Origin of the sequence: Catenulispora sp. GAS73 (genome assembly GCF_041262085.1) — a bacterium.
Lineage (GTDB): Bacteria > Actinomycetota > Actinomycetes > Streptomycetales > Catenulisporaceae > Catenulispora.
In genome coordinates, this window is sequence record NZ_JBGCCM010000010.1 from 115344 (window position 1) to 173014 (window position 57671).

Here is a 57671-nt window from a genome sequence, read left to right on the forward strand (position 1 = left end):
GTCGCTGGCGGACGGCGTGATCGTGGTGACCGACGCCTCCCAGGAACTGACCGCGTCAGAGGTCGAATTCCTCCGGCACGCGGCGGCGGTGTGCCCGAACGTGCTCTGCGTCATGACGAAGATCGACCTGTATCCGCAGTGGCGGCGGATCCTCGACCTGGACCGCGCGCACCTGCGGGACGCCGGGATCCGGGCGGAGATCGTCGCGGTGTCGGCGCCGCTGCGCGAGCTCGCGCTCGACACCGGCGACCCGGCGCTGCTGGCCGAGAGCGGGTTCCCGGTGCTGGTCGACCGGATCGGCTCGCAGCTGTTGGCCCGGCGCGCCGAGCGGGCCCGGCAGCAGGCCGCGGCGGCGGTGCACGGCGCGCTGCGGCAGCTGTCGGACGCCCTGTCCACCGAGCACCCCGCGCTCACCGAGCCGGATCAGCGTGCGGAGACGCTGCGCCGCGTCGAGGACCGGCGGCGGCGCGCGCTGGCGGTGTCCGGGGCGCAGGCCTCGCGCTGGCTGAACACCGTCAACGACCGGTTCGCCGACATCCAGGCCCGGGTCGACGCCGACCTCGCCGAGGCCTGCCGGCGCCTGGAGGCCGAGGCCGGCAAGCGGATCAAGGAGTCCGATCCGACCCGGGACTGGCCGGAGATCACGCCGTGGCTGCAACGCCGCACCAACCAGGAGCTCACCGACGTCCACACCCGGCTGCTCGCCCTGATCGACGAGGCGGCCGGCGAGGTCTCGGCGCTGTTCGACGCCGGCGCCGAGGACGTGGGCGCGGTGGCGCGGGGCGCCGGCGGGCCGGCCGGCGGCCTGACGCTGAGCCGGCTCGACGGCCGGGGCGCCGGCAAGCTGGAGGTCGGGATGCAGGCCGCCCGGGGCTGGTCGCTGTCCAGCTCGGTGGTGACCACGCTGCTGGTCACCACGCTGCATCCGGGGTTCCTGATCGCGCTGCCGATCACCGCGGTCCTGGGCACGGCGTTCGCGGCCAAGGCGGTCGGCGGCTACCGGACCGGCCGGCTGGACGCCGCGCGCGGCGAGGCCGGCCGCGCGGTGGCGGCGTATCTGGGCCAGTCGCGCGCCGACGCCGCCCGCGCGGCCGCCGATCTCATCCGGCACAGCCGGGGCCGGGTCCGGGACTACTTCCTGGACCAGAGCGCGGAGCTGACGGCGTCGGTGCGGCAGGAACAGCAGGCCGCGGAGCGCGCGGCGTACGCCGACCGGCAGGCCGCCCAGACTCGGACGGAGCAGGCGCGCAGCGAGGTGACCGAGGTCTCGCGGCTGCTGGCGCAGGCCGAGCGGCTGGCCGGAGCGGGGAGTGTCCGGTGACGGGAGCGATGGGGCCGGCTTGGCCGACTTGGCCGGACGGGCCGGCGGGGCCGAGCGGGCCGGCGGGAGCGACCAGCACGACCGGCGCGGCCAGCGCAGCCGACACGAATCCGTCCACCGCCCTCGCATCCCGGGTACGGACCCTGCTGGACGAAGCCGCGCGCACCTACCGGGGCCGCCCCGGCGGCAGCACCCTGACCTCGGTGGCCGCCCGGCTGGACGGGCCGCTGCGCGTGGCCATCGTCGGCCGGGTCAAAGCTGGGAAGTCGACCCTGCTCAACGCGCTGGTCGGGGCCCGGATCGCGGCCACCGACGCCGGCGAGTGCACCCGCGTCGTCACCTGGTACGAGCACGCCGCCGCGGCGTCCGCGACCGCCTTCGGCCGCTCCGGCCCGCCGGCCGGGCTGCCGCTGGACCGCACCGAGCGGGGCTGGGCCCTGGACCTCGGCGGCCGGCGGCCGCAGGACGTGGACCGCGTCGAGGTCGGCCTGCCGAGCCCGCAGCTGCGCACCATGACCCTGATCGACACCCCCGGCCTGGGCTCGCTCACCGAGTCGGCGGGCCGGCGCACCGAGGAGTTCCTGGACGACACCGGCCAGGTGGACGCGGTCCTGTACCTGCTGCGGCACCTGCACGCCAGCGATGTCGACTTCCTCGACGCCTTCCGCGATCCGGCGTCCGACCGGACCGGACCGGTCCACGCCGTCGGCGTGCTCTCCCGGGCCGACGAGCTCGGCGGCGGCGTGCCCGGCGCCCTGGAGTACGCGGCGCAGGCGGCGGCCGGGTACCGGTCCGACCCGCTGCTGCGCGGCCTGGTGTACACCGTCCTGCCGGTCGCCGGCCTGCTCGCCGAGGCCGCCGCCGCGCTCACCGCGGCCGACCTCGCCGACCTGGTCGCGCTGGCCGACGCGGGCCCGGCGGCGACGGCTGCGCTGGTCCTGTCCGCGACCCGGTTCTGCGCGCCCTACAACGCGGTGCCGGTGCCGCCGTCCGGCCGCCGGCGGCTGCTCGACACGCTCGGGCTCTTCGGGGTCCGGCTGACCCTGTCGCTGATCCGGGACGGGGTGCGTGACGCGGAAGCGCTGCGGGCCGCGCTGCACGATCGCAGCGGTCTGACAGAGCTGCGCACCCTGCTGCTCAGCCAGTTCGCCGAGCGCCGGGACGTGCTGAAGGCGGACGGAGCACTCCGGGCCGTGGAGAGCGTGGCCCGCCTCGACCCGGTCCCGGGCGCGCGCCGGCTGCTGCAGGAGGCGGAACGGATCCGCGGCGGCGCGCACGAGCTCGCCGAGCTCCGGCTGCTCGGGGAGCTGCGGCTGGGCGCGGTCGCCGCGCGCCCGGAACTGCTGGCGGCGATGGAGCGGCTGCTCGGCGGGCAGGGCACGACTCCGGCCGCGCGGCTCGCGCTGGCCCCGGACAGCTCGCCGCAGGACGCGCTCGGGCAGCTGATCGGGCTGCACCGGGACTGGACGCGGACGGCTCAGGACCGGCTGTCGGATCCGAGCCTGGCACGGGCGGCCCGGGTGCTGCAGCGGACGTGCGAGGGGCTGGTGCCGCAGGTCCGGGCGCTGGCGGCGGCCACACCGACGGCGAGCGCCCGCGCCACGAATTCGAGCCCTGACCATCCTGGGCCCGGACACAGAGGGGGATCGACATGAATGTGCGCAGGCGGCTCACCGAGCCGGCTCACGACCACACCGGCCGACAGGCCGACCACACCGGCCCGACGTCCGGTCCGACGTCCGCCCCGGCGCCCGCGCCGGCCCTGGACGTCCAGGCACCGGTACCCGTCCCGGCCGACGCGGGCAACGCCGCCATCGGCCGCCTGCTCCGCTCGGCCCAGGGCCGGGCGAGCGCGCCGGACGGCTTCGCCGACCGGCTGCCCTCCGGCGGACAGCCGATCCCCGAGCAGCCCCGCCGGGACCTGGAGTCCGGCCTGGGCGTCTCGCTGTCGTCGGTGCGGCTGCACACCGACACCGTGTCCGCGTCGATGGCCTCTGACATCAGCGCGCAGGCGTTCACCGTCGGCCAGGACGTGTACTTCGGCCGGAACCAGTACGACCCCGGCTCCTCCAGCGGCTACTGGCTGCTCGCCCACGAGGTCACGCACACTCTCCAGCAGGACAGCGGACCCTCGCTGGCCAGCGAGATGACGGTCAGCGATCCGGCGGACCGGGCCGAGCGGGACGCGGACACGGTCGCCGATGCGCTGCTGGCGCGGCGCAGCCCCGCGGGCGGCGGTGCCGGAGGTGGCGCTGGTGCCGGTGCCGACGCCGGCGGCCCCGGCGCGGCGCCGGTCGTCGTGCCCAACGGCACTGGCGCCTGCCTGGCCCGGCACTCGTCCTGGGAGCACACGATGCTCGGCGACGCCACGCCGGCCGATCTGAGCTCGGCGGCCGGTCCGAACGTCAACCTGAACAACCGCCGGCATCTGCTCGACATGCTGGAGAAGCGGATGCTGTTCTTCAGGGACAACCCCAGGGGCAACCCGACCGGCGAGAAGGACTTCGCGGACATCCGCTGGATCCAGTTCCGGGGCAGCGGCCTGTGGGCCAGCAACGGCGAGGTCAACGCGCTGTCGGACTACCTGCCGGACCCGTCGGTGGCCGACTCGATGTCGGCCGAGGAGCTGATTCCGGTCCTGCAGAAGATGCGCGACGGCATCGCGAGCGCGGCGTACAAGCACGGCAGCGGGGCCCAGGGCGTGGCCGGCGTGGTGAACTGGATCGGCGACAAACTCGGCCTGAGCGACTACAGCCCGGGCATGGAGGGGATGGCCACCCACTGGATGGAGTTCATCGGCTTCGAGAGCCTGGACGCGGCCGGCGAGGTCAGCGCCATCGACGACGCCACGGCGCAGTTGGGCACCGACCGGTACAAGGGCCTGCTGTCCCGCAACGCCTGCCACTTCGCGCCGTACTCGTGGCACCGCTGGGAGGAGTTCCACAACGAGGCGGTCGAGGAGGCCAAGGCGCACTTCGACAGCCGGGCCGGCACCGTCCCGCTGAACATCTCGGTGGACGTGGCCGAGCACGCCCGGCAGGCGCTGCTCAAGAACGGCTACGGCGACCACTTCCTGGAGGACTCCTTCGCCGCCGGGCACCTGATCAACAAGACCCTGGTGATGCAGTGGTGGCTGGAGTTCCTGGCCGGCAAGAAGGACCCGAACAACGGCGAGCCCAGCGAGGCCGTGAAGTACGCGATGCCCTCTTACATGCAGCCCGGCCTCGCCGCCCGGGACCTGTACCGGCCGCCGTCGGAGGACGCGCCGACCAACGAGCACCAGCGCCTCGACGGCCACGGCGTCACCGACCCGCAGACCGCGCAGGAGCGGGCCGGCTACGACAACCGGGTCGAGGGCACCGGCGTGACCGGCTCGACACCCGAGGAGCGGGACGCGAACTACCAGCTCTACCTGGAGTTCCTGAACAACGCGCAGGCGCAGGCCGCGGCCGGGTTCGTCCACGACGCGCTGAACAAGATCGGCCTGGTCGTCGTCAACGGCAAGGGCGAGCAGTTCACGACCGGCGGCGACGATACCCTGCTCAGCAAGTCCGACGAGGCAGGCGCGGCAGCCGCCGGCACCGCGGCGTCGATGTCCCGCCAGCGCATCGAGGATTTCCTCAACAAGGGCCACTCGGACGTGAAGGTCGACGACATCTTCGCCCACGTGCCGGTCGCGGTGCTGGAGGGCGACACTCCGGTGCCGATCGAGCAGTGGCAGGACGACTTCCTGTACAAGCGGTGCCTGGGGACGTACTTCCCCGACTACTACGACTCCGTCAAGGCCACGGTCATCGGCAACCTCTCCCCGACCATGGTCGATCAGGGGATCTCCAAGGACTCGCCGGGCGCGCCCCGACTGCCGGCCGGGGACTTCCCGACGTCCGCCGGGGGCGCGCGGATGGGGTGAGGCAGGCGTGACGGCGGCGCCGTCCCGGTCGGGGACAGCGCCGCCATGTTCAGGACGGCGGCGCCGCGCTCACGACGACGACGGCGCCGCAGCCGCAGCCGCCACGTAGCTCAGGGACTTGATGATCGTCGGGTCCTTCGCCGTCTGCGCGGCGTCGGCGTGGCCGAAGGTCACGGACACGATCCCCGCGCCGGCCGGCGCCTGGTAGGTGATCGGCGTCGCCGCACCGGCCGGCATCGGCATCGCGCGCTTGTCGGTGCTGCCGTCGCTGAGTGTCACCGTCAGCGCGAACTGGGCGCCGTCGCCGAAGGCCCGCAGGGTGACCGACGTGGCCGGCGCGGCGAAGTCCATGCGGACCGGCAGCTGGTTGCACAGGTCGACGCCGGCCGGGCGGGCGCTGGTGAGGAATCCGCCCTCGACCGGGCGGGTGCGCAGGGCGAGCGCGGTCGCGTCGGCGCAGGCCGGCGGCGCGTTCGAGGTGTCGACCGACAGCTTGACGCCGGTCTTGGCGGCGTAGGCGTCGCCGGCGATGATCTGGTCGCCGTCGGCCTGGCCGTCGGCGGTGCGGCTGAAGTCGAGCAGAACGGTTCCGCCCGGTGCGGGGGCGCCGACGCCGCCGCCCGACGAGGATGACGAGGCTCCCGCCGGCGGGGCCCCGGTGCCCGACGGCGCTCCGGCGGGCGAGGACGGCTGCGCCGCACCGCCCGAGTGCTGCGCGCCCAGGGCCGAGGACACGATTCCGGACAGCGACGCGGTGGGCGGCACCGGATGCGCGGCCTGCTGCTTCGCGTGCCGGATCAGCGCCGCGCCGCCCACGGTGACGCCGGCCATCGCGGCCAGCGCGCCGGCGAACTTCGCGACCTTGAGCCAGCCGCCCGCGATCTGCGCGGTCTGCACGAACGTCAGCGTCTTGTCGACGGTCAGCCCGTCGGCGTGCGCGTGCACAGTCAGGGTCCTGCGGACCTCCGCGCCGGTCAACGGCCGGTCAGCGCGGACCAGCAGCCGCGAGTTCGCCGCCGTGCCCGGCGGCAGGCGCAGCTGCCGCGGCTCGAAGACGAAGTCGACGCGGTTCTCCGGGTCGTCGCCGGCCAGGGTCACCGCGAGCGGCACGTTGCCCTCGTTGGCCACGGTCACCGCGAAGTCGCCGGTCGCCCCGCCGGTCGCCACCTCGGGACGGACCGCCGCGCTCAGCACCGGCACCGCGTGCAGGTCCAGCACCACCTCCTCGCACCGGGACACGGTCCGCTGGTACGGCGAGGTCACCAGGATCCCCAGCACGTACCGGCCGGCGACCGGGCCGGCCTGCGCGGGGATGGCGATCCGGCCGCGCACCGTGCCGCTCTCCCGGGGCCGCAGCATCAGCGGCGTGGCCGGATCGCCGGCGAACAGCTCCGCCGGCAGCCCGACGAGCGCCGCGGTGAAGTGCTCGACAACCTCGCTGGCGTTCTGGACGGTGATCTCGACGTCGGCGGACTCGCCGGGCCCGAGCGCGATCGCGTCGGGCACCACGGTCACGCGGACATCTGTCGTGGTGGTCATGATGTCGTGGTGGTCATGATGGGGATCCGTCTCTCATCTCGCGTTGTCATCAGGGCCCGAAGGTCATGGCCGCCCACGACGCCCAGCACTGGCCGACCGAACCGTGCGCGTCCACCCGCAGGTCGAGGGTCGTGGCGCCGGCGATCGACGACAGGTCGACGTCGGCCTGGATCACCTTCGCGTCCGCGGCCTTGAGGTCCCAGGAACCGAGCTGCTGGCCGATGGGGCCGTAGAGACGGAAGGTCACGTTGGCCGGACCCGGAGGTCCCTGCTTCGGCGCCATGAAGCCGAGCGTGGCCCGGAAGTGGTCGCCGGCGATGACCGCCCGGGGCAGGTTGTAGACACCGTTGATGAAGCCGTTGTCCACCCACTGCGGGTGGGTTTCAAGGAAGTTGCAGAAGGGCTGGCCCGAGGTGAAGTAGTAGCAGTCCGAGCCAGAGTGGATCAGGGCGAACCCCGTGGCGTCGGTGCCGGTGCCGGGGCACGGCAGCGGCCCGGCACCGGAGGACCAGGTCGCGGAGTCGCAGGCGTGCGCGACCATGTCCCACGGCGCCGCCGGTCCCGAGGACACGGTCAGGGCCACCGAGCTGCCCCACGCCACGGTCCCCCCGCCGACGGGTGTCTGCTTCATGACCTGGCCGACCGGGACCGAGTTGTCGATCACCATGGCGATCGTGGAGGTCAGTCCGGCGCCGGCGATCTGCTGCTGGGCGGTGGTCTCGTCCGCGCCGACCACGTTCGGCACCGTGGCCGTGTCCGGGTGGTTGACCGTGAGGCTCACCGCGGTCTGCGCCTTCCGGCCGTCGGCCAGCACGGCGCTCACCGTGACCTGGAACGTCTGCTGGGTCGCGCCGGGCGGCCGGGCCCAGGCGTGGCTCACGGCGGATCCGTCGCCGGACTGGTTGTCGCCAAAGGTCCAGTGCGCGCCGGTGATCGCGGTGCCGTCGCCGGCCGCGACCGCCAGGTTCTCGGTCTGGCCGAACTTCACGCTCGGGTTGGACAGCGTGATCGCCAGCGAGGCCGGCGGTTTCGTGGGCGAGGGAGTGCTCGTGGGGGTGGAAGGCGGGGAAGAAGCCGTGGACTTGGAAACCGACGACGGCGTCCCGGGCAGGGACGGCGTGCTCGACGCCAGGATCGGCGGCGTCGAGGGCTCGGTCGGCTGCGGCGGGGTCGGCGTGGCCGTGAAAGCACTGCTGGCGGACGTCGGCGGGCTCTGCGTCGGCTTGCTCGGCGGGGTCGTGCTCGGCGAGGTCTTGGACGGCGGCGCCGAGGTCGGCTTGGCCTGCTGCGGCGCCGACGGCGCCGCGCTCGACGGCTGGTGGCCGGGCAGGCCCTTGGTCGGGTCGGCCGGGTCGTACTTGGCGACCTGGGTGACGGCGCCGTCCAGGCTGATCACGCCGGCGTGCTCGCTGTTCGGGTCGTTGAAGAACACGATGCCGTCGCGGGTCAGCAACTGGAACCTGGTCGCCGGACCGAGCACCTGGGCGGTGGCCACGACGGTGTGCTGGCCCAGATCGATCACCCAGACCTGGCCGGTGGTGTAGTCGGGCACGAACACCCGGTCGCCGGACTCGACGGCGGCGCCGAGGTCGTTGCCGCCACTGTCCAGCGGGACCGCCTCGGAGCAGTTGTGCGCGGACAGGTCGCAGATGTCGAGCACGCCGCGCGAAGCCACCACGTAGAGCCGGTTCGCGTGCGGCGAGCCGCTGACCGCCACGGTGTCGCTGGGCCGCAGGTCCAGGTTCAGCGTGCCGCTCGGCGAGCCGTCGGCGGGGTCCACTGTGATCGCCCTGCGCCCGGCGGTGTCCACCACCACCGGCTTGCCGTTCACCATGGCCATCAGGTCCTTCCCGGGCGCGGCCACGCCCCGGTGGACCTCCTTGGCGCCGTCGGCGACCCGGGTCAGGTCGCCGGTGGCGTCGTCGACGAGCCACAGCCGGCCGGCGTCGTCCAGCGTCGCGGTCCCCGCCGACAGCTGCGCCGCCAGGGACTGCTGAGCACTGGTCGGCTCCAGGGTGCGGGCGTCGACCGTCGCCACCAGGCCACGCTCGGTGTCCAGGACGTAGACGTGCCGGGAGTCGGCGAAGGCGGTCAGCCCCGAGGTCGCATCGGCGATCGGCGTGGCCGGAGCGCTGGGGGAGAACGTCGCGCCGTCCACACGGCGCAGCGTGTCGGCGGTCTCGTCGATCGCGTACGCGGTCGAGCCCTGCTGCACCACGTCCAGGACATGCCCCGCTTGTGCGGCCTGCACCTGCGCCGCCACCTCGGCCGAAGCCCCGTCCAGCAACGTCAACTGCCCGGCCTGAGACGAGGCCAGCCACGCCGACCCCGGTAGCAGGTGGACGCTCTGCACCGGGTAGCCGTGGCCGGAGCCGAGGAACACGGCCAGGCCCACGGCACCGGCCACACCGATGCCGTACGTGCCGGTGCGCACCGCGTGCTTGCGCGAGAACCAGGCAGTCTTCATGGCCGGCCCCTCATCCCTTCAGTAGACCCAGAACTGCGGGTACGGCCCCAGGAAGTCGCAGGACTCCCTGGTGTCGGTGAAGCTGGAGCACCCCGACCGGAAGACGGCGAACCCGGCCGGGACGCTGTCGATCACCACCGGCTGTGCCGCGGACACCGTCAGGGTCACCGTCGCGCCCCATGCCGCGTTGCCGCCGCCCTGCGGCGACTGGGCCAGCACCTGGCCGGGCTGGACCGTGGTGCTGGTCTGGTTCTGCACCACGTAGTTCAGGCCCGCGCCGGTGATCTGCTTCTCGGCGTCGGAGGCGCTGTCACCGATCACGTTCGGCACCGCGACGGTGGCCACGTGGACCGTGAGGCTCAGCCCGGTCTGCGCGGTCCGGCCGTCGGTCAGCGTGACGCTGACCGTGACCTGGTAGGTCTGCTCGCTCACCCCGGGCGGCTGGGTCCAGGCGTGGCTCACGTTCGCTCCGCCGCCGCTCTGGTTGTCGCCGAAGTTCCACTGCGCGCTGCCGACCGGCGTCCCGTCGTCGGCCGCGACCGCCAGGTTCTCGATCTGGCCGAACACGGGGCTCGGGATTGACAGCGTGAGCTTCAACGTGGCCGGCGGCTTCGTGGTGGGCAGGGTGGTCGGCGAGTCGGTCGGACCCGTGGAAGGCGGAGGGAAAGACGGGGTCGAAGTAGGAGACTCCGGCGGACCCGACGGGGTCGACGGAAGCGTCGGCGTCGGGGTGGTCGAGACCGTCGGAGCCGGGGTCGACGAGGACGTCGTCGGCGGCGGGTTCGACGACGGGCTCGACGACGCGCTCGACCGCGGGGTCGACGGCACGCTCGGAAGCGACGGCGGCCCGGTCGGCTGCGGCGTGCTGGGCGGGGGCGCCGTCCCCTGGCCCGGCTGGGAGAAGGTGCTCGTCGGCGGAAGGCTCGGCGGCGTCGGCTGGACCGGCGGGGTCTGCGGACTCGACGGGATCGAAGGGCTCGGTGGGCTGGACGGGCTGGACGGCCTGTTCGGGCTCGAAGACGGGATGTTCGGCGGCGTCCTGGACGGCGGCAGCGAACTGGGCTCGACCGGCGGCAGCGACGCCGGCGCCTGGTGCGGGTCCGGGTCCGGGTTCAGCCGGCCGACCAGGCCCTTGCTCGGGTCGGCCGGGTCGTACTTGGCGATCCGGGTCACGGCGCCGTCCAGGCTGATCACGCCCGCGCGCTCGCTGTTCGGGTCGTTGAAGAACACGATGCCGTCCCGGGTCAGCAGCTGGAACTTCGCCGCCGGGCTGAGCACCTGGGCCGTGGCCACGATCGTGTTCCGGGTCAGGTCGATCACCCAGACCTGGCCGGTGGTGTAGTCGGGCACGAACACCCGGTCGCCGCTCTCGACCGCCGCGCCGAGGTCGTTGCCGCCGCCGTCCAGCGCCACCACGCCGGAGCAGTCGTGCGCCGACAGGTCGCAGATGTCGAGCACGCCCCGGGAGACCACCACGTAGAGCCGGTCGCTGTGCGGGGAGCCGCTGACCGCGACGGTGTCGCTGGGCCGCAGGTCCAGATCCAGCGTGCCGGTCGGGGCGCCGTCGGCGGGGTTCACCGTGATCGCCCTGCGGCCGGCGGTGTCCACCACCACCGGCTTGCCGTTCACCACTGTCAGCAGGTCCTTGCCGGGACCGGCGACACTCCGGTGAACCTCGCTCGTGCCGTCGGCGACGCGGGTCAGGTCGCCGGTGCCGTCGTCGACGAGCCACAGCCGGCCGACGTCGTCGAGCGTCGCAGCCCCCGCCGACAGCTGGGCCGCCAGCGACAGCGGAGTACCGGTGGTCGCCAGCGTGTGCGGGTCGGCCGTGGTCAGCAGGCCGCGGTGCGAGTCCAGGGCGTAGACGTGCTGCGGATCGGCGAAGGCGGTCAGCCCTGACGTCGCCCCGGCGATCGGCGTCACCGGGGCGTTCAGCGAAAACGTCGCACCGTCCACGCGACGCAGGGTGCCGGCGGTCTCGTCGATCGCGTACGCGGTCGAGCCCTGCTGCACCACGTCCAGGACATGCCCCGCCGGTGCGGCCTGCACCTGCGCCGCCACCTCCGCCGAAGCCCCGTCCAGCAACGTCAGCTGTCCCGCCTGAGACGAGGCCAGCCACGCCGACCCCGGCAACAGGTGGACACTCTGCGCCGGGTAGCCGCGGCCCGCGCCGAGGAACACCGCCAGGCCCACGGTGCCGACGACTCCCACACCGTAGGCGCCCGTCCGCACCGCGTGCTTGCGCGAGAACCAGGCAGCCATCATGGCCGGCCCCCTCATCCCTTCGTCAGAACTGCCAGCGCCCGGCGCCGGCGGCGGGTGTCCGCCGACCGGGCGACCAGCGGGCGCGGATCGAACCAGGCGCCGAAGGCCCGCAGCAGCCCGCGGGAGCTGCGAAGCTCCCGCCGCAGCCGCGCGCTCAGCGCCCACGCCTCGGCGACCGTCGCGTCGTCGGGCTCCATCGGGTTGTACGCGGCGGACATCATCAGCGGCGCGAGCGCCGCCACCGGCGCCGCCCGCTCGCCGAACAGCTCGGCGGCCCGCTCGGCGACCTCCTGCGCGGTGGCCGCCGCGGACATCGGCAGGCCGTGCTCGGCCAGCCGGTCCACCGCGTCCTGCCAGGCCCCGATGACGCGCGCGGCGCGGCTGCCGGTACGGCGCACGCGGCGGCGGCGCAGCTTCTCCATCGCGATCGTGATCGGGGTCAGCAGGAACACCGCGCCGATTCCGACGAGCACGAACAGGGCCCAGTCCAGGGCGCTGACGCCGACGGCCACGATCGTCTTCAGGTTCGGGTCCACGGCCGGCTGGGCCTGCTTGGGGGTCGGCGTGCTGTCGGTGCCGGTGGTCGTCGTCTTCTGCTTCTGCGGCTGCGGCGGCACCGCGGTGTGGTGCTGCGGATCCGTCGGCTCGAACGCCACCCAGCCGTAGCCGGCCAGGTCGACCTCCGGCCAGGCGTGGGCGTCGTGCGCGGTCACGGTGTAGGTGTCGCCGTGCTTGTGCGCCGGATTGAGGAGGTAGCCGACCGCGACCCGGGCCGGGAAGCCCTGGCTGCGGGCCAGCACCGCGAACGCGGCCGCGAACTGCTCGGCGTAGCCGGCCCGGTCGGCCGAGTCGGCGCTGAACAGCCGGCTCAGCGCGTCGTAGGAGTGGCCGGGCCTGGTGTCCAGGTTGTAGGGCAGCTTCCTGAGGTAGTCCTGGATGGCGAGCAGCTTCGCGTACGGCTGGGCCACCGATCCGGCCAGCAGCGCGCCCTCGGCCCGGATCGCCGGCGGCAGGCCGGGCGGGAGCGTGGTGTCGGCGGCGGCGCCGCCGGCCTCGGAGGGGATCGCCCCGTCCAGGCCGGCGGTCGGTGCGACGTCCGCGGTCAGGTCGTAGTGCAGCCCGGCGATGCTCGGGGCGTCGGTGGCCAGGGTCGCCGAGCCCGTGCTGTAGCCGAACCGGGGCGCGGTGACCTGGACCGGCACTCCGGCCTCGGGCAGGTACGACCCGGTCAGGCCGTCGACGGTGACGCTGAGCCCGATCCGGCGGGGGTCGGTGATCGCGGTGTCCGGCGGCAGTTCGTGCCCGGCCAGCAGGAAGCGGTCGCTGGAGGTCCACAGCGCGCCGTCGTAGTCGTCCAGGGCGGCGGTGCGGACCCGGTCGAGCCCGGCCGGGTCGCCGGAGACCCGCACCGTGAACAGGTCGCGGTCCGGCCCGGTCAGCTGCGGCTTGAGCAGCACCAGGGGGGACAGCGAGTCGCCGACGTCCAGCCGGACCGGCACATGGTCGCGCAGGTCGTAGCGGTTCTTTCCGGACGCCACCGGCGTCAGGTGCGCGCCGGCCACCGCGACCGCCGCCGCGACCACCACCACCGGCAGCCCGAAGGCCAGGCGGCCGGCGGCCGCCCGAAGGCTGCCGGGGCCCGGTGAAACGCCCGAGTCACCCGGGTTGGCTGAACCGGCTGAACTTGCTGAACCGCTCGCGTCATCGCCGCCGCGCGGCACCCGGCGCGCACCGGTGGTGCCCGCACGCAGCACCGCCAGCAGCGCCAGCTCGGCCACCAGGGCCGCGGCCAGCCCGGAGTCGGCCACCGGCCGGCCGGCGGTGAACAGCAGCCCGGCGCCGAACGCGGCCACCGGCCCGATCAGCGGCGGCAGCGGAGTCCGGGTCCGCATCAGGAGCGCGGTGGACACCGCGGCGGCCAGCCAGGCGATCAGCGCGGGCCCGACCACCAGGTCGCCGACGGCGTCCGCGGGCAGGTTGGCGCTGAGCATCTCGGCCCAGCCGGAGCGCAGGCCCGAGCCGAGGGCGGAGAAGGAGTGGCCGGTGGGCACGCCGTGCCGCAGCGTCTGCCGGTACACCGCGAACACCCCGACCAGGGTGAATCCGACCGCTGACAACAGCAGTTTGACCAGCGCCGGCCAGCGGCGGGGGACGGTCAGCGCGGTCAGCGCCACGCCGCCGGCCGCGGCGGCGGACGTCCCGACCAGGAAGGAGCGCTGGCCGTAGTAGCGCAGGTAGACGAGGTTCGCGGTGACCACCGCGGCGCACACCAGCAGCGACTGCGCGTAGACCGCGAGCCCGGATCCGGATCGGGATCCGGCTTCGGCTTCGGCCGGCGCCTCGGTACGCGGCCGCGCGGCCGTCGGCGGCCCGGACGGCGGCGCCTGCTCCGGCTCGGGCCACCACAGCGACTGGTGCTCGCCCGTACTGTCCAGGCTTGTGATGACGGTCATATCCTCACCAGCGTGTTCCAGGACTGGGCGAACTCATCCAGGGAGTGCGCCGCGAGCGAGACCACGCCGGGCGGCGCGGGCGCCGGCACCCCGAACCGGCCGAGGAACTGCACCAGGCTGATCATCAGCACGTGCCGGCGGATCGCCGGCAGCACGGCCAGCGCGGCCGCCTCGGGCTGGCCGGTGATCACCCCCAGCGCCTCGCTCTCGCCGAAGGACACCAGGCCGGGCAGCGCCGCCAACCCCGGGTCGTCCGCCGAGACGGCCGCGGCGGCCAGCAGGTCCAGCGCCGCGGTGGCGCCCTCGCCGCCGCGCTCGACGGTCATCGCCTGACCGCCGGTGGTGCGCACCTCCAGCGGGAACCCGTCGCGGATGGCTGCCAGCGCGAGCGAGGCCGCGGCGCTGACCGCGTCCTCGAAGGAGTCCTCGGAGTACGGCCGGGAGCTGGTGTCCAGCACCACGATCAGCCGCGGCTGGTTGGGGACCACGTTGTGCCGCACCATCAGGTCGCCGGTGCGCGCGGTTGACTTCCAGTGGACCAGCCGCCAGTCGTCGCCGGGGACGTACTCGCGCAGGCTGTGGAACGCGATGCCGCCGTGCTGGGAGAAGCTGGAGGTCGGCCCGTCCATGTCCCGGGTGTGGCCGGTCGGCACCGGGGCCACCTGCCGCACCCGCGGATGGACGAAGAGCGTCGAGTAGGTGTTGTAGGCCCGGCCGACCTGCATCAGCCGCAGCGGATCGCTGTGCCCGATGGTCAGCGGCCCCACCTGGAACACGCCGCGGGCGGCGGTGGGCAGCGGATAGGTGCAGGTGCTGGTGGCGCCGGGCGCGAGGCTCGGGATCGACACCGGCACGCGGATGGCGGCCACCGCCTCCTCGGCCAGGATCGGCGGACTGCGCCGCCGCGCCTCGTTGGACAGGGTGATGACACCGAACGCCGGCTCGCCGGCGGTCACCCGCTCCGGCCGGATCTCCCGCGTGGCGGCCAGATCCGGGCGCAGCAGCATCCACAGCGCGGCGACCGCCAGGCAGGCCAGGGCCGCCAGCGCCAGGGCCACCAGCTCGGGGTAGTCCCCGGCCGCGCCGAGGCCGAGCAGCACCAGCGCCGCGACCGCCATGCCGACTCCCGATCGGGTCAGCATCGCCGGCTCACACGCCGACGGGGGTGGCGGGCACCGGCACGGCGGTGAGGATCCGGTCCACGATGGTGTCGGCCCGGTGTTCCTGGACCGCCGCTTCCGGTGTGAGCACCAGCCGGTGTGCGAGCACCGGCTGCGCCATCCGCTTGATGTCGTCGGCGGTGACGAACGAGCGCCCGCTCATCGCCGCGGCCGCCTGCGCCGCCTGCGCCAGCGCGTTGCTGGCCCGCGGGCTGGCGCCCAGGCGCAGCTGCGGGATGGTGCGGGTGGCGCCGGTGATGGTGACGATGTATGCCTGCAGCGCCGGCGCGACGAAGACCCCGCGCACCACGTCGATCATCTGCTGCAGCTCGTCGATGGAGAGCACCGGGTCCAGCTGCTCCGGGAGCCGCCGGGCCAGTGCGTCGCCGACGATCTGCACCTCGTACTCGTGGCTCGGGTAGCCGACCCGCAGCAGCATCATGAACCGGTCCAGCTGCGCCTCCGGCAGCGCGTACGTGCCCTGCTGGTCCACCGGGTTCTGGGTGGCGATGACCAGGTTGGGGCGCGGCAGCGGATAGGTGACGCCGTCCACCGTGACCTGCCGCTCGGCCATCGCCTCCAGCAGCGCCGACTGCGTCTTGGGCGAGGCCCGGTTGATCTCGTCGCCGAGCACGATGTTGGCGAACACCGGGCCCTCCCGGAAGGAGAACTCACGCCGGTTCATGTCGAACATCTGCACCCCGACCACGTCGGAGGGCAGCAGGTCCGGGGTGAACTGCAGGCGCCGCATCGAGCCGCCCACCGACTGCGCGACCGCCTTGGCCAGCGAGGTCTTGGCCACGCCGGGCACGTCCTCGATCAGGATGTGCCCCTCGGCCAGCAGCCCCACCAGCAGGTCCGTCACCACGGCGGTCTTGCCGTGGATGAAGTGCTCCACATTGCGGATCAGGTCCGAGGCCCGCCGCTGCACCCACGCGATCTGGTCGTTCTGCGTGGTGCTATAGGTTGTCACGTGTTTCCCCCTAAGAGATGCAACCGTCGCCCGAGACGAATCTCTTGAGCGGCAATGTTAGCGTGCGAGGTATTGACAGTGCACTGGTTCGGGGACAGTTCGCACACAATAAATACCCGCATAAGGAATGACCCTTAAGGGTTATTCTTAATTTCAAGATCTGAATCACCGCCGCACGACACCGCCGCAATATACTGCGCTGCGTGAAATACCCATTGGGGGTGGACGTCGGCACCACCTACACGGCGGCCGCGATCTGGCGGGACGGCCGGGTGGAGTCCGTTCCGCTCGGGAACCGGGCCAACGCGATCCCGTCGGTGCTCTTCGTCCGCGACGACGGCACCGTGCTCGTCGGAGAGCCGGCCGTACTGCGCGGCATCGCCGAGCCGGGGCGGCAGGCCCGGGAGTTCAAGCGGCGGATGGGCGACGAGGTGCCGCTGCTGGTGGGCGAGGCCGGCTACACCGCGCCGGAGCTGACCGCGCAGGTGCTGCGCTGGACGGTCGAGCGCGTCACCGAGGTCCAGGGCGGACCGCCCGGGCACGTGGTGCTCACCCATCCCGCCGAGTGGGGCGCGTTCCGGCAGGGCCTGCTGACCGAGGCCGCGATGGCCGCCGGGCTGACCGACGTCGGCCTGCTCCCCGAGCCGGTGGCCGCGGCCACCTGGTACGCGGCGCAGGAGCGGGTCGAGGCGGGCGCGCTGATCGGCGTCTACGACTTCGGCGGCGGCACCTTCGACGCCGCGGTGGTGGCCAAGACCGGCACCGGGCTGGAGCTGTTCGGCCCGGCCGGGGGCGACGACTCGATCGGCGGAGTGGACTTCGACCACGCGCTGCTGCGGCACGTGGCGGCGGCGGCCGGGGTGGACCTGGCCGCGTTCGACCGTTCCGATCCGGCCGCGGCGACCGCGGTGGGGCAGCTGTTCGACGCGGTGGTCCGGGCCAAGGAGGCGCTGTCCGGGGACACCGAGGCCGTGGTGCCGGTGGTGCTGCCCGGGTTCGCCGGGCAGGTGCTGGTCACGCGCGCGGAGTTCGAGGACCTGATCCGGCCCGCGGTGCGCGAGACGGTGAGCGTGTTCGGGCAGGTGGTGCGGCGCGCCGGGGTGGGCCCGGAGGCGCTTCGCACGGTGCTGCTGGTCGGCGGGTCGAGCCGGATCCCGCTGGTGGCGCGGATGCTGTCCGAGGAGTTGGGGGTGCCGATCGCGGTGGACGCGCATCCGAAGCACACGGTGAGCCTCGGGGCGGTGATCGCCGGGGCGCCTCGGGGGGCGAACGCCGGGACGTTCCAGATTCCGCGGCCGGCCACGACGATTCCGCTTGCGGGGACCGGGCCTTCGGCTGCTGGTGCTTCGGGTGGTGATTCGGGTGCTGCTTCGGCCGTTGATTCGGGTGCTGCTTCGGCTGGTGATTCAGCCGCCGCCGCGGCCGCTGCTTCGGTCGCGGCGCATCTCGCCCGGTCCGGGTCGCCGAAGCCGACCGCGTTCCTGCCGGCGCCGGGATCGACGGACGCGCTGCCGCTGGTCCCCGGGACGCTGTTCCTCCCGGGCCCCGGATCGACCGAGACGGTTCCGGTCGCGGGGCCGGTCGCCGGGCCGGCCACGGCGCCGGTCGTCGCGCCGGTCGTCGCCGAGCCCGTGGACCTCGCCGCCTCCGCGTTGACCGCCGCCGTCGACGTACCGGTGCTGGTCGGCGCCGTGCCGGTGATCGACCTCGGCCCGCGGCCGCGGCCGGCGACCGTGGTGCGGACCAGCGACCGCGAGGCGGCCGTGGCCCGCGCCGCCGGGCCGGGCCGGCTCAGGCCGCTGCTGGCGCTGACCGCGGTGATCGCGGCGGTCGGGATCGTGGTCGGCGTCGCGGTGGCGGTGAAGCACAAGGACTCCAGCGGCACCGGCGGCGGCAGCAGCCCCGTGGGCACGCCCGGCTCCTCCGCCGGGGCCGTCTCAGCACCCGGCGGTCCGGGCGCGCCCACCGCCGCAACGGCTGTCCACCTGGCGGGCGGCCCCGTGGGGACGGCGGCGACGCAGAGCCCGGACACCATGCGTGCCGCGACCGCGCTGCCGTCCGGCGCCCTGGTGGCCGTCGGCGTGGCCCTGGACCAGGCCCCCCGCGCGTGGCTGAAGCAGGGCGGCGGCACGTGGTCGGCGGTCGCGGCGCCGCCCGCGGACCAGTTCGCGACCCTGGCCGACGTCGCGGCCACCCCGTCCGGCGCGGTCGCGGTCGGCTGGACCGGCAGCGGCGCGCAGCGTCGCGCGGCGGTGTGGACCACCCGCGACGGCACGTCCTGGAAGCTGCTCGGCCCGGCCGGCGACTTCACCCCCGGCAGCGGCGTCACCGAGCTCACCGCGGTCACCGCCACCGCCGACCACCACCTGCTGGCAGTGGGCCAGGACCGCAAGTCCGACCCGACCGACGGCGACGCCGCGGTGTTCACCTCACCGGACGGCGCCACCTGGACCCGCGTCCCGGCCACCGGCCTGTCCGGCCCGGGACCGCAGGACATCAGGCGGCTGACCCGCACCGCCGACGGCCACCTGCTGGCCATCGGCTCGGCCCTGTCCGGCGCCCACCAGGCCCCCGCGGTATGGACCTCCCCCGACGGCGTGGCCTGGCAGCCGACGGCGATCGCCCCGGACGACAGCTCGGCCTCCCTGCAGGCCGTCACCCAGCAACCCGACGGCACCCTCCTGGCCTGCGGCACCACCGGCGCCGCCGGCAGCGAGACAGTGGCCTGCTGGACCCAGCACGACGCACGACAAACCTGGCAACAGATACCGCTGACGGCCCCGCCGAACGCACCGCCGGTCTACCTCTACGACCTGCTACGCACCCCGGCAGGCCTGCTCGCAGTCGGCGCGGCGCGATCCGGCACGGCGATCGGCGCCGCCGGGTGGACGGTGACGCAGGGGTCTTAGGGGGCATCCGAGGGCTCGACTGATCGTTACCGGCCAGCATCGGGATGGCTGCGCAGATGCAGACGTGGGCGCGCCAGGCGGTGAAGGTGAGTCCGGTCTCGGCGCGGAACAGGCGTGACAGGGTGCGGATGCCGTCGTGCACGTAGTCGGCCCGGGATGCGAGATCGCGTTGGTCGGCCGGCTGGGCGATGAGCTGTTCGGCGACCGCGCGGGCCCGGGGGTCGGCGGGCATGGTGACCACGCCCACCGCTGATGCCGGCCACTGACATCCGGGACCACCGTGCTTCGGCCCTCACAGCACCAAAGCCAGCACCCACACCGCGGCCATCACCGTCACCGGCGCCCCGATCACCACCAGCCACCGCCACCGGTTCCGCCGGCGCGGTGGCGCCATCGGCAGCGGCGGCGGGTCCGGCTGCCAGCGCGGCGGGGAGGCCGCGCCGGGCCACAGTTCGTAGCCGCAGATCTCGCAGCGCTTGCGGTGCGCCGGGTTCACCGTGCGGCACTGCGGGCAGTGCGGGCCGGTCGTGGCGGTCTGGGCCGGCGGCGAGGTCCAGGTCGGCTGGCGCGCGGTGTACGACGCCGTCGGCGTCGGCTGGCGGACGCCGCTGCGGTCCAGGTCCTCGGTGGCGGACTCCGGCTTGTACACGAGCTTGTGCGGTTCGGCCTCGGCTGCCTGCTCCCGTTGGAGGAGCAGCGGGTAGCCGCAGGACGGGCACAGCTTCACGTCGTACGGCGGGACGGGGCGCCCGCAGTCGGGGCAGTTCCCGCGGCCGCCGGAGGACGCGGGGCGGGGCGCCCCGGGGTGCGGTGGTTCGGGCGTTCCCGGCGATCCCGGCGATCCCGTCATGCCCGACGTGCCCTGCGGACCCCACGGCCCGGGAGCCGGCGGCGGCGTGCTCATTGCCCCTCCCCCTGTCCCTCTCCGGCGCGGACGCGCAGTTCGACCTGAGTGCCGACCGGCAGTTCGTCGTCCAGGAACGCCAGGATCTGCTGCCTGGTCAGCGAGCCGAGGTGGTCGATCTCGACGACCACCGAGTCGGTGGCCGGGGGAACGACGTCACCCGCGCCGAACACGCCGCCGGAGTCCGAGACCGTGACCCGGCTGTCGGTCAGAGCCTCCAGCAGGATCTCCACGCCGTGCGCCGTCCCGCGCCACACCAGCGCCCGGCCGACCGCGCGGATCAGGCGGCGCTGGGCGTCGCGCAGTCGGGCGTCGTCGGAGGCCAGCACCGCGGCGTCGATGGACACCCCCAGCCAGGACGCCAGATAGCTGAGCATCTCCGACGACGCCAGGTCGATGTCCAGCTCGTATTCGATGTCGTCGATCTGGTCCCGCAGGCCGTCGCCGATCTCCTCGAACCCGCGCACGAAGCCGCCGATGACCCGGTCCCGCCGCATCACCGCCGGCAGCTGCGCGAGCAGCCAGCCGGAGTGCCCGGCCGAGGACGAGGCCGAGGACGAGACCGAAGCCGGGGCCGGCTCCCCGAAGAAACCGTCCACGCTCATTGCCGCACCACCACCCGGTGCGCCACCGACAAGAACAGCTCGTCCGGCGCCAGCCGCACCCGCTGCTGCCCGGCCTCCTCCGGCTGCCGCCCGCCCCGCAGGTCGGCCAGGAACAGGTGCACGGTCTCGGCCCGGACCACGCCGGCCACGCCGCGCAGCACGGAGAAGATGTCCCCGATGGACAGGTCCGCGTCGAACGGCCACCCCAGACCGTCCGGGCCGCCGGTGATCGGGTTGATGTACGCGTACAGCGCGGCCTCGGCGTCGGCGCGGATCTTCTCCGGCCGCACCATCGACGCCGCGACCACCTCCGCCGCCACCGTGATCCCCTGATAGGAGGGCACGTCGATGCGCACCTGCGTGGTGAGCAGCCGCCGTTCCTCCAGATACGGCTTGATCTGGTCCTCCAGCGCCCGCGGCACCGCGAGGTCCTGCAACGCCAGCGACTCCGGCGCGACGTCCACCCGCGGCACCACCAGCACCCGCACCGGCTCCCCGGCCTTCGCCGGCGGGATGCAGCGTGCCCGCGCCACCCCCGGCGCGGCCTCCATCGTGAGCCGTTCGAAGTCCCGCCGGGTGACCGCGCGGTGTCCGCCGCGCAGCTGCAACGGCCCGCGGATCTTCGCGTTCTCCACCGATTCGGCGTCCACGCCGCCGGTGGCCGGCTCCAGGTTGCGCACCGCGTCGACCGACGGGATCGCGGTCAGCGGCACGGTCAGCTTCCCGGCCCCGACGTTCCCGCGCCGCCCGCCGCCGTAGCGGTAGCCGGTGACCCAGATCTGCGCGTCTTCCTCCGGGACCGCGCCGTACTGCCGGCTCCGGCCGTCGCGCGCGGTCACCCGCGGGCCGAACCGGATCTCGCCGGTGGCGCCGGACCAGGTGAACACGGTGTCCTCGGAGGTGGCGTCGGAGAAGTCCGCGACCTCGGTCCACGGCACGCCCTCGGGCTCGACCCCGGCCTCGCGCCGCGCCGGCACCACCCGCACCGTCTCGCCGAACCGCCGGGGCAGCACCGGGGCCCGCCGCACCACGAACTCCTGTCCCGGCTCGCCGGTGCTGACGCCCAGCAGCTCGGCCGGGGCCGGCTCGGCGTGGTGCGCGGCGATGGCCCCGCCCAGACCCACCACGGCGATCTCGGCCAGCATCGGCGAGGTGTCGTAGGTCCGGCCGGGCCGGCCGTCGTGTGCGGAGTCGAGGAGCTTGCAGCGGACCCAGTGCGCCCGCACCGTGCCGATGGCCAGCGGCTCGTGCCGGCCGGCCAGCAGCAGGCTGATCCGGCCGGAGGTGTTGAACCCGTCGCTGGTGTCGGTGAGCACCCGGGCGGTCCGCCAGTCGCGGCCGTCCCAGCACTGCCACACCCGAGGGGGGTCGCGCGGGTCGATGCCGCGGCCGGCGCCGCCGCCGACCGCGACGTCCAGGCGGATCATGTTGTGCTCCAGGCTCTCGGCGAACCCCAGGTAGAGCGCGTCGTCCGGGGTCACCGACGGGAACACCGGCACCTGCGCGCCGGCCAGCGCCAGGTCCTCGGTGTGGTCCTCGAACCGGCCGCCGCTGCGGGTCAGGCAGGCCACCAGGGTCGGCCCGACCAGCGTCAGATCCGCGTCGGTCATGAACACGACCTGGTCGTCGCCGCCGCCGCGCTCGGTGCCCACCCGGGTGCCGGCCGGCACCAGGATCGGCCGCTCGGGCGGCGCGGCGAGGCTGAACAGCAGGTCGGCCCGGGCCGGGGAGGCCGAGGCCAGCTCGATCCCGACCAGGTCGAGGAACTTGACGTAGAGCCGGTCCGGCACCTGGTTGAGGCGGTACAGCAGCACCTCGGTCATCCAGGCGAACAGCTCGATCAGCGCCACCCCCGGGTCGGACACGTTGTGGTCCGTCCACTCCGGGCAGTAGCGGGCGATCCGCCGTTTGGCTTCGTCGACGATGTCCTGGAAGCGCCGGTCGTCCAGGTTCGGCGCGGGCAAGCTCATGAGTGCTCTTCCTGCGGGATGACATAGAACGGATACACGAGGTTGCGGTGGTCGTTGGTGGCGCGGACCCGGTAGGTCAGCTCGATGACCACCACCGAGCCGTCCTCGCCCGGCTCGGCGCCGACCGCCGTCAGCTCCACCCGCGGCTCCCAGCGCGCGACGGCCTCGCGCACGCTCTGCTCGATCAGGCCCAGCGTGTTCGCGTTCACCGGCGCGAACACCTGCTCCCACATCGCGCAGCCGAAGTCCGGCCGCATCAGCCGCTCCCCCGGGGCGGTGGCCAGGACCATCCGCAGCGCGGCGTCCACCTCCTCGCCGCCGCCGGCCAGCCGGACGCCGCCGCCCGGGGTGATCTGGGCCGGGAACGCCCAGCCGGTACCGATCAGATCCATGTCCGCACTCCCCTCAGCCCGCGAAGACGTCGCCGGAACCGCCGGCGATCGCCGAGGTCGGCGCGTCGGCCGGGTCGTTGCAGGTGGCCACCTGGTCGCCGACCCGGGCCAGGCCCCTGCCGTTGACCAGGACCGTGGTCGAGCCGACGAGCACCGTGCCGGTGTTGGTCGGCGGCTTCTGGAACGTGGTCGGCGGCGGCGCGAGGTGCGCCGGGGCGTTCTGCGCGACGCTGTTCACGGTGGCGGCCGGCAGGCCGTTGATGAACACGTCGGCGGACAGCGCGGAGACCAGCTTGCCGGCGAACGGCAGCGGAGTCGGCGTCGGCACCGGACCGCCCGGGCTCGGCACCAGCAGGATGTGGATGTCGGTGCCGGTCACCGGGTCGTTCTGACGCGCTGCGGGCGCTCCTGGCATCGCGGTGTCCCCCTCCCGTGGTCGGTGAGTCGGTGAGTCGGTGAGTCGGTGTGGCAGTCGGTGAGTCGGTGATGCAGTCGGTGTGCCTGCGGGTCAGTTCAGCTGGATCGGCTTGCCGGTCAGTTTCAGCGTGCTGTCGGCGGCGATCTCCACCTGCTTGCCGGACAGCGACAGCTTCTGCCCGGCGGTGATCTCGATCTGGTCGGCGGTGATCACCAGCTTCTGGTCCCCGGCCAGCTGCGAGCTCGACTTCTCCAGGTGCAGCAGGGCCTTGGCATCGCCCATCCGCAGCTCGATCGTGCTGGTCGGACCGTCGGTGAACACCAGGCGGTGGTCCTTGCCGCTGGCCAGGACGCGCTGGTTCACCTTGCCGTCCTGGGTCGCCTTCGCCTCCGGCGGCTTGTCCTTCCGGCCCCAGAGCCCGCCGAGGACCAGCGGCCGGGCCAAGTCGTCGTGCTCGAAGCCGACCAGCACCTCGTCGCCGACCTCCGGCAGCCACTGGACGCCGCGCCGGTCGCCGGCGCCAGGCGCGACCACCCGGGCCCAGCCGCTCTCGGAGTCGTGCAGGGTCGGGTACTTCACCTTCACCCGGCCCTGGCCGCCGCTCTGGTCGTCGTTGTTGGTGACCACGCCGACCACCAGCGAGCCCCAGCCGCGGTGCGGGTCGGCGCCGGCCGCGCCGCCGCCGGAGACCAGGTCGGCCAGGCCGTCGGCGTCCTTGCCGCCGCACACGAACCGGGTGACGTAGGGCCGGTCGGCGCCGTAGACGTGCTCGACGCTGGTCAGCCGGTAGGTCCCGGCCAGCCGCTTGCCGACCTTGTCCAGGCCGACCTGGCCGCCGGCCCCCAGCCGCGGGTTGCCGACCGCCTCGCCGCGCAGCACCACCTGGCCGCCGGAGGCCTTGAGCAGCAGGGACTGGGCCCGGTCGTCGGCCTCGGCCTGGGTGCCGGAGGGGAACTGGCCGGCGTGCCGGGTCACCGCGCCGAACGCGTGCCGCGCGGCGTCGGCCATCTGCTGCGCGGCCGGCGCGTCGGTCCCGGGGTCGCCGGCCGTGGCCCGGCCGGTCACCGGCTTCTTGTCGACCGGGTCCCAGGCCGTCACCACCACCTCGTCGCAGACGTCGACGGAGGCGAAGCGGACCCGGAAGTCGAGCAGGTTCTCGCCCCAGACCAGCTTCGGCGGGTCCTGACGGCCCTTCGGCTTCTTCTTGAAGTGGAAGGTCTTGTCGGTGATCCAGACGTCGTGGCCGACGCGGCCGGCCAGCCGGCGCAGGAAGGCGTAGTCGGTCTCGCCGTGCTGCATGGTGTGCTCGTGGACGTCGCCGGTGGCGTCGATGTCGGCGTCCAGGCCGTGGTCGCCGGCGATCCGGCGGGCCACGTCGCTGTCGCTCATGTTCGCGAACGCCCGGGATTTCCCGCCGCGGGTCAGCCGGTGGGTCAGGTCCAGCCCGGTGAGGATCAGCTCGTGCCGACCGCCGGGCCCGGGCTCGACGGCGATCGCAGTGATCTCGCCGGTGGTGACCACGACCGGGTCGGACTCGGCGCGGAACGCGATGGAGACGCGGGTGCCGTAGCGGAAGCGGTCCTCGTCGAACAGGGTGAAGTGCGGATCGTCGAAGCGGAGCTCGAAGGAGTCGGGGAGCTGGACGGACTCCTCGACGTGCACGAAGGTGAGCCGGGCGTAGAGCTCGGCGCGCAGCGGCGCGCCGTCCGCAGTGATGAGGACGCCGTCCAGGCGGCGCTGCTCAGGCATGGGGACCCCGGACGCCGTTGCCGTCTCGGCTGCCTGAGCCGCCTGAGCCGCCTGGACCGCCGGGTCCGGACCCGCCGGACCGGAACGCGGCGGCGGCGCCGTCCCGATAGCGCGCGCCCTGCTCGGGGATCGCCAGCGTCGCGCCCTTGGGCAAGTTCAGCGGGTCCACGATGCCGTTGGCCTCGGCGATGATCCGCCAGCGGGTCGGGTCGCCGTAGTGCGCCGCGGCCACCCTGTCCAAGGTCTCGCCCGGCAGCAGCTGGTGCACGCTGTGCAGGGTCGGCGTGGAGGAGGTCGGGTTCTGCAACGGCAGCTCGGCCTCGTCGTTCCACTGCTTGAGGGACAGGTCCGCCTTGGCCCGCAGCGGCATGCCGCTGCTGGCGAAGTACGTGTAGCGGATCCGCAGCTGCTCCACGACGGCCTTGAACGAGTGCGTGGCACCCCAGTGGAACTTCACCCACGGCGGCCGGGCCTTGTTGCGTCCGCGGTCCGAACCGGACAGGCCGGGGTCGACCTTCATGACGCCGAGGAGCTTGTCGGTGTGGTCGGTGACGGCGGTGCCGTCGGCGGTGGTGTCGAAGGTCAGGCTCAGCGTGAGCGTGGCCGACTGGCCGGCCTGGAAGCGCAGCTCGGGGGCGTTCTTGCCCTTGGCCTCGCCGGCCGCCTTCCAGGTGTTGGACTTGCTGATGGACAGCTCGGCGGGGTTGAACATGCAGTCGATGTGGTCGCCGCTCTCGGTCTCAAGATAGGCCTTGACCGGTCCGGACATCAGAAGACCCCCGCGTAGCGTCCGCCGCGCCGTTCCAGCTGGCGCAGCAGGCGCTGCTCCACGGCTTCGACGATGCGCTCGATATCGGTGTCGGGCAGGTGGCGCGGCGCTGAGGCCGGGGCGGCACCGTGGGCGGGGGCTCCCGGCGCTCCGGGGGACGACGCTGCCGTCGCGGCGGCGGCGTCGGAGTCGAGCTCGTGACCGCCGTGGCCGCCGAACTCTTCGGCACCTCGGCCGACGGCGGACTCCGCCAATGCGGCGGCACCACCCGGGTCGGCTGCGGCGAGCGCGGCCAAAAGGCCGCGGGCCGTGGCATCGGAGCCGCTCATGCTGCTCATATCGCTCAGGCCCGGCAGACCGCTGGCGAGTCCGGAAGCGGCGCTCCGGGCCTCGGACACCGCGTTCCCGGACGCGGCACCGACCGGCAGCTGGTCGACCAGGCCGGGTGCCACCGATCCGGGAGGCGGAACGGCGCCGAGGTGACCCGGGAGTGTCGGAGCACTGATACTGCGCCGGACGGCAGGCGCCGGCCCGCCGTGCGAACCGCCGGACCCCGAGAACCCTGAGGCCCCTGAGAACCCTGAGGAGTCCGCGAACACCGAAGCCGCCGTCCCTACAGCAGCCTGCTGCCCGACGACATGCGCGGCTCGCTCATCGGCGTCCATCGCACCGGACTGCACCCGCAACAGGAACCGCGGCCGCCCGACCGGCTGCCGGGCATGGCTCAGCTCGTGCGCGAGCACACCCGTCAGGTCGGCGGACATCGCAGCAGCCGGAGCACCCGGCAGGTGCACGACAGAGCCGGTGGTCGCCCCGAGCGCGCCGGCCTGCGCCAACGCCTCCCGAGTCGCCGGTCCGGTGGTGTACGAGGCGCGACCGGCGTCGCCGGCGAACCGCGCCACCAACGGCCGCAGATTCGCCGGGAACGGCCGCGGCGCCTCCAGCGGACGAGCCTTCACCGCGGCGCGCCACCGCTGCTCCGGCGAGCCGTCGGGTGCCGCCACATGCTCCGCACCACGCGCCCCGGACTCCGACGCCACGGCACGCGACACAGAGTCCGAACGCAAACCGGCGACCGACTCCCGCCGCCGCACACTCCGCGCCGCGAAGGCGCGACCCAGCGAGTCCGGCCCGACGGCCGACCCCGTCTGGCCAAGCAGATTCCGGCTGCCGGCAACGGCCGATACCGGTGCCGCGCTACCGCCGACAGAGCGCCCGGCATCAGATGCGGGCCCGCCATCCGATTCGGCTGACGCGACCGAGCCGACATCCAGTCCCGCCGCCCGCACGCTCGATCGCGCCGCAGCGGAGGCGGATCCGGCGCCCGATCCTGTCGAAGCACTCACCGACCGCAGCACCGCGTTCGGTCGGAATGCCCCGCCCGACCCTGCCGACGACAGCCCCGCGCTCGCCCGAAGGCCCACGCCCGATCCCGCCGCGCCGGCCCCGACACCCGATCTCGCCGGCGCGTCCGCCAAAGGCGGCACAGCGCTCCCGCCCGATCCTGTCGAAGCGCTTACCGACCGCAGCACCGCGCTCGGTCGGAATGCCCCGCCCGACCCTGCCGACGACAGCCCCGCGCTCGCCCGAAGGCCCACGCCCGATCCCGCCGCGCCAGCCGCAGCCGCCTGAGTTCGGCGCCCAGAATCCGACCGCACACTGCCGATCAGCGGCCGCCCCGAAGCGATCGACCGGCGCACCTGCCCCGGCCCCGGCAACTCTCCCGCAGCCCCGGCCGGGCTCGCGGCGTCCGCCGCCGGCCCGCCTCGGCGCGCCCCGATCCCCAGCCGCCGCACGACTTCGCCGGCCGCGACCCGCCACCACGGCGCCCGCACCGGCAGCCCCGACACGATGCCGGCCACCGAGCCGCCGGTCGCGCCACCGCCCGCCGCGTTGCCCGCCGCGTCGCCCGCGGCCCGTCGCCGGACCAGCGGCCGGACCAGCGGCCGTGCCCGGACCAGCGGCCGGAACAGCCGTCCCCACCGACCGCCGCCGACGCGACCGCCGCCGGCCTGCTCACGTCCCCGGTGTGAAGCCACAGTGGCACACCTCCAGCTCCTCGACCGCGACCGCGCGCGACGACGCGGCCAGCTTCGGCCCCGTCCACTTCACCGGGTACGCGTCCACGAAGCTCCAGCGGCGCACCGGCTGCCCGGCCGCGTCCAGCAGGGCGACCGAGCCGTGGTGCCGCTCCAGCTTGTTGCCCTGCTCCGCCAGGCCGTCGCCGGAGCACTTCGCGAACCACTCGAACAGGTTGTCCGTGTCGGTGAGCCCGCGCTTGAGGACCAGGTTGGGCCACTTCATGCGGCCCGGCAGCTTGTGCGTGTACTGGTTCTGGCCGCCCTCGGCCAGCTCCTCGGTCTCGATCTGCACCGACAGGCCCGACACCTCGGTGAAGGCGCCGATGGTCAGGCCGTCCACGGTGAACAGGAAGCGGCCGACGAACGGCGGATCCGGCGTGCGTGACTGGCCGTTCATCGGTCATCCCCCCCATTCGCTTCGGTGTGTATATCGCCCCGGGCGTCTCAGTCCCCGTCGCGGACTCCCTGCCAGAACCGCTCGTTCAACCCGCCGACCTCCTCCAGCAGGCGGACCCGGTCGCCGTGTTCGAGGTCGAGGAGGTCGTCCAGCCGCCAGTGCAGGTGGTAGGCCAGGTAGGCGATCTCCCGCCAGATCTCGTCGACGGCGTAGCGGGTCAGTCCACCACCAGCGCCTCCCGGGGAAAAGGGCTGCCGGGCTCCATGGTCTCCAGGATCGCCGGGTCCCCGAAGTTGATGACCCGGTAGAAGTCCTGCAGGTACCGGTAGTCGTCGACGAACAGGTTCTCCACGGTCTTGGTCGTGATCCGGCCGACCGTGCCCAGCTCGGTGACCACCTTGGCCAACACGATCACCGTGGCGTAGGCCTCGTTCTCCCGGACCCGCGGGTCGCGCAGCGGCTCGACCTCGTCGCGGGCGCAGGCCAGGCGCATGACGCCGGTCCGGTGCAGGGTGCCCTCGTCGTCCACGAACCCCTTCGGGAGCGTGAAGGCGTACTCAGTGTTCAGACTCACCGCGCCGCTCAGCTCCGCTCGATGCCCTCGTGCGTGATGACCACCTTCTCGGTGGCCACGTCGTTCGCGCCGGCGTCGAAGTCCGCGCCGGTCCACTTCGACGGCCAGCCGGCGGTGAAGTTCCAGCGCGCGACCTCGTTCATCTTGGAGTCCTTGGCCACGATCGAGCCGTTGCGCCGGGCCTTGTCGATGTCCCCGTCGATGACCTGCTTGCGCCACTCCCACAGGTCGTGCGAGCTGTCGATCCGGCGCTCCAGCGTGATGTCCGACCACTTCATCGCGCCCGGCTGCTTCCGGATGATCATCCGGCCGTCCTTGGTGACCTCCTTGTACTCGATGGTCTCGGTCTCGGACTCGATCCCGGCCACCTTGCGGAAGCTGCCCATCTCCACACTGTCGATCTCCAGCACGAAGACCGATGTCGTCGACAAATCAGGCATGGTTGTTTCCCCCTAGCTGTACTCGGCTGATCAGGCGGGTCCGCGTCACTCCGCGGTTTCCGCGCCGCCCTGCCACTGGCTGATCCGGAAGATCACGAACTCGGCCGGCTTCACCGGGGCGATGCCGACGTCGACGATGAGCTTGCCCTCGTCCACGGAGGACGGCGGGTTGTTCGACTCGTCGCACAGGATGTAGAACGCCTGCTCCGGGGTGGCCCCGACGAGCGCGCCCTGCATCCACAGGCCGCGAAGGAACGCGGCGACCGTGCGCTTGACCCGCGCGTGCAGGTCGGCGTCGTTCGGCTCGAAGACCACCCACTGCGTGCCGCGCCGCACGCTCTCCTCGATGTAAGTGAACAGGCGGCGCACGTTGATGTAGCGCCAGCTCTGGTCGGTGGCCGCGAGCGTACGGGCGCCCCAGATCCGGATGCCGTTGGTGCCGAACGACCGGATGCAGTTGACCTGCGCCGGGTTCAGCAGGTCCTGCTCGCCGGAGGTGATGTCGGCGGCCAGCCGGGCCACGCCGCGCACCACCTCGTTGGCCGGCGCCTTCCACACGCCGCGGGTGGCGTCGGTGCGCGCCCACACCCCGGCCATGTGCCCGGACGGCGGCACGGTCAGGAACTTCTCGCCGTTGGTCGCGCCCGGCCGGGCCAGCGGGTTCTGGATCACCAGGTGCGGGTAGTAGGCGGCGCCGAACGCGCTGTCCCGGCCCAGGGCGGTCCGCCACTCCAGGGCCCGCTGCGCGTTGAGCCCGGGCGGCGCGTCGAGGATCGCCATCCGGCGGTTGCCCTCGCACCAGTCCACCAGCCGGCCCTGTCCGGCCAGGTAGGTTTCGGCGTCGAAGGACCCGTCCGGACGCGTGGACACGGTGACCAGGTCCGGGATCGCCACCATGGTGACCTCGTCGGCGATCGCCAGGCCCTGGTAGCCGGTCCGCTCGCTCTCCGAGCCGGCCAGCTGCTGCGGCGAGACCGCGCCGGCCGGCGGCGCGGCCGGGACCAGCGCGTAGCGCCCGACCGCGGGCATCCGCTCGGCGGCCGACAGGCCCGGCACGGCACGCACCTCGACCCGGATCAGCTTGGAGTGCTCGTTGACGGCCTTCTCGACCGTGCGGCTGCCGCGCCCGCCCAGGGTCACCCCCGGGTACTCCTCCTGCACGTCGCCGGAGATCACCTTGAGCGTGAAGTCCTGTCCGGCCGCCTCGGGCGCGGCGCCTTCGGCCGCCGCCGCGGGCTGGGCCGGGGCGGTCGGCTCGATCACGACCTCCACCCGCGCCGCCGGGTCCAGCGCCCGCACCACCATCGTCTCCACCCCGGCGCGCCCGACCGCGGGCAGCGACCGGCTCAGCGCGTCGCCGCCGCCGCGCGGGATCCGCACGACGTAGCAGATGCCGCCGCCGTTCTCGAAGAAGCCCTTCACCGCGTGCGGCAGCATGATCCCCGGCGCGAACCCGCCGTAGACCCGCTCGTACTGCGGCCAGCTGGTGACCAGCTGCGGCTTGACCCCGTCCGGATCGGTGGGGTCTCCGGCATCGGCCCGATAGGTCTCGGTGAACCCGACGAACGCGGCCACCGCCGTCCCCACCCCCTGCAGCGGCATGGACCCGCTGGGACGCTCCTCGATATACACGCCGGGCGCGCCGTAATTGCCCACCATGATCTTTCCCCCTTGGTCGTTCTTCGCCCGAAGAATCAGCCTGGCCGTGTCACGCCAGACCGAATGACAGACTGCGGAGTTCAGCACTCCGCGGTCGCGCTCGACACTGCAAATGTATCGGCCGCCGCCGCCACGCGTATAGCGATCAGGGGGTCATCCCGGAGCGATGGTCGCCGAGTGTTGATCCGGACCGGATGCCATCGTTGCGACCGTTGTCAAGGTCGGTATATCAAGAATCAGTGTCGACCCGGCCCTTGAGGCGAGGCGTGGATATCACCGGAACACTCGCCGCGGGGAATTCCACATTTACCATTAAGGGGGTTCCCGGAATGCCCCCGGCCATTATCGATCTCGCGGCGCCGCCATACCTCACGGTATGAGCCCTTGCCGCCGCGCGATCTCCACGGCGCTGTCCCGTCCGTCGGCGCCGAGTTTGCGGTAGACGGCGCGCGCCTGCGTCTTCACGGTGTTGATCGACACGCCGCGTTCGCGGGCGATCTCGACGAGCGTCAACCGGGTCGGAAGGACCTGCACCAGCGCGACCTCGGCCGCGGACAGAGGCTCCAGCGGATCCGGCCTCCTCGCCGCGGCGTGGGATCGCCGGCGCAGGTGGTCGATGCGCTCCAGGTGCGGGCCCTGGGCGTCCGGCAGCCGGCGCACGAGGGCCTCGGCGTCGTCCAGCAGCTGGTTGGCTGCCTTGTGGTCGCCGGCGGCGATGCGGACGCGCGCGTGCAGGACGAGGATGAGCACGTCGGGCCACGGGCTTATCCCCGGGACCGACTGGCGCTGCGTGTGGGCGGTGGCCAGCAGTTCCGCGGCGGCGGCGAAGTCGGCGCGGCCGGCGGCGATGACGGCACGGGCCGCCGGGACGAGCGCGGCTTGCGGGCTGCCCTGCAGGGCATAGTCGGCGACGAGCCGGTCGGCGACCTCCGCCAGCTGCTCGGCCTGGTCGGGGTGGCCGAGGTCGTGGTGGCACAGGGCGAGCAGCGCACTGGCCCCGATGCGGATCAACGGCATGGCGGCCTGGGCCGAGAAACCCGCCTCCAGGTGTGTCATCGCCTGCTGCGGCTCGCCGGACAGGTAGTGGACGTGGCCGAGAGTCAGACACGCCATCGCGTGCCAGGGGCTGGTCGCGTCGTTCTCCCACTCGGCGGCCGCCCGGGCGGATTCGGCCATGACCGCGAAGCCGTCGAACCCGAACATCGCGCGCACCATGGCGATGGCGGATTCCAGGGATCGGGTGCCGTCCGGCAGCGGACCGGGATACCCGGCGCGCTCGGCGGCGGCCAGGTACTGGCCGACCGCCGCCCGGTCGCCGCCCAGCGCCGCCGTCCAGGCCGCGGCGATCGCGGCCGGGGCGTTCGCCGCGATGGCCTCCTCCCCCAGCCCTTTCAGCCAGGCCAAGACGGTCTCCCGGCGTCCGGTGTTGAGCAACACCGGGTACCCGGCTCCGATCAGCTCGGCGGCGACCGGGGCGTCGCCGGCCGCCAGGGCGTGACCGATGGCCTCGGAGGGCCGGCCGTCGTGCCGCAGCCACTCGGCGGCCCGCCGGTGCAGGGCGGGTACCTCCGCGGGCTCGGCCTGCTCCAGGCGCCGCTGGAGAACCGCCTGGAGCAGGTGGTGATGACGGAACCATCGGCCGTCGATGTCCAGCGGGACCAGGAACAGCTCTCCGACCGCGCCCGGTTCGGCCAGCGGCAGCTCGCCGCCGGCGACCGCCTGGACCATCGCGGAGCTGAACCGGTCCAACACCGCCGACCGGGTCAGCGTCCTGGCCTGGTCGGCGGTCAGGCCGGACAGGACCTCCTCGGCGAACAGCTCGGCCACGTGCCCGTGGGCGGAGGCCAGCCGGGCCAGGACCAGATCCGGCGCGGAGGAGTCCCGCAGCAGACGCGCGGCCAGGAAGACCGCGGCGCCCCAGCCCTCGGTCACCTGCAGGATCCCGGTCACGACGTCCTCGGCGGGCGCCGTCCCGGTGGCCGCGGCGATCAGCTCGGCGACCTGGCCCACGTCCAGGCTCAGCTGCCGGGGACCGAGCTCCACCAGGCGCCCGGCGGCCCGCAGCCGCCCGAGGGCCAGGGGCACGGTCTTGCGCGAAGCCAGCAGGAACCGGTTGCCCGCCGGCATCCGGTCGATCAGCGCCGCCAGCACCACGTGGCAGGCCGGGTTGGTGACCAGGTGCAGGTCGTCGATGGCCAGGGCGACCGGGCCGGTCCCGGCGAAGGCCCGGCACAGCGCCGGGAGCACGGCGCCGTCCATGTCCGGGTTCTGCCGGCCGAGCAGCCGCGCCGCGACCTCCCACTCCGGGCCGGGTGCGGCGGCGGCCAAGGCCGCCACGATCCGGGACAGGAACTCCACCGGGTCCGCCGTCCACCGGTCGGCGTTCATCACCGCCAGCGGCACCGCCCGGCCGGGGTCGGTCCGCCACTGGTCGATCAGCGTCGACTTGCCCCAGCCCGCGCCGGCGACGACGCAGACCACCTTGGCGGGACCGGCGTTGACCCAGGCCAGCAGATCCGGCCGGGCCACCGGCCGGACGACGACCGGCGCGCGCCACCGCTCGCCGCCGGATTCCTCACCTGGTTCGTCACCGGCTGCGGGCGGCACGGCAGAGCTTCCGATAGACCTCGTCCCATGACGGGGCGATGTCTGCATATACGTCTCCTGACACGGACCTCGGTGTGTTCGACTGTTCCGGAATCCAGGATCGCAGCTCGGCGGTGGAGCGTCCGGCGAATGGGCCGAACACGCCACCGCAAAACGTGCCAGCCGTCACCCGGGTGATGAGCCGCACAGGATGATGCGCGGTCACCTGCTCGCGTGGGACTACTGCTGGCACGGCGTCCGGCCCGGCCGGGGGGTGCGGGCTGGGCGCCGCGAAGTCACCCGGGCGAGGGAGAAGCGAGAAGCATGGCCGAGTTCGAAGTCGACGACCTGGTATGGGTCGGCGAGGCCAAGGACCTCGGCGTCGTGGTGCTGGCCGCGGGCCGCGCCCCTGATCCCGGTACCGTGCCGCGGGACCTGCCGGATCTGAACGGACTGTGCTGCACGCCTCTGGCATTGGTGCGCACCATCGCCAACGGATCCATCCGGTGGGTCCGGGCGGCGGACATGGCCGCGGCCGAAGCCGGACCCGACGCCGAAGCCGAAGCCGCTTGTTCGCAGACTTCGCAGCACTCGTAGTCACTCTGGTTCAGCGAGCACGGACGCTGCGATATACATGATTGCGTCCTGTCGGCCGGAGGGAAAGGCGGTGCTGCGTGGGCAGTCAAGAGTCCAACGTGGAGCGCATGCGGTTCTTCATCGAGCAGGTGCAAGAAGCGGGCCGGCTACAGCTGATCGACGAGCTCGTGCATCCCGGCTTCCGGAACCGCACCATCGGCCCGGGCCAGCGCGACGGCCTACCCGGGGTCCACGACTTCATGACCGCCTTGCACGAGGCCTTCTCCGACCTGCGGATCGAGATCCTGCACTGCGTCGGCGACGGCGCCCTGGTGGCCACCCACAAGATGTTCCGCGGCCGGCACACCGGGCCCTGGTTCGGCGCGCCGCCGTCGGGCGAGCTCATCGAGTTCCGGGTGATGGACGTCATCCGCTTCCAGGACGGGCAGCTGGTCGAGCACTGGGCCGTCCTCGACCCGATGAGTCCTTCCGTCGACGCCGACCGGTGACCTCGGGCGACCCGGGCGCCGCTGCCCCTCGCCGACTCGGAGGCCGGGTCACCGAAGCTGCCGGAACAGGCTGCCGGCCTGTCAATGGCCGAACAACACGAATGGTTCCGGAAGCTCACCACGGGTCGCCGGTCGCTGCTGCGTGGCGGACTGGTCGGAGCCGGTGTGCTGGCCGCCGGCCCCGGGCTGCTCGCAGGTCGGGCCCAGGGGAGGTACATGTCGCCGGCCCGGACTGGCGGCCCGGACCGGGGGGCATCCCGAGCCGGCGACCCGTACCGGGGTCAGTCGGCGGCGACAGCCGTCGGCCGCCCCGGGACGAACAGCACGGCCACGAGCGCGGCGACCAGCACGAAGCTGCCGGCGACCGCGAAGGCGTGGCTGTAGCCGCGGCTCAATGCCTGGAGACTGTTGTCGTGGTGGGTCGTGCTCACCGCGACGGTCGTCAGCACCGCGAGCGCGACGCTGGCGCCGACCTGGCGGCTGGTGTTGAGCAGCCCGCTGACGAGCCCGGCTTCCTGCGGGGCGACGCCGGAGGTCCCCATCGCGGTGTTGGCGACCATGCACGTGCCGATACCGACCGAGGCCACCAGCGAGGGCACGAGGAACGACCAGAAGGTGGAACCCGTGTCGAGCAGAGCGAACCCGAGCATGCCCGCGGCGCCCAGCAGCGACCCGGCCGAGAGCAGGACGCGGTTACCGAAACGCGCCGCCAGCTTCGCGCTGGTGAAGCTGCCGACGACGATCCCGGCGCAGAAGGGCAGGAAGGCCGCGCCGGCCTTGACCGGGCTGTAGTGCAGCACCTCCTGCAGGAAGAGCGAGGCGAAGTAGAAGCCGCCGAGGGTCGCCGCGCCGATGAAGACCACGATCAGGTCGGCCACCCACACCGTGCGGACGCGGAAGATCCCGAACCGTAGCAAGGGCTGCGAGGCGACCCGCAGCTCCCAGAACACGAATCCGGCCGCCGAGACGACGGATCCGATCAGTCCTAGCAGGGTCGTGACGCCGCTCCAGCCGTGCTCGCCGGCGTAGACGGTCGCCAGGACCAGAAGCGTCATCGACGCCGTGACCAGCACCGCCCCGACCACGTCGAGCCGCCCGGTGCCGGGCCGCCGCAGATCGCGCACGCCGGCCAGGGCGAGCGGCAGCGCGAGGGCGACGATCGGCACGTTGACGAACAGCACCCACCGCCAGTCCAGGTACTCGGTCAGCACGCCGCTGAGCAGCACCCCGAACGCGCTGCCGGCCGCGGCGACCATCGACCAGACGGCGATCGCGCGCCGCCGGGCCGGGCCCTCCGGGAACGTGACCAGGATGACCGTGAGGGTCACCGGCGCCAGGACCGCGGCGGCCAGGCCCTGCCCGCCGCGAGCGGCGATCAGCTCGCCCGGGCTGGTCGCCAGCCCGCCGAGCACCGAGGCGAGCCCGAACGCGGCCAGGGCCACGACCAGTGTGCGGCGGTGCCCGACCAGATCCGCGATCCGGCCGCCGAGCAGCAGCAGCCCGCCGAACACGAGCGTGTAGGCGTTGACCACCCAGGACAGCGACCCCGGCGCGAACCCGAGATCGGCGCCGATCCGTGGCAGGGCCACGTTCACCACGCTGATGTCGAGCACGACCATCAACTGGCACTGACACGCGACACCGAGCACGAGGCCGGCCCGCGCCGGCGGTTCGGATGCGGCACGGACACCGGCCGGCTGCTCATCGACGACACTCATGGGACCCCTCCGATGCGAACGTTGTACGCGTAAGGTAACCCTAACTAAGAGAGCGGGCAAGACCCGGAGCGAGACCTGCCAGGATGGACGCCGTGATCGAAGCAGTCGACCCCGCGAGCCCGGGTCGCTACGGGCCCCGCCGGCCGCGCCCGGGCCTGACCCCCGACATCGTCGTCGCCGCCGGCCGCCGGGTGATCGAGCGCGACGGCCTCGACGCACTGACGATGCGCACCGTCGCCGCCGAGCTGAACACAGCTGCCGCATCGCTCTACCGCCACGTCGCGGACCGGGACGCACTCCTGGTGGCGATCCTGGAGCAGATCGCGTCAGGCCTGCCGGTACAGGTCCCGGGCACAACACCGCAGGACAGGCTGCGCCACCGATTCGTCGGCGCGCACGACTACCTGGCCGACTGTGTATGGGTCCTGCACATCCTCATCCGCGGCGAACTCAACGCCGAAGCCGCGCTGGCGTTCAACAACGCCTGCCTGGACGACTTCCTGCGGGCGGGCCTGTCCCCGGGCGAAGCCCTGACCGCCTTCCGAGCCTGCTGGTACCTCACCGTCGGGGAACTCCTGGACAGGCACCAGCACAAGCCGCGTGAAGACACACAGCGGCAACGGGTGATCCGCGACTTCGACGCCCAGCTCTTCCCCGCTCTAGCCCGCGTCCGCGATCTCACAGACGAGGAACGGGCCGCGGACGATTTCGAAGCCATGGTCGACAACGCGATTCGCGCAACGCTTCCTCGGTGAATCCAGCGCTCGTGCGGATCCGTCGGATCCGCGCGGATCCGCCGCTCGGTTTCAGCAACGTTTCAGTCCCGAATCAGTGCTCCGGGAGACCGTGAAGACGACGCCGCGGCGACACCCGCTGCGGCTCGATCCGGACTTCCGAGGAGAACCAATCCCATGAGCAAGTCACGAACCGCCCGCGCCGGATCCCGCCTGGCCGGGGCAGCCGCCGTGCTGGCCCTCGCGCTCGGCGGTCTGGCCGCGACGGTCGGGCCCGCCGACGCGGCGACCAGGGCCGCGGCGACACCCGCCGACTCCCCCTGCGACCCGGTCGGCAACATCAACCTGGCTCCGGTCAGCATCACGCTCGGCGGCCAGGTGACCGTCCAATGGACCACGCGCGGTCTCACGGGCTGCAATCCGGCCATCACCAGCGTGCTGATGTCGGGTCCGGGCTTCGACAGCCCCGAGCAGGTCAGCGCGTCCGGCAGCCGCACGGTCACCCCGACGCAGGCCGGCACCGCCGTCTGGACCCTCGACGTCGCCACCCGGCTCGGCCAGACCCAGCTCGACCAGCAGTCGACCACGGTGAACCCGCCGCCGCCGGTGGTCAACGGCCTGGCCGGCGGTGCGGTCGGGTTCGCCGACAGCTCGGGCACCGAGACGAAGGCGGAGACGAACAGCATCACCGCGAGCAGCGGCCTGCACGTCATGAGCGGGACGAACCCGAGCCTGTACAACGTGGGCCAGGACTACGAGGGGGCGTATCAGGGCACGAACGGGGACCTGTGGATCGTCGACTCGGCGGGCACCGCGACCGACCTCGGCCTCGGCATGGCCGCCGGGACCAGCCCGAGCATCACCACGACCGGCGGCACGAACTTCGCCGTCGCCTTCCAGGCGAACACCGGCCAGCTGTGGCTCTACCGGTCCCAGACCGGCGCCGCCAGCCTCAAGCTGCCGATGGCGCCGGGCACCAGCCCGTCCGCGACCCTGACCAGGTCCGGTGTCGCGGTCGCGTACGTCGGCCAGAACGGCAAGCTGTCCGTCTTCGACCCGGTCCTCGGCTTCGGCGGCTACACCGCCCCGGTGGCGCCCGGCACCAGCCCGGCGATCACCTTCGTCGTCGGCGGCGACTCCTACCGCATCGCCTACCAGGCCCCGGACCACACGCTGCGCACGACCGACTCGACCACGGCGCAGACCTTCGCGACCGGACAGACCATGGCGACCGGCAGCAGCCCGGCGATGACCACCCTGTCCGGCAACCAGACCGTCATCGCCTTCGGAGGCTCGGACGGCACGATCCGGACGCTGTCCTCGACCGGCGCGGTCACCGGGACCAACGCCCAGTTCCTGGCCGGCACGAGCCCCTCGATCGCTCCGGCGGCCGGCGGCGGTGTCGTGGCCGTGTGGGACGACATCAACAGCCACCTCGGCACGTTCGTGACCGGCACCGGGGTCACGCCGACGCCGCTGGTCATGGCCGGCGGGAGCAGCCCGTCCATGGCACAGATCGACAACGGGGTGCGCTGACGCGCCGGCCTGATACGCGGGTCCGATCCTGATGGAGGACGCTCAGCCCGGACGCCGGGCTGGGCTTGTCCGCGTCACGAGGCGGGGCCTCACCTGGTCCGGACGAGCGTGGACACCGCGAGATCTTCGAGTTCGTTCTGGAGGCGGTCGAAGCCGATACGACCCGCCAGAGGAGCGAAGAGCCATAGGGTTTCGCGGCTCTTCTGTCTCTGCTTTTCCACCTTCATGAACTCGATCGTCTGCATGTTGTGCAGCCGGTCGGCCAGCTTGAGGGCCAGGACGCGGCGCTCCGTGGACTCCACGAGCGCTGTGATCGAGGGCTCGGTCACCGAGTCGAGCGCGATGACGTCGCGGATGATCGCGGCGACTTCTACGCCGAACTCAGCGAGCACTCGATCCGTGGGGCGATCCGTTCTGGACGGTAGATCGTGGAGTAGCCCAGCGCAGACGCAGGTGGCGTCCATGCCGAGGTCCGCCAGGATCCGGGCTACCGCAACGGTATGCGTCACGTGGGGATCCCCGCTGCGGCGCCATTGGTCTTGGTGCCACTCTGCAGCGACCTGATATGCCCGGCGCAGCATGTCCTGCTCGGCGTCAGAGTAGGAAGCCCCTGACAGCAGAGCCGACAGCGGATCGACAGCACTGGTCAGACTCAGCGTGCGGCCGATCGTCCGGCTCGACCGGAGCAGGCCGAGCGCGTAGCGGGTGCCGATCCACAGCCGGGTGAGGGGGAGCGCTTCGCGGCCGCGCAGGATTTCGTTGAGCTCAGCGCGCCACTCGTCGTGCAGTTCCGTCCGGAGTGGCCGTGGCGCCCGCACTACGGCGACGCGGATGACTGTCGCCGGCAGCTTGTCCAGGCGGGTCCGAAACTCTCTGGTGACGACATCGGCCAGCACCAAACCGATGATCCCCGCCGCAGTCGCGGCGACTGCTGCCGCGAGCGCACTCATGTCGTGCCTGCTGCGGGGTGCGGGGCGGGGTTCGCGCCTGGCTGGAACCGCACCTGCTCGTTCACACGCACCAGTTCACGGCGAGCCGCCACGAGGCCCTCGCCGGTGAGCCGGTAGTGACGGCGCGCGGGGCGTCCGGCGGTCGCGGGGTCGACGTGCTCGACCTCTTTGGACAGCCAGCCGGCCGCTTCGAGCCGCGCCAGGATGGGGTAGAGCTTCCCGCTGGGATAGCCGGTGAGCTGCATGAGGTCGTAGCCGTATCGCGCCTCGACGGGGTCCTGGAGGAAGATCCGGAGCACGGTGGCCACGGCCAGAGTCACGCGTACGTCTTTCATACGTATTATTCTTACATAGGGTGCGCGCTGTGTCACGGTTCTGATTCCGGGCGTGATGCCTTTAGGGCGCGCCCGGGTGGCTGGTTGGCCGAGCTGGAATTAGCCTGGTCAAGTGGGCGATTTGCAGCGGGCCGCGCTTGTGCTGCCCGCCGACGCGAACGGAGCCGGGCCGCGTGCGACGCTGGTCCTGGTCGAGGCGCTGCGCCCGATGGCGACGGACGGGACCGAGCTGCTGTGTGCGCTTTCGCACCAGCTGCGCAATCCGCTGACCTGCGTGGTGGGGTATCTGGAGATGCTGGCCGAGGGCGAGCTCGGGCCGGTCAACGATGAGCAGACGCGGGTGCTGCGGGTGGTGATGGCGAGCGCGAGCCGGTTGGGCGCGATGCTCGACGAGTTGGAGCAGCCAGGCGCATCGGTTGGGCGAGCGCGTTGACGGGTTCGGCCCCGGACGGCCGGCGGCGCGCGCTGGTGATCGAGGACGCCGCGGACATCTGCTTGTTGCTGTGCGACACGCTGCGGCAGGCCGGGTTCGACGTGACCGGTGTGGACACCGGTGCCCGTGGGCTGGAGGCGGCGCGGGGGTTGTGCCCCGATCTGGTGACGCTGGATCTGACGCTCCCGGACATCGACGGGATAGAGGTGTGCCGGCAACTGCGCGCGATCTCGAACGCGTACGTGATCGTGCTGACCGCGCGTCACGGAGAGGCCGACCGCCTGATCGGCCTCGAAGTCGGCGCGGACGACTACATGGTCAAGCCCTTCTCGCCGCGGGAACTGCGGGCTCGCGTGGGCGCGATGTTCCGGCGTCCACGGCTGACGGATCCTGGCGCCGGGAACCAGGACGCCACGGTGCTCCGCTTCGACGGACTGGAGGTGGACCGAGAGAGCCGCGAGGTCACCCTCGACGGATCCCCGGTGGCCCTGACCCGCACCGAGTTCGACCTGCTGGCCGCCCTCCTGAGCCACCCGCACCGGGTATGGGAGCGCGACACCCTAGCCCGCCGCGTCCAGCACACCGACTGGCCCGGCGACGACCACGTGATCGACGTCCACATCGCGAACCTCCGCCACAAGCTCGGCGACACCGGCCGCCAGGCCCGCTGGGTGCACACCGTGCGCGGCGTGGGCTACCGCTTCGGGGGCTCGGCGCCCGCTGACCCGAACCACGGCTGAACGCGGCGGGGTGCGGCGGGACGCTGCGGGACGCGGCGAGAGGTCGAGCCCGGCTGGGGGCGCGCGGGCCGCAAGCAGCGAGCCGAGCCGGAGCTGGCGGGCAGCGGGCGGCGAGCTGGGCCGGAGCCGACGGGCAGGCCGGCAGGCCGGCAGGCGGGCCGAGGTCAGCAGACAGCAAGCTGGAACTGTCGGCGGCGGACTGGGCCGGCGAACAGGCAAGCCAGAGCCAGAGAACGGGCCGGCGCTGGCGACCAGGCAAGCCGGAGCTGGCGGGCGGCAGGCCGGCGGGCGTCAAGCGCAGCTCGGGACCGCGTCAATCCGCCGGCGCGGAGTGATCCGGGCGTTCGAGGTCATCGAGGCCGTCGAGGCCGTCGAGGCCGTCCAGATCCATCGCCGCGCGCACCGTCGCGGCTACCAGGGCTGCTTCGGTGCGTACGCGGGCGAGTTGCACGGTGCTCGGGATGAGTCCGGTGTGCAGTGAGGACTGGAGTGCGGTGAGGGTCGTGGCCAGGCGGCGGGTGCCGAGCATTCTGCTGCTGATTTGGAGGTCTACTATCACGCGCTCGGCTTCGGCGGTGTCGTCGGCTTCTATCGCCTGGCCGATGCGGTTGAGGCGCTCGGGGAGCAGGTCGAGGTAGGCCTGGGCGTAGCGGCGCAGGGTCGCGTCGCCTACTTCGGCGCGCAGGCGGGAGAGGTGCGCGCGGCTCAGCGGCTCGTCGCCGGTCTGCGATGGGGCCTCTCCGGCCATCGTGTGCCTCGCCTTTCCTTCTTCCTGGCCCCAGGATCCGAGTGCTGCCGCAAGGTCAGCTCTGGTCTTGATCAAAATCTGCTCAAGAAGTTGCGGCGCTGGTAGTGGCGGTACAGCATGGAAATGATTTGTGCCTGTCCGTTCCGACTAGGCGGAAGCGATGCGCCAGCGAACCGCCTCGACGGCCGCGCCTGGAATTGCGCCCGGAATCAGGCTCCTGATCTGTGAGGACAGCGAGGACGACGCGCTGCTGATCGTGCGGCGCCTGCGCCGGGACGGGCTGGCGGCCGCCTACGAACGCGTCGAGACGGCCGAGGACGCCGCGCTCGCGCTGCGGCTGCGGCCGCCCGATCTGATCGTCTCGGACTACTTCATCCCCGGCTTCGGCGCGGAAAGCGCGCTGCGGGTGCTGCGCGCCAGCGGCCTGGACGTGCCGTTCATCGTGGTCAGCGGACGGATCGGGGAGGAGTCCGCGGCGGAGTTGATGCGCGCGGGGGCGCACGACGTGGTGCTCAAGGACCGACTGTCGCGGCTCGCGCCGGCGGTGCGGCGGGAGCTGGAGCAGGCCGCGGACCGGGCCGAGCGCCGGGCGGCCGAGGCGGCGCTGCGGCGCAGCGAGCAGCGCTTCCGCCTGTTCGCCGACCACTCGCCGGACGTGATGTTCCGCTTCCGCATCCACCCGGCCGACGAGGTCGAGTACCTCAGCCCGGCCGCGGGCGCGGTGCTCGGCCGGGCCCCGGAGCAGCTGTGCGGCGACCCGGGCCCGCTCTTCGCCCTCGTCGCCCCGGAGGACCGGTTGCCGCTGGCGGCCACCTGGCACGCCGCGGACACGCAGCCGCTGGTCGTGCGCTGGTGTCGGCCGGACGGCACCGAGGCCTGGACCGAGCAGCGGGCGGTGACGCGCCGCGACGAGTCCGGGCGCGTCGTGGCCGTCGAGGGGGTCCTGCGGGAGATCAGCGACCGGATGCGCGCCGACGCCCTGCGCGACCGGCTGCGGCAGGCCGAGCGACTGGACTCCCTCGGCCGGCTGGTCGGCGGGATCGCGCACGACTTCAACAACCTGCTCGCGGTCATCCTCGGGAATACCGACCTGGCGCTGGCCGAACTGCCCGGCGACAGCCCGCACCGCCCCGGCATGGAGCTGATCCGCGACCTGGCCGCCGGCGGCGCGGACCTGACCCGGCAGCTTCTGGCCTTCAGCCGGCACGAGCCGCCGCGCCCCGAGGTCCTGGACGCGAACGAAGTCATCGCCGACACCGAGCGCGTGCTGCGCCGCGCGATCGGCGAGGACGTCGAGATCCGCACCCGCCTCGACCCGGGCCTGCGCCCGGTGGCGATCGACCGCAGCGAGCTCGAACGGCTGCTGCTCAACCTGCTGGCCAACGCGCGCCGCGCCATGCCGCACGGCGGCCGCTTGGTCGTGGAGACCGATAATGTCGACATACCGAAGAAGCCAGACAAGCCGGGCGCACCCGGCACACCGACCACGCCGCCCGGGACCGGCACCGGCGGCACCAAAGACGCGCCGGGCGCGCACCTCACACCTGGCCCGGCAATCCGGCTCCGAGTGATCGACACCGGAGTCGGCATGTCGGAAACCGTCCGCGAGCACGCCTTCGAGCCCTACTACACCGCGGGCGCCGGCGACGGCACCGGCTTGGGCTTGTCCTCGGCCTACGGAGTGGTCAAGGCGGCAGGCGGCGAGATCCGCATCGATTCGCGGCCGGGCGCGGGCACCGTGGTGAGCGTCTACCTGCCCGCAGCCGTCGGCCCCGCCGAGCCGGCCGCGGTGCCCGCACCCGCTCCGCCGAGCGGACAGGGCCGCACGCTACTGGTGGTCGAGGACGACGGCGCGGTGCGGGAGATGGTCGGCACGATGGTGCGCCGCCACGGCTATCACGCCATCTGCACGGCCTCCCCCGCCGACGCGCTCAGTGTCGTCGAGCAGTCCGACCGTCGGATCGACGCGCTGCTGACCGATCTGGTGATGGCCGGGATGTCGGGCATCGAACTGGCGGAGGCCGCCCGGGCGCGGGTGCCGGACCTGCCCGTGCTCGTGATGTCCGGGTACTCGGCGGGCGCCGCGTCAGCGGACGGCGTGCTCCCGGCGGGATTGTCCCTGATCCGCAAACCGTTCACGGCCGCCACCCTGCTGCGCGCGCTCGCCGAGGTGCTCGGCATCGAGCCGCCGGATCCGAACTGACCCCTCGGCCCGGGGACCGTTCGGATTCACTCGACGTCGGCACCGAGCGTGAAGTAGAACGTCGCGCCGTTCCCGGCCGTACTCTCCGCCCAGACGCGACCGCCGTGTCGGCCGACGACACGCTCGACGACGGCCAGCCCGATGCCGGTGCCGGGGAACCGGGCCGCGCTGTGCAGACGCTGGAAGGGGGCGAAGAGTTTGTCGGCGTCGTGCATGTCGAATCCCGCGCCGTCGTCCTCGACATAGAACGCCGGGACGCCCTGATACTCACGCATTCCGACACTGATACGCGCGTCGCCCCGCTCGGAGGTGAACTTCCACGCGTTGGAAAGCAGGTTCTGCATGACCAGGCCGAGCAGAGCGGGATCCCCGGCCACCGGCATCGGCTCGATGACGGTCTCGACCCGGCGCTCCGGCTCGGCCGCGCGCAGGTCGGCCACGATGTCGCGGGCCACGTCGCCGAGATCGAACCGGCTGCGCCGCAGCTCCCCGCGTCCGGCGTAGCACAGGTCGAGCAGGGCGTCGATCGTGCCGGTCATCCGCCCGGTCGCGGCGTGTACCCGGTCGAGATAGTCGCGGCCGACCTAGTCGAGCTGCTCGGCGTGGTCCTCCAGCAAGATCTCGGAGAATCCGGCGATGGCGCGCAACGGGGCGCGCAGGTCGTGGGACACAGAGTAGGTGAACGTGTCGATGTCGCGGGTCGAGGCTTCCAGTTCGGCGGTGCGGTCATGGACGCGCTGCTCAAGGTTGGCGACCAGGCGTCGGACCTCCTCCTCGGCGCGCATCAGGTCGGTGATGTCGGTGGAGATGCCGCAAACGGCGTAGACGCGGCCGTCGGGGTCGGTGACCGGGTGGCGGACGGTGTAGTACGTGTGCGGGCCGTCGATCTGGTCGACGGTGTCCTGCGTCTGCACCGGCGCGCCGTGAAACAGGGCCTTGCGATCGTTGGCCCCGACGGTGTCGGGCACCGCCGGGAAGAGGTCCTGGTGGCGGTGTCCGAGGACGTCTTCGCGGCTGACCCCGTACAACTGCTCGAACTGCCTGTTGACCAGGAGATAGCGGCCCCCGGCCTCGCGTACGCAGACCACCGCGCCGATCTCGTCGACGATGTCGAGCAGGTCTGCGACGTCGGCGGCGGACCGGCGGCAGATCTCGCGCCAGGCCCCTGCGAAGCGGAGCGCGATGAGCGAGCAGCCGCCGAGGAGCACCAGGCAGACGGCCGCGGCGATGCGGTAATCGGCGATGACGGAGGCGACGCCCGCCACAGCGATCACGGCGATGCTCAGGGCCACCGCGATCAACCGGATGCCGGATGCGGAGCCGGGCTGGGCGATCAGCGTGTTCCCGACGGGCCGGATCGGCGCGGCGGCGGACGCCGCGCGCCGGTATCCGGTCCGGGCCGGGCCGCGCCGAACAACGCCGCGGATCATGCGAGGTGACTCCCTGGTCGGTCGATCTGCTCGGTGGGTCCGCGCGACCGACGGAGGAGGCGGGTTCGCGCGGCCGGACGGTAGCCATGGCGACTGTGCTGACCTGGGCAGCGTATAGGCGGCCGACAGCAGTTGCCGCGCGCGGCGCGCGGGCGTAGCCCTCTATTGGAGGCACCAGAGTTGTTCAGGGAAGGGCGCGCCGATGGCAGGCGAGTTCGAGGGCGCGATGCGCGCCTACCGCCGCGAGACGCAGGCGGCCGCGTTCGACTTCATCGGTGAGCGGTATGACGAGGCCTTCCCGCACAAGGAGGGGCAGATCGCCGCCGGCCAGTGGCTGATCGGGCGGCTGGAGCCGGGAGCGCGGGTCCTCGACGTGGGCTGCGGCACCGGGGTCCCCACGGCGCGCCAGCTGGTCGCGGCCGGTGCGCGGGTCACCGGCATCGACATTTCTCCGGTGATGCTGGAGTTGGCGCGGGCGAATGTTCCGCAGGCCGATTTCCGGCTGGCGGACGTCACGGAGATCGGCTCGGGCATCGACTCGGGCATCGGCGAGTTCGACGGCGCCGTGGCGTTCTTCTCGCTGCTCATGCTGCCGCGCGCGCAGATCCTCGGTGCGCTGGGCCGGCTGCACCGGGTCCTGCGCCCGGGCGGCTGCCTCGCGCTGGCCATGGTGGAAGCCGACATGGACGACGTGCCGATTCCGTTCCTGGGGGTGTCGGTGCACGTCTCCGGCTTCTTCCCGGAACAGTTGCGCCGGCTGACGATCGAGGCCGGTTTCGAGGTCCTGGAAGAGCACAGCCTGAAATACGCGCCGAGTAGTCCACAGGCGCTCCCGGAGATCCAACAGTTCCTCTACTGCCGACGCGCCACCACGTCTGGAGCAGACCGGAGAAGCGATCACCGGATGAGCGGCATCTTGAGGAAAAATTGATGATGCCTTAAATCACGCTGGACATCCCCGGTCGAGCCTGGTCTCAACGGCAGCGCATCCGCTCCGCCGAGAACCAGGTGAAAACATGATGTCCGCCGAGCACGTCGCGACTTCGGATCCGCGCTCCATGGAGCGCGAGTCATGAAGCTCACCGCCGCCGCCGCGAAGTGGAAGCGCCGGGCCACGCCTCGGCAGAAGCCGGACCCCGCCGCCTACGCGTCGTTGCAGGCACAGATCGTGGAGCTCTCCGGTGGCCGCGTCGCCCGGATCACCCCGCACGGCCCGCTCTTCGCACGTCCGCCGCACCGGTCCAGAATCGCGCGATCGACGCTGATCCCCACGCTCACCACCCGCGACCGGGTCACCATCGCGGTGCTGGCCGCCGGCTGGGTGGTCTGCTTCGTGGCGTTCTGGCAGTGGTGGCTGGCGCCGGGGCACCGGGTGACCTGGGCCGGACTGGTACTGACCAGCCTGCTGTTGCTCTACCTCACCTGTCAGGCCAGCTACTTCCTGCTCGCGGTCTCGCGGCTGCCCAAAGTCGACCCGGCGACCGGGATCCCGCGCCTGCGGCTCGCCATCGCCGTGACCCGGGCCCCCTCGGAACCATGGTCGATGGCGCGCCGCACGCTGGAGGCCATGCTCGACCAGGACTTCCCCTACGGCTACGACGTCTGGCTCTGCGACGAGGACCCCTCCCCCGAGATCGACGAGTGGTGCCGCTCACACCGCATCCACGTGTCCACGCGGCGCGGGATCGAGGGCTACAACCGCACCACCTGGCCCCGGCGCACCAAGTGCAAGGAAGGCAATCTCGCCTACTTCTACGACCGGTGCGGGTACCGGGACTACGACGTCGTCGTCCAGCTCGACTGCGACCACGAGCCGCGCCCCGGCTACCTGGCCGAGGTCGTCCGGCCCTTCGCCGACGCCGCCGTCGGCTACGTCGCCGCGCCCAGCATCTGCGACACCAACGCCGCGGACTCCTGGGCGGCGCGGGGCCGGCTGTACCGGGAGGCCCCGTTCCACGGGCCGTTCCAGCTGGGGCACGTCGACCGGCTCGCCCCGGTGTGCATCGGGTCCCACTACGGGGTCCGCACCCGGGCCCTGCGCGAGATCGGCGGCCTCGGGCCCGACCTGGCCGAGGACTTCACCACCACGTTCCTGCTCAACTCGGCCGGCTGGCAGGGCGTCTTCGCGATCGACGCGGAGGCACACGGGCTGGGCCCCATGACCTTCTCGGACATGGTCACCCAGGAATACCAGTGGTCGCGCAGCCTGGTGGCCATGATGTTCGGGATGATCCCCCGCCACATGCACCGGCTGCCGCTGCGGATGCAGGTGCGGTTCGCGATCGTCCTGATCTACTACCCGCTGCTGGCGCTCGGGGCCCTCGCCGGCGTCGCGCTGCCCGCCGTCGCCGCGGTGACCGGCCGGGTCTGGGTGAGCGTCAACTACGCCGCGTTCCTCGGGCACATGTGGGCGATGACGATCTGGCTGCTCGCGCTGCTGCTCCTGCTGCGTCACAGAGGGCTGCTGCGGCCGCGGACCGCGCCGGTCCTGAGCTGGGAGCTGTGGCTGTTCATGCTCGCGCGCTGGCCGTACGTCGCCTGGGGCGTGCTCGGGGCGATCGTGCAGGAGACGCTGCGCCGGCCCATCTACTTCAAGGTCACCCCCAAGGACCGCACCGGACACGAGATTCTGCCCAAAGGCCTCGTCGTCCCGTTCGTCGCCATCGCGGTCGGCCTTTCGGCGTCCGCGCTGGTCGGCGAGCTCACCGGACCGGCCGTGGGATACGTCTTCCTGTGCATCCTCGGCTCGTGCGTGTACACGGTGGTCAGCATCGTGGTCGCGACGTTGCACGTCAGGGAAGCCGCCAAAGCGGCCGGCACCCGGCTGCGCAGCGCCTTCGCCACCGCCCGCACCCCTCTGTTTGTGTCGGCGCTGCCGCTGCTGCCCCTGGCCGCGGCCATCTCCCTCTACCCGGCGTACGCGCTCGCCGTTCTGCACGGGTGAATGCCATGACAACCGTCCTCGTCACCGGAGGGGCTGGATTCATCGGCAGCCACGTGTGTGCCGCGTTGCTCGGCCACGGCTACGACGTGCTCGTCGTCGACGACTTCTCCAACAGCACCTCGCAGGTCTTCCCGCGCATCCGGAAACTCACCGGCCGCCGCGTCGGCGCCGTCTACGCGCTGGACGTCTGTGACCGGCGGGCCCTGGCAGCCGTCTTCGACCGGCACCAGGTGAACGCCGTCGTGCACCTCGCCGCCCGGAAGGCGGTCGGCGAATCGACCCGGAGCCCGGCGCAGTACTACGACACCAACGTCGGCGGCACGACGAACCTGCTGTGGACCATGCACGAGCACGGGGTGCACCGGCTGGTCTTCTCGTCGTCCTGTTCGATCTACGGTGACGCCGGAGGGGGTCCGCTGGACGAGGCCACCCCGGCCCGGCCGACCAATCCCTACGCGGCTTCCAAGTGGATCTGCGAGCAGATCCTCGCCGACGTCTGCCGCCGATGCCCGGAGTTCACGGTGACCAGCCTCCGGTACTTCAACCCGGTCGGCGCCCACCCGAGCGGACTGCTCGGCGAGGACGCCCGCGGAGTTCCCGCGAACCTGATGCCGTACCTGGCTCAGGTGGCCGTCGGCCGGCTCGCGCGGATCGACGTGTTCGGCGACGACTACGCCACGGCCGACGGGACCGCCGTCCGCGACTACATCCACGTCGTGGACACGGCTCGGGCCCACCGGATCGCGCTGGACCGGATCGCCGACGGACCGGGCATGCGCGTGTACAACCTCGGGGCCGGAAGGGGCCGGTCGGTTCTGGAGGTCATCGCGGCGTTCGGCGCCGCGTGCGGCCGGCCGATCCCCTATCGGATCGTGTCCCGTCGCCCGGGCGATGTGCCCGAACTGGTCGCCGACGCGACCGCCGTGGCGCGCGCGTGGGGCTGGCGCCCCACCCGCGACCTGGCCGGCATGTGCCGGGACGCCTGGCGGTTCCAGCGGCTCAACCCTGATGGCTATGTCCGGCAACAGTCGGCGAGGGACAGGCGGATCGGAGCAGCGATATGAGGATCACAGTCATCGGGACCGGATACGTCGGCGCGGTGCACGCCGCGTGCATGGCCGACATCGGGCACGAGGTTCTCGGCGTCGACGTCGACGCCGAACGGATCTCCGCCCTGGCCGCGGGCCGAGCGCCGGTCCACGAGCCGGGCCTCGACGAGATCCTCGCCCGGGCTCTGGCATCCGGCAGGTTGCGGCTGTCGACCTCCCTGGCCGAGGCCGCCGCGACCGCGAGCACGCACTTCATCTGCGTCGGCACCCCGCAACGCCCGGACAGCAAGGCCGCCGACCTGCGGTACGTCGACGCCGTCGTGGACGGTCTGGCCCCGCACCTGCGTCCGGGCAGCCTGGTGGTGGGCAAGTCCACAGTGCCGGTCGGTACCGCGGCGCGGCTGGCCGCGCGGCTCGCCGTGACGTCCCCCGGCACCGAGGTCGCCTGGAATCCGGAGTTCCTGCGCGAGGGTTCAGCGGTCGAGGACACCCTGCGACCCGCGAGACTCGTCGTGGGAGTCGTCTCCGCGCGCGCCGAGGCGGTCCTGCGCGCCGTCTACGCGCCGATGCTGCGCGCGAAGGTCCCGTTCTTCAGCACCGACCCGGCCACCGCGGAGCTGGTGAAGGTGGCGGCGAACGCCTTCCTCGCGACCAAGATCTCCTTCATCAACGCCATGGCAGAGGTGTGCGACGCGGCCGGCGCGGACGTGACGGTCCTGTCCGCGGTGCTCGGCGCGGATCCGCGGATCGGCCCCCTCTTCCTGCAGAGCGGACTGGGGTTCGGCGGCAGCTGCTTCCCGAAGGACATCCGGGCTTTCGCGGCCCGGGCCGCGGAGCTCGGGGCCGCCGAGTCGGTGCGGATCCTCCACGAGATCGACCGGATCAACCTCAGGCAGCGGCAACGCACCGTCGACCGCGCACGGGAGCTGCTCGGCGGGACATTCGAAGGCCGCCGCGTCGCAGTCCTCGGTGCCGCGTTCAAACCGGACAGCGACGACGTGCGCGACTCGCCCGCCCTCGCGGTCGCCGAGGCCGCCTACCGGCAGGGGGCAGAAGTCCTGGTCCACGACCCGCAGGCCCTCGACAACGCGCGCGCCGTCTTTCCGGAGCTCACCTACGCCTCGGACATCCCCAAGGTGTGCGAGGACGCCGATCTGGTGCTGCACCTGACTCCGTGGCAGGAGTACCGCGAGCTCGATCCCGCGGCGCTCGCCGAGGTGGTGCGCGAGCCCGTGCTCCTGGACGCCCGCAACAGCCTGGACCCGCAGCCCTGGTGGTCGGCCGGCTGGACCGTGCGCGTGCCCGGCCGACCGTTGCTGTCCCCGTTGCTGTCATCCGATCGAGGAGGAGAACGATGCATGTAGTCGTGACCGGAGGAGGCGGATTCCTGGGCGCCCATCTCTGCGAAGCCCTGCTACGCAGAGGCGACACGGTCTGGTGTCTGGACAACTTCTCCACCAGCAGCCCGGAGAACACCGCCCACTTGTGCGGCCATCCCCGCTTCCGACCTGTCCGCGCCGACGTGACAGCACCATTCGACGTTCCGGCGCCCGTGCACGTCGTGGCCCATCTCGCCAGCCCCGCCTCACCGCCGGACTACGACCGGCTGCCGCTGGAAACGCTGGCGGTCGGCAGTCAGGGAACGGAGAATGCCCTCCGCCTGGCGCTGCGGCACGGCGCGCGCTTCCTGCTCGCCTCCACCAGCGAGGTCTACGGAGAACCCGCGATCCACCCCCAGCCCGAGGAGTACTGGGGCAACGTCAACCCGATCGGCCCGCGCAGTGTCTACGACGAGGCCAAGCGCTATGCGGAGGCGTTGGCTTCCGCGTACCGGCGCAGCCGCGCCTTGAACGTCGGCATCGTCCGGATCTTCAACACCTACGGCCCGCGGATGCGGCCGCACGACGGCCGCGTGGTGTCCACCTTCATCCGGCAGGCGCTGGAGGGCAGCCCCCTGACGATCTACGGCGACGGCAGCCAGACGCGCAGCTTCTGCTACGTCGACGACCTCGTCCGAGGTCTCACGGCGATGGCCGACAGCGGCTGCGACGGCCCGGTCAACCTCGGCAACCCCCGTGAGCACACCGTCCGCGAACTGGCAGACCTCGTCCTGGAAGCCGCCGGCTCGCGCTCGCGGATCGAGTACCGCCCGCTGCCCACCGACGACCCGACCCACCGGCAGCCCGTGATAGCCCGAGCCCGCGAACAACTCGGCTGGTCTCCGGCGATCTCCATCGAGGAGGGCTTGGAGCGCACCGTCGCGTGGTTCGCCGACCAGCCCCGGCAGCCGGAGCGGGCCCCGCGGCGCGTCCGCCCGGAATTCGTGAAGGCCTGATCGCCGTGTCCCGGTCGACGGCCGCCACCGGGTTCGCCCACGTCGTGCCGTGGGCCGTCGCCGCGGTGGGCCTGGCGATCGCCGCGAGCGCCTGCTCCGGTCTGCCCCACTACGCGCCGTCGGCGCACACGTACTACATCAGCCCGAGCGGCCAGGACAGCGCCTCCGGTACCTCGGCCGGCACGGCATGGCAGTCCCTGGCGCGCGTCCAGAAGGTGCAGCTCCGACCCAGGGACCAGATCCTGCTTCAGGGCGGGGCCCGCTTCTCCGGCACTCTCAAGGTGGCGGCCGGCGACGCGGGCAACGCCGGACAGCCCGTGGTGATCGGTTCGTACGGCACCGGAAACGCCGTTCTTCAGTCGTCCGGCGACGGCATCGACGTGCACGACACCGGCGGCGTGGACATCCGCGATCTCACCATCACCGGGATCGGTGCGCCTTACTCGCACGGCAGCGGCGTCAACCTCTACAGCGACCTTGCCAGCGGGACGAAGCCCAACCACGTCACCATCTCCGGCGTCGACGTCTCCAACTTCCAGACGGGTATCGCGATCGGCGCCGCCGGCGATACCGGCTTCACCGACGTGGCGGTCCGCCAGGCGCGGTTGCACGGCAACGAGGATGCCGGGCTGAAGACGTACGGCCCGGCCTTCAACGCAGCTCGCCCCGCGTACGCGCACGAGAACATCGACCTCGAAGCGGTGCAGGCGTACGGCAATCCCGGCGACCCCTCGGTCGTCGCGCACAGCACCGGGAACGGCATCAGCCTGGGCAGCGTCCGAGGCGCGCAGGTGAGCGGATCCAGTGCCTACGACAACGGCGCGAATTCGGCGGCCCTCGCACATGACGGACCGGTGGGGATCTGGACGTATGACTCCACCGGCGTGGTCATCGAGCACGACACCGCGTACGACAACCACACCGCCTCCCTCGCCGACGGCGCCGGGTTCGGGCTGGACGACAACGTCTCGTCCTCGACGATCCAGTACGACCTGGCCTTCCACAACGACGGACCCGGCATATACGTCTACACCGACACGCCCACCGGCCTCTACACCGGCGACACGATCCGCTACAACATCAGCGACAACGACGGCCGCAAGATGCCGCAGAACGGCGGGCTGGCCGTCTACGGAACGTATGTCAGTGGTCTGCAGGTCTACCAGAACACAGTGATCATGACCGGCACCGGGGGGCAGGCCCCGGCACTGCTGGTGAGCGGGAGCCAGAGCGGCATCACCGTCCGCAACAACATCCTGGCCACGGACGGCTCACCGGTGGCCACCGTACTCGCACTCACCACCTCGCACGTCATCCTGCAAGGCAACGACTACTACGCCCCCTCCGGGCTGTGGTACGTGGTCTGGTCCAACACCACGTACACCAACCTGTCCGGCTGGCGCGCGGCGACCGGCGAGGAGCGGCTCTCCGACCAGCCCACGGGTCTGACCGTCGATCCCTGCTTCAGCGGAGGCCGGCTTCCCGACATCGGCTCCCCCGCCGAGGCACGCGCGGTCCTCCCCGGCTGCGCCGCACTCGCGGGCAAGGGCCTCGACCTGGCGAAGCTGTTCCAGACGAGCACTGGATCGACCGACTACTTCGGGCAGGTTCTCAGCACGCCGCCACCGGTCGGAGCCGCCTGAGCCGTACTCGCCGCGCGTCCCGCCCTCAGATGGCGGACGCCTCCCGGGCGGTCACCCGCGCCTGCACGCCGTCCAGGAACAGCCCCAGCGTGTATTCGAACACGGCGGCGTCATCCCTGGTCAGCTCCAGCAGCCGGGCGGCGCTGGCGTGCACCAGCGGGAACCGCTCGGCCGGCAGGGTGGCGTAGCCGACGGCCCAGGCCTGCTCGTCGCGGTTCTGATACTCGGGATCCAGCAGTGACCACGCGGCGCTGTACTGGGTGAAGGCCAGCGTCAGGTCCAACAACGCGCGGTAGACCTCGGCCGCCTCGACCACCGGCAGCCCGGCACTGTGCAGTACCCCGATGATCTGCTCCACGCTCTCGGTCTCGGACTTGCTGGCGGCCGTGCGGCTGGCGGCCAGCACCGCGATCGCCGGCCGGTCCAGGTACACCGAGCGGACCGACTGCGCGATCCGCCGCAGCCACTCGCGCCAGCCGACCTCCTGCGGCGCGAGCCCGGCCATCCGCTCCACGGACTCGGTGACCATCCGGTCGGTGAGCGCCACCACCAGCTCGTCCTTGTCGCGGAAATGCCGGTAGACGCTGGTCGGGTCGGCACCCAGCTCCTTGCCCAGGCGGCTGAACGTCAGCGCCGAACCGCCCTCCCGGGAGCCGATGTTCAGCGCGGCCTCGATGATCACCTCGCGGGACAACGCCGCGCGGCGGCGGCCGCCGCCCTTTCTGGAGCCGGTGGAGCCAGTGGAGCCGGTGGACTCGGGCTCGGACTCGGTCGCGGCGCGCGGCATCGCGGTGTCTCCGTTCAGCACGGTATCGGCGGTCAGCGGTCAGCGGTCAGGGATCAGGGATCAGGGATCAAGAGTCAGGGGTGCAGCGATCACATCGTAGCGGCGACCGCGTTGTCAATGGCATTGACAGGGGCACTGTCATGAGTTTTGCTACTCCCCACGACGCACGCCGTGGCGCAGCTCACGGGAATTCCTTTCGAACTTCCTTGGAGGACCGGTGTCCCCTTCCTCGTTCGCAGACCTCGTCTTCACCGGCGGCCCGGTGTTCACCGTCGACCCGGCCCGGTCCTGGGCCTCGGCGGTGGCGGTGGCCGGCGGCCGGATCACCGCGGTCGGGCGGGAGCGCGACGTGAAGGACCTGATCGGCCCGGACACCGAGGTCGTGGACCTGGCCGGCAAGCTCCTGCTCCCGGGCTTCCAGGACGCGCACGTGCACCCCGTCCTCGGCGGCACCACACTGCGCCAGTGCGACCTGCACGAGCTGCACACCGCCGAGGAGTTCGTGGCCGCCGTCGCCGACTTCGCGGCACGCAATCCGCAGGCCGCATGGATCCGCGGCGGCGGCTGGAGCATGGATGCCTTCCCCGGCGGCATGCCGACGAAAGACCTGCTCGACGCCGTGGTCCCGGACCGGCCAGTGGCACTGCCGAACCGCGACGGCCACGGCATGTGGGTCAACAGCAAAGCGCTGGAGGTCTGCGGGATCACGCGCGACACCCCGGACCCCTTCGACGGCCGGATTGAACGCGACGCCCACGGCGAGCCCAACGGATGCCTGCAAGAAGGCGCGATGGCGCTGGTGGCCGCGCACGTCCCACCGCCGACCGCCCAGGAACTGGCCGACGGCCTCCTGGCCGGCCAGGCGTACCTGCACTCCTTCGGAATCACCGCGTGGCAGGACGCCGGAGTCGGCGCCGGCCTGGGCCCCGCCGACGTCTACGCGCCGTACCTGGACGCCTCCCGCTCCGGCGCCCTGACCGCTCGCGTCGCCGGGGCACTGTGGTGGGATCGCGAGAGCGGCATGGAGCAGTTGGAACTGTTCCGCGCCCGGCGCGAGGAGGCCGGGCACGGCCGGTTCCGGGCCCGCACCGTGAAGATGATGCTCGACGGCGTCGCGGAGAACCACACCGCCGCGCTGCTCGACCCCTACCTGGACGGCTGCGGCTGCACCACCGACAACACCGGCCTGACCTTCATCGACCCGGACAAGCTCAAGTCCTACGTCGCCGAACTCGACGCCGCGGGCTTCCAGGTCCATTTCCACGCCCTCGGCGACCGCGCCGTGCGCAGCGCGCTGGACGCGGTGGAGGCCGCGCGCGCCGCGAACGGCCCCGGCGGACGTCACCACCTGGCCCACCTGCAGGTCGTGCACCCGGACGACATCCAGCGCTTCCGCCGGCTCGGCGCGACGGCGAACATCCAGCCGCTGTGGGCGGCGCACGAACCGGCGATGGACGAACTGACCATTCCCTTCCTCGGCGAGGAGCGCGCGGCCTGGCAGTACCCGTTCGGCTCGCTCAGCCGTGCCGGGGCGACGATCGCGGCCGGCTCGGACTGGTCGGTGTCCTCGCCGAACCCACTGTGGGGGATTCACACGGCGGTGAACCGGGTGGAGCCGGGACTGTCGGCTGAAGAGTTCGCGGCGCGCAAGGTGTTCTACCCGGCCGAGCGGCTCGATCTCGGCCAGGCCGTCGCGGCGTACACGGCCGGAACGGCCTACGTGAACCAGATCGACGACGTCACCGGTTCGATCCAGGTCGGCAAGTACGCGGACCTGGCGCTGCTGGACCGCGACCCGTTCGACGGCCCGGCGCACGAGATCGGCGACGCCACGGTGCTGCGGACGTTCGTGGAGGGCGTCCAGGTCTACGGCGCCGAGTAGTCAGCACGTCCACTTCTTCCCCTCAAGAAAGGACAGCACCGCCATGAACCGCATACCGGCCCGCCTGGCCGTGCCCCTGGCCGTCACCGCCGCCGCGTCGCTGGCTCTGTCCGGCTGCTCCGGCAAGAGCAGCGGCACCAAGCAGGCCGCCCCGAGCGCGAACATCTCCACCAACGAGCTGACCACCGGCACCGCCACCGGCCCGCTCGACGCCGTGACCTGGTCCGGCGACTACCGCGCGCCGTACTCGCTGGACCCGCTGAAGACCGCGGACTATCCGGAGGAGACGATCCTGGGCAACGTCTGCGAGCCGCTTCTGCGCACCAATCCGGACTACTCTCTCGCCCCGGGGCTGGCGAAGTCCTGGCAGCAGGTCGACGGCACCCACATCGTGTTCGACCTCGACCCGTCGGCGCACTTCAGCGACGGCAAGCCGGTCACGGCCGACGACGTGGTGTTCAGTCTCAAGCGCAACCTGGACCCGAACGTCGCCTCGAACTACGCGGACTCCTACAACCAGGTCACCGACATCGGCGCGACCGGGCCGAGTCAGGTGACGATCACACTGTCACAGCCGAACTACGTGTTCATCCACAACATGGGCATCCTGGCCGGCGCGATCGTGGAGAAGGCGAACACGGTGGCCGCCGGGCAGAACTTCGGCAGCGCGACCGGCAAGCTGGTGTGCTCCGGGCCGTTCACCGTCGAGTCGTTCGACGGCACCAACTCGCTGGTGCTGAAGAAGGACCCGAACTACTGGGACCCGACGCACGCCGCCAAGGTCGGCAAGCTGACGTTCACCTTCCCCCAAGACCCGCAGAGCTTCTCCAACGGCCTGACCCAGGGCACCATCGAGGGCGCGTTCGACCTGCCGGTCAACGTGGTGCCGACGCTGCAGAAGGCCACGAACGGCAAGCTGTACGTCGGCGGCGAGGGCTCGACCACGCAGAACGTGGACCTGATCGTCTCCAAGCTCGACGGCGGCCTGAAGGACCCGGCGGTCCGGCAGGCGCTGTCGCTGGCCATCGACCGCGCCGGCATCGCCGGGTCGATCTTCGCCGGCGCCGCCGATCCGCTGTACGCGGTGGCAGGCCCCGGCTTCTTCGACACCCAGCCGGACCCGGTGAAGGCCGTCTACCAGGCCGCCTACGACAAGCTGAAGGTCACCCCGGACCTGAAGAAGGCGGCGGACCTGGTGAATCAGGCCGGCGCCAAGAGCAAGACAGTCACCGTCGCCTACTCCGCCGACGGTTCCACGTTCGCGCAGCTGGCGCAGGTGCTCCAGCAGACCGGCAACGCCATCGGCCTGACCATGAAGATCGTGGCCCTGCCGCCGCAGCAGTACGGCAACCTGTTCACCGATCCGAAAGCGCGCGCCGACTACGACGGCTTCCTGACGCTGAACTACCTGGAGTTCCCCGACGTCTCGACGATGTACGCCAGCTACGCGACCAAGAGCGGCGTGCAGAACTTCAACGGGTACGAGAACGCCACCGTGGAGAGCGCGGTACAGAAGGCACAGGGCACTGACGACCTGATCCAGCGGGCGAACTTCGCGGTGCAGGCCCAGGCCCAGGC

The 57671-nt window shown here is 72.4% G+C and carries 46 protein-coding genes (2 of these 46 cut by a window edge); 19 read left to right on the forward strand and 27 right to left on the reverse strand.

Annotated elements, in window-relative coordinates:
* The 3 genes in view from ABH935_RS17155 to ABH935_RS17165 are tightly spaced (each overlapping or abutting the next) and all read left to right on the forward strand, a layout consistent with a single transcriptional unit that may run on beyond the window.
* Positions 1 to 1321, forward strand: partial view of a dynamin family protein gene (locus ABH935_RS17155; protein ID WP_370378885.1) — the 3' portion only. Its footprint begins 551 nt before the window's first position; 1321 of the gene's 1872 nt are visible here — the last part of the coding sequence; the start codon falls outside the window, past its left edge; it ends in the stop codon at positions 1319 to 1321.
* Positions 1318 to 2976, forward strand: a complete 1659-nt coding sequence (locus tag ABH935_RS17160; RefSeq protein ID WP_370378886.1) for a dynamin family protein — start codon at positions 1318 to 1320, stop codon at positions 2974 to 2976. Before ABH935_RS17155 ends, ABH935_RS17160 begins: the two co-directional genes overlap by 4 nt.
* Complete coding sequence (locus ABH935_RS17165; RefSeq protein WP_370378887.1) at positions 2973 to 5231, forward strand: DUF4157 domain-containing protein; 2259 nt, start codon at positions 2973 to 2975, stop codon at positions 5229 to 5231. The genes ABH935_RS17160 and ABH935_RS17165 overlap by 4 nt, the downstream gene beginning before the upstream one ends.
* Positions 5232 to 5300: 69 nt before the next feature.
* On the opposite strand, the gene ABH935_RS17170 is transcribed toward ABH935_RS17165, so the two are convergent.
* Genes ABH935_RS17170 through ABH935_RS17195 form a run of 6 tightly spaced genes read right to left on the reverse strand, consistent with a single transcriptional unit; the run spans position 5301 to position 16088 of the window.
* Complete coding sequence (locus ABH935_RS17170) at positions 5301 to 6770, reverse strand: hypothetical protein (protein ID WP_370378888.1); 1470 nt, start codon at positions 6768 to 6770, stop codon at positions 5301 to 5303.
* A gap of 49 nt (positions 6771 to 6819) precedes the next feature.
* Positions 6820 to 9237, reverse strand: a complete 2418-nt coding sequence (locus ABH935_RS17175) for a PASTA domain-containing protein (RefSeq protein ID WP_370378889.1) — start codon at positions 9235 to 9237, stop codon at positions 6820 to 6822.
* Between the two features lie 18 nt (positions 9238 to 9255).
* The gene (locus ABH935_RS17180; protein ID WP_370378890.1) at positions 9256 to 11502 is read right to left on the reverse strand and encodes a PASTA domain-containing protein; all 2247 of its coding nucleotides are present in this window, start codon (positions 11500 to 11502) and stop codon (positions 9256 to 9258) included.
* Between the two features lie 11 nt (positions 11503 to 11513).
* Positions 11514 to 13955, reverse strand: a complete 2442-nt coding sequence (locus ABH935_RS17185; protein WP_370378891.1) for a DUF4129 domain-containing transglutaminase family protein — start codon at positions 13953 to 13955, stop codon at positions 11514 to 11516.
* Positions 13952 to 15097, reverse strand: coding sequence for a DUF58 domain-containing protein (locus ABH935_RS17190; RefSeq protein ID WP_370378892.1), 1146 nt, complete (start codon positions 15095 to 15097; stop codon positions 13952 to 13954). The genes ABH935_RS17185 and ABH935_RS17190 overlap by 4 nt, the downstream gene beginning before the upstream one ends.
* Positions 15098 to 15104: 7 nt before the next feature.
* Positions 15105 to 16088 carry an AAA family ATPase gene (locus ABH935_RS17195; RefSeq protein WP_370378893.1) on the reverse strand — a complete coding sequence of 328 codons (984 nt, stop codon included), beginning with the start codon at positions 16086 to 16088 and terminating at the stop codon, positions 15105 to 15107.
* Positions 16089 to 16291: 203 nt separating this feature from the next.
* Here ABH935_RS17195 and ABH935_RS17200 point away from each other — a divergent pair, with 203 nt between their 5' ends.
* Positions 16292 to 18997 carry an Hsp70 family protein gene (locus ABH935_RS17200; protein WP_370378894.1) on the forward strand — a complete coding sequence of 902 codons (2706 nt, stop codon included), beginning with the start codon at positions 16292 to 16294 and terminating at the stop codon, positions 18995 to 18997.
* A gap of 292 nt (positions 18998 to 19289) precedes the next feature.
* Here the strand turns inward: ABH935_RS17200 and ABH935_RS17205 are convergent, their stop codons facing one another.
* From ABH935_RS17205 to ABH935_RS17270, 14 genes are all read right to left on the reverse strand, one after another.
* Complete coding sequence (locus ABH935_RS17205) at positions 19290 to 19901, reverse strand: hypothetical protein (protein ID WP_370378895.1); 612 nt, start codon at positions 19899 to 19901, stop codon at positions 19290 to 19292.
* The gene (locus ABH935_RS17210) at positions 19898 to 20506 is read right to left on the reverse strand and encodes a hypothetical protein (RefSeq protein ID WP_370378896.1); all 609 of its coding nucleotides are present in this window, start codon (positions 20504 to 20506) and stop codon (positions 19898 to 19900) included. Before ABH935_RS17210 ends, ABH935_RS17205 begins: the two co-directional genes overlap by 4 nt.
* Positions 20503 to 22476 carry a putative baseplate assembly protein gene (locus ABH935_RS17215; RefSeq protein WP_370378897.1) on the reverse strand — a complete coding sequence of 658 codons (1974 nt, stop codon included), beginning with the start codon at positions 22474 to 22476 and terminating at the stop codon, positions 20503 to 20505. The genes ABH935_RS17210 and ABH935_RS17215 overlap by 4 nt, the downstream gene beginning before the upstream one ends.
* Positions 22473 to 22868 (reverse strand): GPW/gp25 family protein, encoded by a 396-nt coding sequence (locus ABH935_RS17220; RefSeq protein ID WP_370378898.1) that lies wholly within the window; start codon positions 22866 to 22868, stop codon positions 22473 to 22475. Before ABH935_RS17220 ends, ABH935_RS17215 begins: the two co-directional genes overlap by 4 nt.
* Positions 22869 to 22881: 13 nt before the next feature.
* Complete coding sequence (locus ABH935_RS17225; RefSeq protein WP_370378899.1) at positions 22882 to 23283, reverse strand: PAAR domain-containing protein; 402 nt, start codon at positions 23281 to 23283, stop codon at positions 22882 to 22884.
* A gap of 93 nt (positions 23284 to 23376) precedes the next feature.
* The gene (locus ABH935_RS17230; RefSeq protein ID WP_370378900.1) at positions 23377 to 25035 is read right to left on the reverse strand and encodes a VgrG-related protein; all 1659 of its coding nucleotides are present in this window, start codon (positions 25033 to 25035) and stop codon (positions 23377 to 23379) included.
* On the reverse strand, positions 25028 to 25804 hold the full coding sequence (locus ABH935_RS17235) for a peptidoglycan-binding protein (RefSeq protein ID WP_370378901.1): 777 nt from the start codon (positions 25802 to 25804) through the stop codon (positions 25028 to 25030). The genes ABH935_RS17230 and ABH935_RS17235 overlap by 8 nt, the downstream gene beginning before the upstream one ends.
* Complete coding sequence (locus ABH935_RS17240) at positions 25804 to 26808, reverse strand: DUF4157 domain-containing protein (RefSeq protein WP_370378902.1); 1005 nt, start codon at positions 26806 to 26808, stop codon at positions 25804 to 25806. The genes ABH935_RS17235 and ABH935_RS17240 overlap by 1 nt, the downstream gene beginning before the upstream one ends.
* 1012 nt (positions 26809 to 27820) lie before the next feature.
* Complete coding sequence (locus tag ABH935_RS17245; RefSeq protein WP_194908413.1) at positions 27821 to 28282, reverse strand: phage tail protein; 462 nt, start codon at positions 28280 to 28282, stop codon at positions 27821 to 27823.
* Between the two features lie 47 nt (positions 28283 to 28329).
* Positions 28330 to 28503 (reverse strand): DUF6760 family protein, encoded by a 174-nt coding sequence (locus ABH935_RS17250; protein ID WP_370379007.1) that lies wholly within the window; start codon positions 28501 to 28503, stop codon positions 28330 to 28332.
* Complete coding sequence (locus ABH935_RS17255) at positions 28500 to 28856, reverse strand: hypothetical protein (protein WP_194908412.1); 357 nt, start codon at positions 28854 to 28856, stop codon at positions 28500 to 28502. The genes ABH935_RS17250 and ABH935_RS17255 overlap by 4 nt, the downstream gene beginning before the upstream one ends.
* 8 nt (positions 28857 to 28864) lie before the next feature.
* Positions 28865 to 29296, reverse strand: a complete 432-nt coding sequence (locus ABH935_RS17260; protein ID WP_194908411.1) for a phage tail protein — start codon at positions 29294 to 29296, stop codon at positions 28865 to 28867.
* A gap of 45 nt (positions 29297 to 29341) precedes the next feature.
* On the reverse strand, positions 29342 to 30955 hold the full coding sequence (locus ABH935_RS17265; protein ID WP_370378903.1) for a phage tail sheath family protein: 1614 nt from the start codon (positions 30953 to 30955) through the stop codon (positions 29342 to 29344).
* 369 nt (positions 30956 to 31324) lie between these two features.
* Positions 31325 to 33562 (reverse strand): hypothetical protein, encoded by a 2238-nt coding sequence (locus tag ABH935_RS17270; protein ID WP_370378904.1) that lies wholly within the window; start codon positions 33560 to 33562, stop codon positions 31325 to 31327.
* A gap of 303 nt (positions 33563 to 33865) precedes the next feature.
* Here ABH935_RS17270 and ABH935_RS17275 point away from each other — a divergent pair, with 303 nt between their 5' ends.
* Positions 33866 to 34138, forward strand: coding sequence for a hypothetical protein (locus ABH935_RS17275; protein ID WP_370378905.1), 273 nt, complete (start codon positions 33866 to 33868; stop codon positions 34136 to 34138).
* 77 nt (positions 34139 to 34215) lie between these two features.
* The gene (locus ABH935_RS17280) at positions 34216 to 34626 is read left to right on the forward strand and encodes an ester cyclase (RefSeq protein WP_370378906.1); all 411 of its coding nucleotides are present in this window, start codon (positions 34216 to 34218) and stop codon (positions 34624 to 34626) included.
* 281 nt (positions 34627 to 34907) lie between these two features.
* On the opposite strand, the gene ABH935_RS17285 is transcribed toward ABH935_RS17280, so the two are convergent.
* Positions 34908 to 36344 carry an MFS transporter gene (locus tag ABH935_RS17285; protein WP_370378907.1) on the reverse strand — a complete coding sequence of 479 codons (1437 nt, stop codon included), beginning with the start codon at positions 36342 to 36344 and terminating at the stop codon, positions 34908 to 34910.
* A 92-nt stretch (positions 36345 to 36436) separates the two neighbouring features.
* Between ABH935_RS17285 and ABH935_RS17290 the strand changes: the two genes are divergently transcribed.
* Complete coding sequence (locus ABH935_RS17290) at positions 36437 to 37099, forward strand: TetR/AcrR family transcriptional regulator (RefSeq protein ID WP_370378908.1); 663 nt, start codon at positions 36437 to 36439, stop codon at positions 37097 to 37099.
* Between the two features lie 156 nt (positions 37100 to 37255).
* Entirely contained in the window at positions 37256 to 38614 is a 1359-nt protein-coding gene (locus tag ABH935_RS17295; protein WP_370378909.1) for a hypothetical protein, read from the forward strand.
* An 89-nt stretch (positions 38615 to 38703) separates the two neighbouring features.
* Here ABH935_RS17295 and ABH935_RS17300 read toward each other — a convergent pair whose 3' ends face one another.
* A complete protein-coding gene (locus ABH935_RS17300) occupies positions 38704 to 39564 on the reverse strand; it encodes an HD domain-containing protein (RefSeq protein WP_370378910.1) in 861 nt (286 codons plus the stop codon).
* Entirely contained in the window at positions 39561 to 39899 is a 339-nt protein-coding gene (locus ABH935_RS17305; RefSeq protein ID WP_370378911.1) for a PadR family transcriptional regulator, read from the reverse strand. The genes ABH935_RS17300 and ABH935_RS17305 overlap by 4 nt, the downstream gene beginning before the upstream one ends.
* 112 nt (positions 39900 to 40011) lie before the next feature.
* Here ABH935_RS17305 and ABH935_RS17310 point away from each other — a divergent pair, with 112 nt between their 5' ends.
* Both ABH935_RS17310 and ABH935_RS17315 read left to right on the forward strand, forming a co-directional pair.
* Positions 40012 to 40332 carry a histidine kinase dimerization/phospho-acceptor domain-containing protein gene (locus tag ABH935_RS17310; protein ID WP_370378912.1) on the forward strand — a complete coding sequence of 107 codons (321 nt, stop codon included), beginning with the start codon at positions 40012 to 40014 and terminating at the stop codon, positions 40330 to 40332.
* Complete coding sequence (locus ABH935_RS17315; protein ID WP_370378913.1) at positions 40329 to 41072, forward strand: response regulator transcription factor; 744 nt, start codon at positions 40329 to 40331, stop codon at positions 41070 to 41072. The genes ABH935_RS17310 and ABH935_RS17315 overlap by 4 nt, the downstream gene beginning before the upstream one ends.
* Before the next feature lie 313 nt (positions 41073 to 41385).
* Here the strand turns inward: ABH935_RS17315 and ABH935_RS17320 are convergent, their stop codons facing one another.
* Complete coding sequence (locus ABH935_RS17320; RefSeq protein ID WP_370378914.1) at positions 41386 to 41820, reverse strand: hypothetical protein; 435 nt, start codon at positions 41818 to 41820, stop codon at positions 41386 to 41388.
* 160 nt (positions 41821 to 41980) lie between these two features.
* On the opposite strand from ABH935_RS17320, the gene ABH935_RS17325 reads away from it, so the two are divergent.
* A complete protein-coding gene (locus ABH935_RS17325) occupies positions 41981 to 44023 on the forward strand; it encodes a response regulator (RefSeq protein WP_370378915.1) in 2043 nt (680 codons plus the stop codon).
* Positions 44024 to 44049: 26 nt separating this feature from the next.
* On the opposite strand, the gene ABH935_RS17330 is transcribed toward ABH935_RS17325, so the two are convergent.
* The gene (locus ABH935_RS17330) at positions 44050 to 44562 is read right to left on the reverse strand and encodes an ATP-binding protein (protein ID WP_370378916.1); all 513 of its coding nucleotides are present in this window, start codon (positions 44560 to 44562) and stop codon (positions 44050 to 44052) included.
* A 45-nt stretch (positions 44563 to 44607) separates the two neighbouring features.
* Positions 44608 to 45453: a PAS domain-containing protein gene (locus ABH935_RS17335; protein ID WP_370378917.1), complete on the reverse strand. Its 846-nt coding sequence runs from the start codon at positions 45451 to 45453 to the stop codon at positions 44608 to 44610.
* Positions 45454 to 45679: 226 nt separating this feature from the next.
* Between ABH935_RS17335 and ABH935_RS17340 the strand changes: the two genes are divergently transcribed.
* From ABH935_RS17340 to ABH935_RS17365, 6 genes are all read left to right on the forward strand, one after another.
* Entirely contained in the window at positions 45680 to 46384 is a 705-nt protein-coding gene (locus ABH935_RS17340) for a class I SAM-dependent methyltransferase (protein WP_370378918.1), read from the forward strand.
* 141 nt (positions 46385 to 46525) lie between these two features.
* Positions 46526 to 48397 carry a glycosyltransferase family 2 protein gene (locus ABH935_RS17345; protein WP_370378919.1) on the forward strand — a complete coding sequence of 624 codons (1872 nt, stop codon included), beginning with the start codon at positions 46526 to 46528 and terminating at the stop codon, positions 48395 to 48397.
* A gap of 5 nt (positions 48398 to 48402) precedes the next feature.
* The gene (gene galE / locus ABH935_RS17350) at positions 48403 to 49461 is read left to right on the forward strand and encodes a UDP-glucose 4-epimerase GalE (protein WP_370378920.1); all 1059 of its coding nucleotides are present in this window, start codon (positions 48403 to 48405) and stop codon (positions 49459 to 49461) included.
* On the forward strand, positions 49458 to 50810 hold the full coding sequence (locus ABH935_RS17355) for a UDP-glucose/GDP-mannose dehydrogenase family protein (protein WP_370378921.1): 1353 nt from the start codon (positions 49458 to 49460) through the stop codon (positions 50808 to 50810). The genes galE and ABH935_RS17355 overlap by 4 nt, the downstream gene beginning before the upstream one ends.
* On the forward strand, positions 50801 to 51781 hold the full coding sequence (locus ABH935_RS17360) for a UDP-glucuronic acid decarboxylase family protein (protein WP_370378922.1): 981 nt from the start codon (positions 50801 to 50803) through the stop codon (positions 51779 to 51781). The genes ABH935_RS17355 and ABH935_RS17360 overlap by 10 nt, the downstream gene beginning before the upstream one ends.
* Positions 51782 to 51786: 5 nt before the next feature.
* Positions 51787 to 53424, forward strand: coding sequence for a right-handed parallel beta-helix repeat-containing protein (locus ABH935_RS17365; RefSeq protein WP_370378923.1), 1638 nt, complete (start codon positions 51787 to 51789; stop codon positions 53422 to 53424).
* A gap of 25 nt (positions 53425 to 53449) precedes the next feature.
* On the opposite strand, the gene ABH935_RS17370 is transcribed toward ABH935_RS17365, so the two are convergent.
* Positions 53450 to 54232: a TetR/AcrR family transcriptional regulator gene (locus ABH935_RS17370; RefSeq protein ID WP_370378924.1), complete on the reverse strand. Its 783-nt coding sequence runs from the start codon at positions 54230 to 54232 to the stop codon at positions 53450 to 53452.
* A 196-nt stretch (positions 54233 to 54428) separates the two neighbouring features.
* On the opposite strand from ABH935_RS17370, the gene ABH935_RS17375 reads away from it, so the two are divergent.
* Positions 54429 to 56093: an amidohydrolase gene (locus ABH935_RS17375; RefSeq protein ID WP_370378925.1), complete on the forward strand. Its 1665-nt coding sequence runs from the start codon at positions 54429 to 54431 to the stop codon at positions 56091 to 56093.
* Between the two features lie 43 nt (positions 56094 to 56136).
* On the forward strand, positions 56137 to 57671 hold the 5' portion of the coding sequence (locus tag ABH935_RS17380) for an ABC transporter substrate-binding protein (RefSeq protein WP_370378926.1). It continues 133 nt past the right edge of the window; the window shows 1535 of its 1668 coding nt (coding positions 1-1535); its start codon is at positions 56137 to 56139; its stop codon lies off the right edge, out of view.

Coding starts and splice junctions, on each gene's coding strand:
- ABH935_RS17300 (WP_370378910.1), bottom strand. CDS start 39,564: ATGAGTGCGCTCGCGGCAGCAGTCGCCGCGACTGCGGCGGGGATCATC.
- ABH935_RS17205 (WP_370378895.1), bottom strand. CDS start 19,901: ATGAGCACGCCGCCGCCGGCTCCCGGGCCGTGGGGTCCGCAGGGCACG.
- ABH935_RS17210 (WP_370378896.1), bottom strand. CDS start 20,506: ATGAGCGTGGACGGTTTCTTCGGGGAGCCGGCCCCGGCTTCGGTCTCG.
- ABH935_RS17170 (WP_370378888.1), bottom strand. CDS start 6,770: ATGACCACCACGACAGATGTCCGCGTGACCGTGGTGCCCGACGCGATC.
- galE (WP_370378920.1), top strand. CDS start 48,403: ATGACAACCGTCCTCGTCACCGGAGGGGCTGGATTCATCGGCAGCCAC.
- ABH935_RS17320 (WP_370378914.1), bottom strand. CDS start 41,820: ATGGCCGGAGAGGCCCCATCGCAGACCGGCGACGAGCCGCTGAGCCGC.
- ABH935_RS17185 (WP_370378891.1), bottom strand. CDS start 13,955: ATGACCGTCATCACAAGCCTGGACAGTACGGGCGAGCACCAGTCGCTG.
- ABH935_RS17180 (WP_370378890.1), bottom strand. CDS start 11,502: ATGATGGCTGCCTGGTTCTCGCGCAAGCACGCGGTGCGGACGGGCGCC.
- ABH935_RS17305 (WP_370378911.1), bottom strand. CDS start 39,899: ATGAAAGACGTACGCGTGACTCTGGCCGTGGCCACCGTGCTCCGGATC.
- ABH935_RS17190 (WP_370378892.1), bottom strand. CDS start 15,097: ATGCTGACCCGATCGGGAGTCGGCATGGCGGTCGCGGCGCTGGTGCTG.
- ABH935_RS17175 (WP_370378889.1), bottom strand. CDS start 9,237: ATGAAGACTGCCTGGTTCTCGCGCAAGCACGCGGTGCGCACCGGCACG.
- ABH935_RS17275 (WP_370378905.1), top strand. CDS start 33,866: ATGGCCGAGTTCGAAGTCGACGACCTGGTATGGGTCGGCGAGGCCAAG.
- ABH935_RS17260 (WP_194908411.1), bottom strand. CDS start 29,296: ATGCCTGATTTGTCGACGACATCGGTCTTCGTGCTGGAGATCGACAGT.
- ABH935_RS17345 (WP_370378919.1), top strand. CDS start 46,526: ATGAAGCTCACCGCCGCCGCCGCGAAGTGGAAGCGCCGGGCCACGCCT.
- ABH935_RS17220 (WP_370378898.1), bottom strand. CDS start 22,868: ATGGATCTGATCGGTACCGGCTGGGCGTTCCCGGCCCAGATCACCCCG.
- ABH935_RS17340 (WP_370378918.1), top strand. CDS start 45,680: ATGCGCGCCTACCGCCGCGAGACGCAGGCGGCCGCGTTCGACTTCATC.
- ABH935_RS17215 (WP_370378897.1), bottom strand. CDS start 22,476: ATGAGCTTGCCCGCGCCGAACCTGGACGACCGGCGCTTCCAGGACATC.
- ABH935_RS17325 (WP_370378915.1), top strand. CDS start 41,981: ATGCGCCAGCGAACCGCCTCGACGGCCGCGCCTGGAATTGCGCCCGGA.
- ABH935_RS17335 (WP_370378917.1), bottom strand. CDS start 45,453: ATGATCCGCGGCGTTGTTCGGCGCGGCCCGGCCCGGACCGGATACCGG.
- ABH935_RS17330 (WP_370378916.1), bottom strand. CDS start 44,562: ATGACCGGCACGATCGACGCCCTGCTCGACCTGTGCTACGCCGGACGC.
- ABH935_RS17230 (WP_370378900.1), bottom strand. CDS start 25,035: ATGCCTGAGCAGCGCCGCCTGGACGGCGTCCTCATCACTGCGGACGGC.
- ABH935_RS17225 (WP_370378899.1), bottom strand. CDS start 23,283: ATGCCAGGAGCGCCCGCAGCGCGTCAGAACGACCCGGTGACCGGCACC.
- ABH935_RS17245 (WP_194908413.1), bottom strand. CDS start 28,282: ATGAACGGCCAGTCACGCACGCCGGATCCGCCGTTCGTCGGCCGCTTC.
- ABH935_RS17360 (WP_370378922.1), top strand. CDS start 50,801: ATGCATGTAGTCGTGACCGGAGGAGGCGGATTCCTGGGCGCCCATCTC.
- ABH935_RS17355 (WP_370378921.1), top strand. CDS start 49,458: ATGAGGATCACAGTCATCGGGACCGGATACGTCGGCGCGGTGCACGCC.
- ABH935_RS17235 (WP_370378901.1), bottom strand. CDS start 25,804: ATGTCCGGACCGGTCAAGGCCTATCTTGAGACCGAGAGCGGCGACCAC.
- ABH935_RS17285 (WP_370378907.1), bottom strand. CDS start 36,344: ATGAGTGTCGTCGATGAGCAGCCGGCCGGTGTCCGTGCCGCATCCGAA.
- ABH935_RS17295 (WP_370378909.1), top strand. CDS start 37,256: ATGAGCAAGTCACGAACCGCCCGCGCCGGATCCCGCCTGGCCGGGGCA.
- ABH935_RS17265 (WP_370378903.1), bottom strand. CDS start 30,955: ATGGTGGGCAATTACGGCGCGCCCGGCGTGTATATCGAGGAGCGTCCC.
- ABH935_RS17165 (WP_370378887.1), top strand. CDS start 2,973: ATGAATGTGCGCAGGCGGCTCACCGAGCCGGCTCACGACCACACCGGC.